The sequence below is a fragment of the Acinetobacter legionensis genome, assembly GCF_048552295.1.
GTDB lineage: Bacteria > Pseudomonadota > Gammaproteobacteria > Pseudomonadales > Moraxellaceae > Acinetobacter.
Window position 1 is genome coordinate 1 of sequence record NZ_JBIMCW010000034.1, and the last position, 43,766, is coordinate 43,766.

The following is a 43,766-nucleotide window of genomic DNA, read 5'->3' on the forward strand; positions in this document are numbered from 1 at the left end:
CCGCAATGTCTTGAATCGCATTTGGATCATTACCTGCTGTTGGATCGGTATAACCCACTTGCACCGCTTGACCTAAGGTCACTGGAGCACCCAAGGTCAGCACCACACTAGAACCATTCACTGTAACCGCTGTTACAGGTACCACCTGACCATCTGCGGTCACCACGAAACTGTTCAATGGCGGTAAGTTGGTGCCGTCTAGCGCTTCGCTATAGGTCAACGTCAACGATGTGCCTGTTGTATCGAGTGCTGCACTGACAAATGTCGGTGCTGTGCTATCTCCACCGCCAGGCACAGTTGAACCATTATCCACCGTTGTTGCTGGAAGCGTTGCTGCATCATTGCCTGCTACATCTTGGATCGCATTTGGATCATTACCCGTAGTTGGGTCGGTATAACCCACTTCAACCGCTTGACCTGCTGTGACTGCTGTACCTAAGGTCAACACCACACTAGAACCATTCACTGTAACAGCTGTTACAGGTATAACACCTGACCATCTGCGGTCACTGCAAAGTCGCCAGCAACAGGTGGATGTAATGGATCAAGTGCTTCACTGTAGGTAAGGGTTAATTGTGTTCCTGTACTATCTACATGTGAAGATTGGAATTGCGGGTTTGTAACGTCACCTGCAGTAATTTCAAGCGCTTTTGGATTACCAGCACCATCTGTCACAGTGACCGTAATTTTTTCACCATCTGTAAGTGGTCGGGTTAACTGGACATTATTAACAATACCATTTCCCGTTGCTGTCCCTGTTCCAATTACATTGCCATTAGTATCCGTAATTTTAACTTGACCTGCTTCATTTGAAGTAACTTCAACATGTGTCGCATCTTGAATGCTTGTAGTAATCACTGGTGCAGTTACATCACCTGCTGTAATTTCAACTGTTTTTGAATTACCCGCGCCATCTGTCACAGTAACCGTAACTTTTTCACCATCTGTAAGTGGGCGAGTTAACTGAATATTATCAACCGTGTTATTACCAGTGACGGTACCCGTACCAATTACATTACCATTTCCATCTGTGATTTTAACTTGACCAACTTCATTTGAAGTAACTTCAATATGAGTTGCATTTTGAATAGTTGTCGTAATAATAGGCGGTGTCACATCACCTACTGTAATTACTTTTTCTGTTTGATTACCTGCTGCATCAATAACATCAACAATAACCTTACTACCGTCATTTAAAGGTGTGTTTAAATCAACTGTTAATTTTCCATCAGCACCAATTACACCCTCAGCAATTGTTTGTCCAGCTTCATTTTTAATTATAACTTTACTACCAGGTTCATTTGAAGTGACTTGAATGGTGTCATTATCAACAATATTTACTTCAACATCAGGTTTTGTAACATCCCCAACATTTATTGTTTCAGTTGTTTTATTTCCCGCATTATCTGTTGCTGTAATTGTAATTTTTTCATTATCAACTAAAGGTCTTGTTAAACTAACTTCAAGCCCACCTGCTTGATTTAGTTGTCCTGATCCAATTATTTTACCACTCGCATCCACTATTGTAATTTTACTTGCTTCATCTGCAGTGATTTTGATTTTCTGATTATCTAAAATATCATAGCTTAGTTTTGGTCCTGTTTTATCACCACTTCCCGAATGACTTGAACTACCACTGCTCCCTGATGCGGCTGCAATACCGATTACTCCAGCTGCAGCTGCGACCCAAGCCCATGCTGGCACAGCAGAGTGTTCACCAACAAGGTATTCATGAAAATCAGCAATCCCCAAATAATCAATTTTAGTTACTGTACCACTTGCATCAAACTCAAGAAAGTTAAGTAAATAATGCTTTCCATCTGAAGTTTCTATTGTAAATTCTTTTGGTTTTTCACCAATAAAGAAATCCTCAATAACGACTTTTTCTCCATTTTGTAAATAAACCTCCAAATTATTATTAACTTTTACAATTTTGGCTATTTCTGCGCTATCAAGATTTACTTTATACACTGAGTAGTGTTTATTAACTAAATCCTGAGTAAGAACCTTAGCCGTTCCTTTTTCATAAATAGTGATATTTTTCATAATATTTTTTCCGTCTTATAATTTACTGTTATGCAAAAAAGATAAATAAGTGAGATAAATTTCACAAGTGTATATTTTTGATATTAAAATCAGATAAGCATATAAAAAACAGCACTTGTCTATAATGGCTAAATGATTGGTCTTTTTAAAACCATTAATTTGTGATGTAATTATCATTTAATTAAAATCATACTTGTTTATTTTACTAAATTATTTCGATTCAATTTAATTATCACTTTATATTCATTATTAATATTCATAATGATCAATTTTATAAATTTATTTAAATTTGTTTAATAATCTTGCCTATTTTAAAAACAATAAACTATTATTTTCATACCACTCATAGTGTTTAAAAGTATGTAATTCCCATTTAAATTTTATGGGTATTATAGAAACTTAAGAATTTAACTTAGATTAATTTTTAAACAAAACATGTAACACATTTCTTAATTAGTGATAGATGTCACATTAAAACTATGTTGTTAAATTTTAATGAAATAATAATTAATAAAATATTCAATCAAAACTGATCTTTTTTCAAATATACCGCACAAAAAGCAAAAAAAAATGAAGGAGTTCCTTCATCTTTTTAAAAAGGCTGAGTAGTTAGACGGTAAAATCATCACCTAAATATACTTGGCGCACGGTTTCATCTGCCAAAACATCTTCTGGTGTACCTTCCGCAATCACAGCGCCTTCGCTCACAATATAAGCATGCTCACAAATCGCTAAAGTTTCTCGAACATTATGGTCAGTAATCAAAACACCGATCCCACGATCTTTTAACTGGCGAATTATATCTTTAATATCACCTACAGAGATTGGATCGACACCTGCAAAAGGTTCATCCAAAAGCATGAATTTTGGATCTGCTGCAAGCGCACGTGCGATCTCAGCACGGCGACGCTCACCACCCGATACGCTCATTCCAAGTGAATCTTTAATATGGGTGATTTTAAAATCTTCCAATAATTCTTTAAGACGTTGCTGGCGCTGCTGTTTATCTAAGTCTTTTCGTGTTTCAAGAATCGCCATGATATTTTCAGCAATCGTTAACTTTCTGAAAATTGAAGCTTCCTGAGGAAGATAACCAATTCCTTTACGTGCTCGCTGATGCATAGCTAAATCAGAGATATCTTCATTATCTAGATGAATTTCTCCCTTATCCATTCGCACCAAACCAACGACCATATAAAAGCTGGTAGTTTTCCCTGCACCATTCGGCCCAAGCAAACCCACAATCTGTCCACTTTGCATACTAAATGAAACGTCTTTAACCACCCAGCGTTTACTATAAACTTTAGCTAAATGTTTAATACAAAGTACTTGAGGCTGATTTGATGCTGTCATTAATCACGCGCTCCAGGAAAAGACTTGGTACTATTTGGCGGGATAATAATTTGTACACGTCCTTTCGGTGAACCTGTGCTATTTGAACTACCGGAAGCTTCAATATCGCCTTTGTTCATACTATATTTTAATGAACTACTGCGAATACTTGCTCCATCTTGATATAAATAAGCATTACCAATTAAATTAATAATACCTGTTTCAGCATTATAAATAATTTTTTGTGCTTCCCCACGAGCAACACCCTTTGCCGTATCAACTTGTTGTTGAAACTTTGCTGGGCCCCCAGTGGCAGTAATGGTGCTAATTTGCTTATTTTTATTTAATTGAGCCACAATTGAAGCAGCTTGAAGCTTCATTGTACCTTGCTCAATGATGACATTACCAGTATATGTCGTTACACCCGCAGCTTCATTATAGGTTGCTTTATCTGCAACCAATGAGATTGGTTGATTACGATCTGATGGTAATGCAAATGCTGCTGCAGACAAGCCCATTAAACCGGCAGTGCAGATCGCTTTTATTAGGAAAGATTGTTTCATTAAAAAAGGCTTAGTTAGGTACATACTTTCCTCGAATATGTGCAAATTCATATTGACCTTGGTTTAAATCAGCTTTTAAACCCTGACTAATAAATTCTGCATCAGGTGCATTAACAGTCACTTGGTGAGTCGTTTCAAACTGACGTATTTTAGGATACCCCGTTAACTCGTCTGTCTGAAATTCCATGGTCCCTCGTTCACCAATCTTGGTCGCTTTAACTTGTCCAGATAAAACGACTTTTTCATTGTCATTAAATCCTCGTGCTTGTTTTGCAAAAAAAGTTGAATCAACTTTATTTTGATGAAACATCGAAGCATTGAGGTTACTCAGTGTTGAAGTTTTTCTTTGTAAATCTTGTTCTAAACGATCCACTTGAGCACGAACATAAAGATTGCCCTTTTCATCTGTTTGGACCAACTGGATACCCTCAGCAGTATACGTCATGCTTTTTGCTGAATTCGCATCCAACTTTTTGCTTTTCCCACTGTAATAGTAATAGCCACCACTGATTGCCGCGATGACAACTGCAGTCACATATAAAACCTTAGTATCCATAAATTACATTCAACATTTGATCAATCTGAATTTACGCTATTAATGCGGTATAGCTGTATATTTTTCAAGTAATTCTTGGTAAGTGCCTTTTGCCATCAGCAACATATCACAGACTTCACGCACAGCTCCACGCCCACCCATCGCCTGAGTGACTAAATCTGCTCGACGACGCACTTCAACATGCCCGTTGGGTACAGTGACTTTCATCCCTGCAATTGCAAAGGCTGAAAGATCTGGCCAATCATCACCCATATATAAACAGTCTTCAGGATCTAAATTGAATTGAGCACAAGCTTCTTTAAGTGCAGCACCTTTGTCTTCACGACCTTGAAAGACCAAATCCACGCCAAGATCAGCCATACGTTTTTCAACAATATTGCTTTTACGTCCGGTGATAATGATGACTTTAATTCCAGATTTTTGCACCAGTTTCATACCTAATCCGTCGCGAATATCAAAGGATTTAATTTCATCCCCTGTATTGGTCAATGTCACAAAACCATCACTCAAAATACCATCTACATCTAAAACCAATGCTTCAATATGACGCGCTTGTTCCAGTAAAACATAAGAAGCCATTGATTAATTTACTCCAGCTTGAATCAGGTCATGCATACTAATTACACCAATCACTTTATTGGCATCATCAACGACGATAAATTGACTAATTTTCTTTTCATTCATTTTTTCTAAAGCTTCAACTGCACGTGCTTCTTTTGAAATGGTTGAAGGGTTTTGAACCATGACCGCGGAAACAGGCAAGTTCACATCAAAACCTTGCTGTCTATCAATTAAACGGCGTAAATCACCATCAGTAAATATGCCCAATAAGCTGTCATTTTCATCGACAACCGTGGTTAAACCTAAACGCTTATTGGAAATTTCGTACAAAACTTTATTCATTGGCGTATCAGGAAATACTTTTGGTAAATCAGTGCCTGTACGCATCAAATGTTTTACATGTAACAACAGACGTTTGCCTAATGCACCTGCAGGATGTGACATTGCAAAATCATCTGCAGTAAAACCACGTGCATCTAATAGCGCCACAGCCAGTGCATCGCCCAATACCAATGTTGCAGTAGTACTTGAGGTTGGCGCCAAACCTAATGGACATGCTTCTTTAATATTTCCAAGTGTCAACGCAACATCTGCATTTTGTGGCATAGGTCCTTTGTCATCACCACTGATGGTGATCAAAGGTACTTCCAAATACTTAATCAGTGGCATCAACATCATAATCTCATCACTCTTTCCAGAGTTTGAAATTGCAATCAACACGTCACCTTTGACCAACATACCTAAATCGCCATGCCCTGCTTCACCAGGATGCATAAAGAATGATGGTGTGCCTGTTGATGCGAAAGTTGCTGCCATTTTTCGCCCAATATGCCCAGATTTCCCCATACCCGTAATCACTAAACGACCTTGGCACTGTAAAATAATTTCACATGCGCGCGTAAAACGCTCATCAATTTGAGTCGCTAAAATCTCTATGGCATGTTCTTCAATGCGTAAAGTTTCAAGTGCAACTTTTTGAAAATCAACTTGATTTGATTTATTTTCAGGATTCAAAATGGGCTAACCTTAACTCTATAAAGAGTTTTGAATATCGAATGGAATATTTTTGCTATTTTAGCATAGCAATACAATAGGCTGCTTTCCTAAATGTATAAATTTCATTTTCTTAGAAAAATAACGTATAAAACTTTATGAAATATGGAGCTTAGGTTAAGATTAATCATCATTTTGTTGAAGCCTTTAGAAAACCTATGCAACCATTTGTTCTTTACAACTCTGAGCAACGAAAAAAAGTTGAATTTGTTCCCCGTAAAGAAGGACATATCGACATGTATGTGTGCGGTATGACAGTTTATGATTACTGTCATATAGGCCATGCTCGGGTGATGGTTGCTTTTGACTACATTATTCGTTTTTTACGTAGTCAAGGTTGGAATGTTAAATACGTTCGTAACATCACAGATATAGATGACAAAATTATTGCGCGTGCCAATGAAAATAGTGAAAGCATTACAGCTTTGACCGATCGTTTTATCAAGGCGATGAATGATGATGCCGAAAATTTAGGATGCTTAGCACCCGATGAGGCACCCCGCGCAACAGATTATATCGATCAAATGCAGAATATGATTGGCAACCTTGTCAATAAAGGCACGGCTTACCCTTCTGCAAATGGCGATGTCTATTTTGAAGTTGAAAAATTTAAGAACTATGGCCGACTTTCAGGACGTAAACTTGCCGATATGCAAGCTGGCGCTTCTGAACGTGTTGATGTTGAAGTTGAGAAGAAACATCCATTTGACTTTGTGCTATGGAAACATGCTAAAGAAAATGAGCCTTCATGGGCTTCACCTTGGGGCAATGGCCGTCCAGGTTGGCATATTGAATGCTCAGCAATGTCAACTTGCTGCTTAGGCAATCATTTCGATATTCATGGGGGCGGTTCAGATCTTTTATTCCCACATCATGAAAATGAAATCGCGCAATCAGAAGCTGCAACAGATGAACAATATGTAAACTACTGGATGCATGTTGGCTTTATCAATGTCGATGGCGAAAAAATGTCTAAATCTTTAGGCAACTTTTTTACCATTCGTGATGTGATGGAGAAATTTCATCCTGAAGTGATTCGTTATTTTATTGTGTCATCACACTATCGTAGCCCTGTAAACTTTTCGGATTTTGCACTAAAAGAAGCAAAAACTACGCTTTCTCGTTTTTATCATGCATTTAAAGCGTATCAACAAGTCTATGGCGATAAAACCACAGACCTGTTAGATGAAACGCTAGTCGAGCGCTTTAATTCAGCAATGCGTGATGACTTCAATACATCTGAAGCAATTGCAGTTTTATTCGAAATTATTAAAGAATTGAATCGTGCGGTTAAAGAAGAGAATGCAGCGCAATCTACGCTTTATTATTCTACGTTACGCCACTTGACCAATATCCTTGGCTTGGTTCAATACAATGTAGATGACTTTTTAAAATCAGATATTGGTCAAGAAGCACTTGGCTTATCTCAAACGGATATTGAGGATTTCATTCAACAACGTATTGATGCCAAGAAAAATAAAGACTTTGCCCGTGCAGATGAAATCCGTCAGTCTTTGCTTGCTCAAGGTGTAGTACTGGAAGATACACGTCAAGGTACCATTTGGCGCCGCGCAGATTAATCTCTAAGAGCTTTATTAAAAAGAAAAACCTGATCAAACGATCAGGTTTTTCTTTTTAAAGTCGTTGCTAACTAAATATGTTTTAAACGGTATATCTCTTGCCATTTTTTTAGTCGTAGTGTGACCTTACTTAAGTTTAGTTTTATAAATGGTTCATTAAAATTTTTAACATCGCTAATTTGCTTATATAAAATCTAAATTATTAAATATATTGAAAAAATAAATATTTTATTGAATATGATGGACTATAGTTTTATTGAATCAGCGAAATAGCTGATATACTCTGAGTCCAGTTCTTCATCAGCAGTTTTGGATCAATAGAATGAGTTCAGTGCGCCAACAGAATTTTCTTCTTCGCAAAGAGAAAATTTTAGCAATGGCAGAAACCTTATTGCTTGATAATAATCAGGATATTACGTTAAGTGAGCTTGCTGCTGAACTTGATATCGCAAAAGGAACGATCTATAAACATTTTAAAAGTAAAAACCAACTGTATCTTGAACTGATTATTTTGAATGAAAAACGACTTTTAGATATTTCTAAAGCCTACCATCACGATATTAAAATCTATGTATCTGAATACATGTTATATAACATGTTAAATTCGAATCGAACAATTTTACTGCATGTGATTGAAGAGCGTCTAACCAATAATGAACGTAAACTCAAAGACTTATTCGAAGAACTTTATAGCATACGTGAACAACGTATTTTAGAAATTAAAGATCTTTTCGGAGCACATCTCAAAGCCTTAAACAGTAGTATGTCTATCCGTGATTACTTGTCCTATATCTGGACAGTGACTTATGGCGCATCATTATTGTTAAATTCTACGCACTATCAAAAATCCATTGGTTCACGTGAACGCTTAATCAAACTCTATGTCAATCAAGCATTGATGACACCTGATAAGCTAACCGATTCAGAGCATCAAGCAAATTAATGTTAAAAGGATAACTGTTCTTAAGCTATTTAGTTTTAAAAAAGTCCTTTTAAAATTTATTTTGATTTTTTTCTAAAAGCTACAGTTCTAAATTATTATCTAAAGACCGTTAAACAACAATTAATTACACTTTTAAGTTGATACTGTTGAACTGGTGATAGCTCTTCTAAGTCACAATATAGCTGTTTAAAAAATGATATACGTCATACACTTTCGTCATATAACTCGAGTTCAATACATCAAGATAAGCTTGAACAACTTGATGGGAAAAATGACCTAATTGCAAAAGATATTCCGCTTTCCTGTGCATATTGTTTATACACACATCCATTCAACTGCTGACCTGCGTGTAAATCTCGTTTAAACTTTCTGAATCAAAAATATTAAGCTTTTTCATCAATAATATTTTATCAAGTTGTTGATACCAATCATTCTGGATGTATCAATTCGAGAAACCCTTAAACTTCTGGCTGATCAGCATAGTTCAATAACTGACTGGGTAAAGGCATTGAATTCACCTGACTAAAAATCTCATAACACATATGTCTTAACCACTGATGGCTAGTTTTATGATGACATGACATATGCCAATACTGCTTAATCGAATAAGTCGGAAACGAAATGGGTGCTGGGAAAATTTGTAAGTTTCCTCGTGACAACAAGACTTCACTCAAATAATAAGGAACGGTTGCAATCGAGTCAGTATCTTGCACCACCAATCCAACGCCTAGATAACTCGGGATACGCATCAACACATTACGTTTTAAATCTAAATTTAACAGCTCATTGGCGATGTGGTAATGCCCAACACCTGCATCAATATCGATGTGTGATTCACTCAAATACTGTTCAACGGTCATGCTTTGTTGAGTTAATCGTGGATGATCTTTTGATGCAATCACCACATAAAATTGTTCGAATAATTTTTGTTGATAGAAACCATTTTCTAATTGCGGTAAAAACCCAATCGCCAAATCAATTTCACCATTTGCCATCTGATAACTGGTTTCAGAGGTGATGGCGCGAACATTTAATTTAACATGTGGTGCATGTGCTTTGAGATATTGAGAAATTTTAGGCAATAAAACTAAGTGAGAAACATCTGTCATCGCGACAGTAAACTGTTGCTGAGATGCTGTTTCATCAAAATCCACACTAAAATTATTAATAATTTCAACTTTGCTCAGCGCTTCACTGATCAAGGGATAAAGTTGTTTAGATAATTCTGTAGGCACCATTTCATTACCAATCCGTAAAAATAACGGATCGTTATAATGAACACGAATTTTATTTAGAATATTGCTTACTGTAGGTTGGCTCATCGCTAAATGATCTGCGGCAACAGAAACACTTTTAAACTTGTAGATATAGTAAAAAATACTGAGCAACTTACAATCTAACTCATACACGAAATTACATCTCACTCATTTTCTAGATTCAATATTATATCTTCTGCTTTTTTATAAAAATTTCCAATGTTTTAATGTACCGATTTTAAACAATCAACTCAGGATTTTAAAATCGGCACGGATTATTGGCGTGATCAGCTCAGCAATTATTCTTTAACAAACAAATCAACCATTAATTCATCCTCTGAATCAGCATAGCGATATTCATTAAAATCTGTAATACCATACTCTCGGAGGATTTCTTCATCAATCAATAAGCGTCCTGTTAAGGCGCGTTTTTCACTGTTTAAAATACGATAAGCGGCATCTGCCATAATGTTCGGTTTACGAGCTCTGCTAAATAATTGCTTACCGCCTAAAGAAAACTCAATTGCAGCTGTGGCAATAATCGTTCTCGGCCATAGTGAATTTACACTCACCCCATAACCGGAAAACTCTTGATTCATCCCTAAAGTCAACATACTCATGCCATATTTAGTAATGGTATACGGTGCATAGCTAGCAAACCATTTTTCATCCAAGTTTAACGGCGGTGAAAGATTTAAAATATGCGGATTGTCACTGTTTTTTAAATAAGGTAGTACAGCTTGACTACATACCATCACAGCACGTGTATTGATCTGATACATTAAATCGAAACGGTTTGGGTCAAGCGTCTCTACGCCAGACAGTTTAATCGCACCAGCATTGTTAATTAAAATATCAATTCCACCGAAATGCTTTGCTGCTTGTTTCATGGCAAGCGCAACCGCATCTTGATCACGTACATCCAGTTGAAGTGCTAAAGCTTGACCACCTACCGCCTCAACTTCTTGAGCAACAGTAAAAATCGAGCCCCCTAATTTAGGATGCTCTTGTGTAGATTTTGCAGCAATCACAATGTTCGCACCATCTTGTGCAGCTTTTAGTGCAATCTCTCGCCCTATTCCTCGGCTTGCACCGGTAATAAAAAGTGTTTTTCCTTTAAGCGACATGATTTCCTCGTTGTATTTGTTTTTTGCTGTACTAATCTACTTAACTTTGTTTTCACCTCATAGTACCAAATCTACCATTTTGTATACTCATGAGTACAATAATTATTATTCTTTATAGTCTTTATAAAAATCAAAAGCTTGCATAAGCAAGCCTTGGACTAAAGGTGGTGAAAATTTAAATTCTAGGCAGCACCAACTTTTGGACTTGTTCCAATTTGCCAAACAAAAGGCAATGGTTCACGATTAACTTCCCAATCACCAATCACTTTTTCCTTATATACGACTGGATTATGTGAAGATACGACCCGTGCATTGCGCCAGAAGCGATCAAGTTGTTTTGTGGTGGTACTTGCAGATGCACCAAGCGCATTAAATAACTTACTGGTTAACTCCAAGACTAAATCAGAAATAACCACCTGCCCTTGTGCTGCCTCTAATTCAGCATCATTATTTGCTTGAATATTTTTTACTTCGGATTCACTAAAGTGACTAATATATGCACGCTGCAAAGCTTCTGCTGTTTGCGTGGTGATACTTTGACTTGCATAGGCTTGTGCGGAAGCTTTACCAATCACCTGTAAAATCTGTGGATCATTACGTACTAAGTCAGCATTGCCATGACTAAAAATACGATCACGCTTTTGTACTTCATGAATAAATGTTGCAACTGCTGACTGTGCAATACCCGATAAGGTTGCCAAATGAATGACTTGGTAGAACGCAGTCTGATATTTAAAACGTTGCTCAAAAGGCAAAATATGGTCTGCTTCGATTGCAACATTGCTTAACGTTAGAGTGCCACTTCCCGTGGTTTTTTGACCAAAACCATCCCAATCATCCAGTACTTCAACACCAGAAGCATGTCGAGAAATCGCAGCAATAACATGCTGATCCGTACGTTCATCATAGGCAAATAAATCAACCCAATCCGCAAAGATTGTGCCTGTTGAATAGTACTTCTTCCCATTGACCAGCAATTGATTATTATTTTGAGTTACACGGGTAATCACATCACCAATTTTTACATGACCGATTTCAGTCCATGCATTCCCCACCAAATCACCTTGAACAAAGCGTTTAAACCATAATTCTTGATTCTTAAACTTATGTGCATTTAATCGATCTTCAACAAAAGCGAAATGCCCCCGCAATGCTTGCACAATATTTGAATCGGCCTTTGCAAGTTCAGTGAGCAATTGAAATAACTGAGGTAAAGACACCCCATCTCCACCAAACTTGACTGGCACACGTAATGCACCAAAACCTGCATTTTTTAGCCAATCTATTTGCTCATACGGCAATATACGCTGTTGCTCGCGTTCAACGACACCCTGTGAAATTTTTTCAAAAATTGCACGATATTTTGACGCAACCGTCTCATAGTCTGCTGAGATTGATAAATCTTCAATAAAACGGTTTTGAATATCTAAGTTACCCATTTTTTCTCTCCATCATTTGCTTATTTTTATTCTTAGCTCCACGCATGGCGTGGTAAGTGAATGTTATTGAGATAATAATTACCGACTAAATTAAATTTCCAACGTACAGGATCATGCAAAGTATGGGTACGTGCATTACGCCAATGGCGATCTAAATTTAATTCAGACAATGTTGAACGAGTACCTGATAATTCAAATAATTTGTTAGAAGCCAGAATGGCAATTTCAGTTGTTAATACCTTGGCTTCTGCAACCAGTAATGCCGCCTGATTAGCATTCTCTTCAGATGGATCGGCAATTGCTTGATCAATTGCATCACCAGCCAAGTCTAAAACGGCTTCGGCTGCACGTAATTTAATTTTTAACTCCCCTATACTTGCAATGGTATACGGATCATCGCTCGCTTTTTCTAAACCTGAGTCAATCCAAGGGCGTGAATGTAAGCGTACATATTGAATCGTTTCATCAATTGCACCACGCGCAATACCAGCATCCACTGCGGCTTGAATGAATTGAGAAATCGCACCTGCTGCTGTAGGTCTTTCAAAGGCTTTATGGATCGGCACAATATATTTTTCATCAACTTGAACTTGTTTTAGTACTACAGTTCCACTCGCTGTAGTTCTCTGTCCAAATCCAGACCAATCATTGACAATTTCCAGACCTGTACTTGTTCGTGGCGTTAAGGCAACCACAGGTAGCCCATCTTCATTCACTGCTACGACAGGTACCCAATGTGCCAATAGAGCCCCTGTAGCAAAGAATTTTTGACCATTAATTTCATAGCCTTGAGTTGTTTTATGTATTTTGGTTTCTAAGTCAGCAACGGTCTTGCTACCTTTTTCTGAAAAGGCATTACCCAGACGTCGACCTTTTAAAATTTCAGCAAAGAAAAATTGTTGCTGTTCAAGACTGGCATCTAAACGGAGATGCTCTATAAAAGCCCAATGATTTTGCGCAATTTGTCCAAGTGAAGGATCTACACTAGAAATAGTTTTAACCACATCTGCTAATGTACGATATTTCACTTCAGCCCCACCAAAAGCATGTGGAATATTAATCCCCCATAAACCACTTTGTGAGTAGAGCTGTATCTCCTCAAGTGGCAAACGTCGTTCATAATCACGTTGTGATGCTTCTTTGGCAAACTCTTTGGCTAAATTTTTCGCTACTTGAATAGCTTCTTCATCCGATTGAATAACATGTGCATCATGATTCAATTCAAAAAATTGCAAAGGAACGGCCGTCTGAGAAGAAAAGTTTTTTTGGTTTAAATCAGTCATTGTTGTTACTCTTTTAAATAAGCATGGATTTAAACTAGCATTATTTTTTTATGCTATTTATACGAATAAATGCATTTATTATTCAAAACAAAATTATAAATTTATCACTAAAATTCATATCCATTAAAACCATAAAAAAAGCCCACATTATGTGGGCTACGTTCTGACTAACGAGCTAAATGATTATGAAATAAATGACTAATTTAAAAACCATTTAAAGATCAATTTTAAAACAATATCAATCAATACAACTCATATTGCTAGATAATGGCAATGTATGCTCCACAATCAGATGAATTAATATTTTATCTCAGAGTATAATTTTAAGATTAACTGGCTTGTGCCAATCTATCCGTATTCGCTTTGCGATATTGTGAGCCTCGATGATTCTTTGATAAATAAGCACCTTGTTCAAATAGTTTTTCTCGTAAAGTACCCTGACGATATTCTGTTTGATAAGCACCACGACGTTGTAGCTCAGGTACAATAAAATCTACAATATCTATAAAAGTTTGATGTGCCAAAATATAGGCTAAATTAAAGCCATCAACATCTGTATCTTCTGCCCATTGTTGTAACTCATCAGCAACCGTTTGTGCTGAACCGACCAACACAGGACCATTTCCCCCCACACTATTCCAATGGGCAATTTCTTCAATTGTCCAAGTACGGTTAGGGTCCGCATTGACATAAGCATCTAACATCGATTGAATCGCATTGGTTTCAATATACTCAACCTTATCATGAGGTTGATACTGTGAAAAATCTACACCAGACCAACCAGACACTAAGGTCAAAGCACCGTTATAACTTCCATACGACTGATATTCTTTAAATTTTTCCTGAGCTCTTTTATCCGTTTCATCAGTTACAATTGACAATAAGGTGTAAATTTTAACAGAATAAGGGTCACGTCCTTCCTGTTTTAATTTTTCACGAATACTTTGAACAATTTTCTTGGCTGCTATTTTTGATGGTGGTGCAATAAAAATACATTCAGCATTTTGGCTTGCAAATGTTTGCCCTCGAGCAGAAGCACCTGCTTGATAGAGTACAGGTGTGCGCTGTGGTGAAGGTTCACAAATATGAATACCAGGAACTTTAAAGTATTTCCCTTCATGTAAAATGGGATGCACTTTTGTATGATCTGCAAAGATTCCAGCCTGTTTATCTCTTAAAACCGCATCATTTTCCCAAGATCCTTCCCACAACTTATATAGCACCTCTAAATACTCATCGGCAATATCATAGCGATCATCATGATTTAATTGCGTATTTAGTCCTAAGTTTTTAGAACCACTTTCCAAATAGGAGGTGACAATATTCCACCCCACTCGACCTTTGGTGAGATGATCTAATGTACTGATTCTTCGCGCAAAAGGATAAGGATGTTCAAAAGATATTGATGTTGTCACACCAAAACCTAAATGTCGGGTCACCGCAGCCATCGCTGGGATAATTTGCAAAGGATCATTGACTGGGACTTGCACTGCACCAGTCAATGCATGTTCTGCACTTTGGTGGTAAACATCATATATCCCAAGTACATCCGCAATAAAAATGCCATCAAATAGCCCGTTTTCCAAGATTTTAGCGAGGTCAGTCCAATATTCAATATCTTTATATTCTGTTGAGCGATCTGAAGGATGACGCCATAAACCAGGAGATTGATGTGCAATACAATTCATTTCAAAGGCATTAAAGCGGATCTGCTTAGTCATTTCTCTTCAACTCATCTTGAATATTATTTTTATCCTATGCCATTTATCTTTATTCTTTTATCTCAATATCTTCAATTATTATCATGATTGCTTTTATCTAAAATAATGAAATAAATATACTTTTTTATACAAATTGGTTTATTCACCATAATTATCGTCAAACTAACTAATTATTCATATAAGTGATTTTCATCAAATTCCTGATCATAAATGAAGCCTATCTTTTTGTATGCGCTTTATGGAAGTGCTGGTTATCAATTCATTTTTTGTATTTTTGAATCAAAGATGGTGATCCTACCGTGAGGCGACAGAGAAGCCGCCATTAGGTGGGAGTAGAGGACGTCCCCCTCGCTCTACATGAGCAAAAACAAAGCAGAGTTTTGTTTGCAGCGCAAAGTTTGGCATCCTCCTACGAAATGTGTGGCATTGCCAACTTTTTATAACCAAATAACTTATCCGCCATGTAGTTGATTTAATTTAAAATATTATTTTAGGGAAATTATATTCTTGTGTTTGAGTTTTTTGATAAGTTGGCTATATATTGGCTTTCATCAATCTGTAAGCATCGATTAACATTTTAAAAAATTAAAAACACATCTTCTTTAAAAAGCATCTACATAGCTTCAATGAGCTGTACAAATAAACTATGCAAAAGCCTGAATCTAAGCTTAGTTGAAGGTTAATCACTTTGCATAAAATCTAAAGAAAAAAGAAAAAAGAAAAAAGAAAAAAGAAAAAAGAAAAAAGAAAAAAGAAAAATTCGATGCTAATTTTTAATCTTTTTGGCTAGCAATTGACGTGCTTTAAAATCTTTGTAAAAGTATAAAAATAACCCGAAAATCAAAACTACCGCGCCGATAAACACATTCATAGTTGGTTTTTCATTATTGAGCATCGCGCCTAAAAACATGGCAATCATTGGGGTCATCACTGTAGTCAATGATAAAGTTGTGGCTTTAATATTTTGAACCAATTTAAAATAACAAAACATTGCCAGCAATGAAGCCATAAATACGGTATAAATCAATGCCAATAGTGATTTAGTTTCTGGAATATGCGTAGGCGCATACTGCCAAATAAAAGGAATAATACACATTGCAGCCAACGTAGAAACCAAGATTGAACCTGTTGCTTGCGCCATTGGGACGACATCTGCATTCACTTTTTTTACCCAAAAGATGGAAAAAGCATAAGTAAATACACTCATCAACATCAGCATAATTCCAACGGGATGCACATGTTGGCTGGCGCCGCTACTGGTACAAATAATGGCTAAACCGACAACAGCAAGCAGCATGCCAAGCCATTGAATCCCATGTAATCTCTGACCAAAGCCAAAACGACCAATAAGTCCTGCCATAATCGGGGCTAATCCAAACATCAAAGCAATAATACCTGAACTTAAATAACTGGTTGCGGCATAGGTAAAAATTTGTGAACCAATCAGACTAAATGAACCAGCTAAATAACTATGTAAAGCAATTTTATTACACGGTAATTTAACTTTTAAAATCAGCAACAAAAATAAAGCAATCGGCAAGGCGATAAAAAACCGCAAAACCAAAGCCCACATCATATGTAAATCTGCCACACTCCATACAATTGCCAAAGGCGTACTTGCCCAAATGAAGACCAATAAAATATAGGTCGTCATCAGGTTGGATTTAGAGGGCATATAGATTCCTAAATGACTGCTGGGTGTGAATTAAATTGTTGGATTCAAAAATTAATTTTACATTGATCTTTGCAAATTCAATTAAATCTTAATCAAGCAACGGGAAGCTCTATTGATATAAATATCTATTGAAAAGCAAGTTCGATTAATTCAAAAGGTCGAAAAAATTCAGTTGCAGATGATTTTTAAATCAAGCATTAGACTTATATCGAAGTCTTACGTTTCTGCTTGAGAATCGTCTGGTCTAAGCTACTCGAAAACTCACGTTTATCACGCTCAGAAATCGGTGGCGGCCCACCCGTTTGTACACCAGCACCACGCAAGGTATCCATAAAATCACGCAAATGTAAACGAGCTTTGACATTGGCTGATGTATAAACCTCTCCACGTGGGTGAATTGCTACACCACCCTTTTCAATGACCTGTGCTGCCAAAGGAATATCCTGAGTAATCACAATATCATGCTCACTCATACGATCAACAATTTCTTGATCAGCTTGATCTGCACCCGACATTGCTTGAATTGAGTTGATCCGTACAGACGGTGTAATACCCACAGGCTGGTTTGCAACAAAAGTAACTTCTAATTGATAACGGTCTGATGCACGTAAGATCACTTCACGAAGAATTTTAGGTAAAGCATCAGCATCGACCCAAAGTTTAAATGGCAGCACACAACATCTCTGATAAAGATTTTTAAACATTTTAGCAAAATGCCGTTACGCTGTCCTATGCATATTCTTTTATTTATTGCGCAAATCTTTAACGACTTCGAAATCCAATCAAACTTTTCATCTGTATTTTGGTGATTAAAAGTACAATTTAAGGCGTGGTTGATGGCAATTGAGTTTAATATTCTGGTTTTTCTTATGATTTTACATTTCAGGACTTGAAATCTAGCAATCATCCTCGATTTAATAGCATAAGAGAGGCATTTAAAATCGTGAAAATGAACAATCAAAACAGACCTGAAACAATTATCATAGAAGATCAGAATTTTGGTAGCCATGTCGAACATTGGAGTCTATTGACAGAAAACCCAACGTCCGAAGTACCCAAATGGTTAGGTTTGGCTTTGGATGCACCAGTGATGCCCATGGGGCTTTGTTCAAAAGAATGTGATATGGATGTATCAACTTGGTTAATCCAAGGTCCAAACGGTTCTTCTGTACAGCTCTGTCAAGTGATTGATGTTGAGAATAACAAACCTAAAGCTGTAAAAACGGCTTTCCCAAGTTTTGAAAGTCCGTATCAATTAAATGCTTCTATCGACCGTATCATTACCTGCAGAACCAACACTCAAGCAGTGCTTAGCTTAAAAGTAGGTGAAAATAGTGTGGTCTATGCATTTGACAGTTTATACAGTGTAAATGGACACCAATATTCTCAAGATCAACAGTATAAAGTTCAACTGAATGCATGGGCTTATGAGCTCGAAAAAGTTTCAGACCATGAGCAAATCATTGTTGATGATCCTGCTTCAATCAAACACCATCGTGCATTAAACGATATCCTTTCACAAAATAATGGTATTACGCCTGAAAATCTTCAAGAACAAATTGATGCATGGGAAGCGAAGTCAGAAGATGACAAAGCTCCTGTTACTGTTGATTTTTCTAAAATGGTGGCATACCTATACGGAGAAACTTTAGGACAAGAGGATGAAGCTTGGTTTCAAGGAAAAGTTGTTGGCAAAACTGAAATGCAATTTATGCAACAAAACTACACACTTTATGATGTCACTTTAATTCTTGAAGAGAACCAACCAGCAATCTTAGTCCGTATTGCAACTAAAGATCCTGCTTTCAAAGATTTTGAAATTGGACAATATATTCGTGGTAATATTTGGATTCAAGCAAACATTTATTCAGCTGCTTGATTCAAAAACAGATTGATCAGCATGATGGAAAACCCATCATGCTTTTTTATTACATGTTTTGTAACATTTCTATTATATCTAAATACATCCCTGCAATTTTTATGTTTTTGAATTCAAATTTACTACTTATCCACAGTTTAAATTCAAAATCAAATAATCAGGTCTGTTTAAAACTATTTAAGCTGAAGAATATTGACTGTTTATTTAAATAATAAATACATTCCCCCTATTTAAAGAATCCCCAGAAAATAAATTTAAAAACAGAAGCTTAAACATAAAAATTAAACCAATAAATATCATGATCTTGTTAAAAAATAGACTCTATTTTTATACTTAATTCGGATTATTTTTCATATAAAGACTAAAAAATAGGCAAGTTATCCACAATGTACCCACAAAATCATAATTATAAATTCATAATATTTTTATTGATCGCGAGATAATAAATACCTCAACATATTAATAATGTAATTTAGCACTTTATTTAACCAGTCAATTATGTTAAAAATACGACGAACCAATAGGATTTAAACAATAATTTAAAAATCTAGGCTCAGTAATGAAAATTATACCTGAACAATCGACTAGTCTAATCAATCAAGTGAGTGGTTTTCACTTACGCTTGGATAAAGGAGCCTGCTGCTTTTTTGTTCTAGGTATGTTTTTAGCTGCAATGATGATCCATATATTAGGCATATTCCCGACGACTTAATGTTTTACCGCATTTATCTCATAAAAAAATCCCTCACTCTGGAGGGATTTTTTTTAAGTCTAGGGCTTTAATTCCCTCCTCCTCTGTTTACTCAATCAAGGGGGGGGGGAAATTAAGGTTCTGATCGCACAACAAATCATTTAAATGTTTTGAAGTATGATTAGCCGTTACGTTGAGCAAAGTCATCCATAAAGTTGACAAGTGCTTGTACACCTTCTACAGGTACAGCGTTATAAATACTAGCTCGCATACCGCCTACTGAACGATGGCCGGCAAGATTGAGTAAATGATTTTCTTCAGCTTCTTTCAAGAATAATTTATCCAGTGCTTCATCTGCCAAAGTAAACGGCACATTCATGATTGAACGGTTTGGAAGTGCGATCGGATTGTTATAAAAATCACTAGAATCAATATAACCATATAGTAATTTAGATTTTTCAAGGTTGGTTCTATACATTGCGTTTACACCGCCCTGCTCAAGCAACCATTCAAAAACCAAACCAGACAAATACCAAGCATAAGTAGCGGGTGTATTCACCATAGAATCATTCTTGGCTTGCGAACCATATTTTAACAAGCTTGGAATTTCAGGTTTTGCTTGATCCAATAAATCATCACGCACGATCACAAGGGTTAAACCTGCAGGACCAATATTCTTTTGCGCTCCAGCATAGATCAAACCAAACTTAGATACATCTAGTGGCGCAGATAAAATACTTGATGAAAAATCAGAGACTAAAGGTTTATCTGTTTCTGGAATATTGGCAAATTGAATACCACCAATTGTTTCATTTTCAGCATAATGGACATAAGCCGCGTCGTCTGACAAGTTCCAGGTACTTTGCTCAGAAATTGCAAGCTTTCCATTTATGCTTGTTGCCGCCTCAACGATATTGATATCGCCGTAGCGTTGCGCTTCTTTAGTGGCTTTTTCTGACCAAATTCCCGTATGGATATAATCAGCTTTGGAATTTTTACCCAATAAATTGAGCGGAATTGCAGAAAACTGAAGTGATGCACCACCTTGTAAGAACAATACTTTATAATTCTCTGGAATGTTCATCAATTTACGTAAATCTGCTTCTGCTTTTTCAGCGACAGCCACATAGTCTTTGCTACGATGGCTCATTTCCATGATGGATAAGCCTTTACCATGCCAATCCAATAACTCAGCCTGAGCTTTTTCTAAAACGGCAGTAGGTAATGCAGCAGGACCAGCACAGAAATTGTACGCGCGCATGATTTTTCCCTTTTTTAAAGTGAAACGAATGAAATAGGCGCATTTAACCACAAATCGACATTTCTTGCAGTAGCTTTGTCAGTCAATATTTCAATATGTTTAAAGATTTAGAGTTGATATTTCTATTAACTATAGACAATTAGAGAAGCAAAATATTGTAGCTAGACTGCGCATTGATATTTTAATCATCATCCTGAAACAATGATTTATTGCCATTCTGATTTTATTACTGACTGCACAAAGCTAGAATATCCGTTACTCATATCCATATACGGATAAAAACTCAATTTATAAGCTTAACTCAGTTATAATTTATCCAGCTTAAACTTTATTCATTGGTAGATGGTAAATGCCAGCCTCAAATCATCAGGATTGGATTCGGACAGCATCAGAAACAGATCGATTTGAACGTATCGAAGCATTTTTTAATGATCATGCCTATGAACCGCATCGGCATGATACCTATGCCATTGGTCGCACCCTTTCAGGCGTTCAAAGTTTTCATTATCAAGGTGTCATGCAACATAGCCAGCAAGGTATGACAATGGTACTGCATCCAGATGAAAAACATGATGGCGAATCAGGTACACAAGAAGGTTTCCGCTATCGCATGGTGTATATAGAACCTGCAAAAATTCAATCTATTTTAAAGGGTAAACCTCTACCCTTTATCGAACATGGGATCAGTACAGATCCTCGATTATTTAAAGCCACCAATAATTTTCTACAAAGTATTGAAAATCATATGGAAGTCTTGGAAGAAGAAGATGCGCTGTATGATCTGGCCATGGCTTTAAATGAAATTTCTTTTCAACCATTATCACAACGGCTAAGTTTTGATTATCGTGCAGCAGAAAAAGCCAGAGAATTTATTCATACATTATCTGAACGAAATATCAGCTTGGATGATTTAGAAAAAAATATTGGTCGCGACCGGTGGAGTTTATCACGCGACTTCCGTTTATTGTTTGGAACCAGCCCACATCGTTATTTAACCATGCGCAGGCTGGAAAAAGTTAAAATCAATTTAATCAAAGGGGCTTCTTTAGTTGCAGCTGCAACAGATGCAGGCTTTTATGATCAAAGCCATATGACTCGACATTTTAAACAAGCATTTGGACTCAGCCCTGCGCATTGGAAAAAGATCAATCATTTGCCTTAGGTGTAAAACACATACAGATTCAGTTCAAGATTTTGATTTATCAAAACAAATGCATTCCTATAATAAAATCTCGAAGTATTCCAAGTCCTGTAATAATCAGCATGATTGCCATAATTTTATTTAAATAATTAAACCATTTAGGATCAGAAATTTTATCCCCTAAAAATTTACCCGCCAAAGCATATACGAACGGCGCTCCAGCAGCACCAATAGAAATGATTAAAGATACAACGAAAATCATCACGCCAGTAATTTTAGCCGCAGGATACATAATTGTCGTGACGGGTAAAATCACCAGAATTCCTTTAGGATTAAATAATTGAATTAAGAAACCATTTAAGAAAGTCAGTTGGTATTCGGCTTTTTCAGTTGTTTCTAAATATACTGTCAACATTTTAACAGCGATATAAAAGGTATATACCGCCCCGACCAAAGAAATATAGTCTAGCTAATTGTGAGGAATAACAGCCTCACCAACATAGCCCAAGGTCAAAAATAGAAATAACATTGCACAACCCACCCCAATGAAAAAACCAATGGATTGTTTAAGCTGCCCAAGCAGTCCTGAATTCAATCCAATGAAATTTACAGGACCAGGGCTATACATCACACTCAAGGTATAAAGAAAGATTTCCACAACAACACTCAACTTTGATCTAGACGAATTTCAAAAGATCAAAGTAAGTCTGTGGAAATATTTTGTATTGTACGTTTGTGCAAAACTAGCTTTTATTTTCTACATAGCGTGCAAAATTATCTAAAATTGCTTGCCAACCTGCTTGCTGTTGTTCAATTGGATATACCGTTTCAGGATCAAAACTAATCCTCACCACAACAGCATCATTTTTCTGTTCAAAGTGAACTTCAGCATTTCGTTCGCCAAAAGAATAAGCAATTTTTTTAAGGGGAATAATTTCAGTATATGTACCCGAAAAATCAAAGCCCATACTGCCATCTTTAGCTTCCATACGATTTGAAAATTGACCATCCACACGTAGATCATTTTTAGAATTGACTGTGTGCCAATCTGCTGAAGCGGTATTCCATTGTTGTATATCCTCTGGATTATTATAAATATCCCAAACTAATTCGATTGGTGCTGTCACCACAGACTCAATGGTAATTCTTGCCATTTTTTTCTCCTTATATCTATTTTGAGATTCAATTTATTGATTGAATTATCATGGTTTTGATTATAATTTAATCACATCTATACTCATTATCGAAACTACAAAAACCACACATATTAAAGTATACATTTAGATTATTTATTCTAGTCATTCAAGGTTAGAATAGTCTCAAATTTAAACAAATGCTGATGATTTTTCAGATGAAATTTAGAACTTGCTATTCACTTAAAGCATTATCAAAATTGATACAAGTAAGCAGCTTTGTAGCCTTAAATACGGCCTTTGTATCCGTCACGTTTGCTGAAAATCTAAGCTATGTACAAGCAGAACAATATTTACTTGAAAACTCTTATACCACCCAAGCCAATCAAGCACTCAGTCAAGCTTCTAAACTTCAAGCAGAAGCCGTCAAAAATATTGGTCTACCTCGCATCGATTTAAGTGTACGTGCCTATAAGTTTCATACTGAAACAGATATTCCACTAAATGGGGTCAAAAATAATCTGGAACAGACGCTTTCACAAGGGGTGAATGATCGGGTTGATCAATGGCAATCTGAACAGAACATTCCATCGAATATCACAGATCCTTTAAAACAAGGACTAAACCAAGGAATTCATAGTGGTATTGGCTTAATTCCAGATACAGCCAATGTTGTCCTTGAAGATCAAGTTGTTCGCCCTACAGTTTCTGTGATGATGCCAATTTATACTGGCGGGATTACCTCGACAACAAAGCAGATTGCCAATTTAAAAGTTGAACGTAGTCAACTCGATGCTAAACAACAGCAAGATACACAACGTTTTGAAGTGATTCAGGCGTATTTTAATGTGCAATTACAACAACAGCTATTCAATGCCAGTCAATTCAATCTGAGTGCAATGCAACAACACTATGACAATTCACTCAAACTTGAAAAACAGGGATTTATTAGCAAAGGACAACGCATGCAATTTGAAGTTGCGCGCAATAATGCCCAGCGTTCAGAACAAAATGCTTCGGCAAATTTACAAGCCAGTCAGTTCCAACTTCAAAATTTATTGCATAAATCCAAAATTGATCTATTGACGACACCTTTATTTGTCAATCGTCAGCAAAGCCAATCACTCAACCAACTCCTTGCTTCTTATCCTGAAACTTCAAGCCTAGTTCGAAAAATGCAAATGGATACACAGCTTGCCAATCAGAATGTCAAAATCCAGAGCGCCGCAAAAAAACCAACCCTTTTTGCGTTTGGAGAATATAGTTTAGATCAAAACCAAAATTGGATTGTGGGTGTTGCTGCTCGCTACAACCTATTTTCAGGGATTGATAAGAACAAAAATGTCCAAGCCGCTGAATTACAGAGATATGCAACAGAGCTTATGACAGCGCGCACCCAACAAGAGATTGAGAATATTATCTACAAATCCTATAGTGAGCTCGCCACAGCACAGCAGTCCAATCAATTACTACAACAAAATGAACAAGCAGTGTTAGAGAATTTAAGAATTCAACAATTATCATTTAAAGAAGATATGGGCACCGCCACTCAAGTCATCGATGCACAGAATCAACTCAGCCTACTCAAAACCGAAAAAGCACTCAATGCCTATAAATACGTGCTCTCCCTAGCAACTTTGCTACAAAGCCATGGTTCTATTGAACAATTCAAAGACTACGTCAATCAAACTAATACAGATTATATTCGTTAAGATGGAGCATAAAATGACAAAACAGCATGACCATCACAATGGACAAAATGATTCATCTTCAACTTCGCAAGCTGATGCAAACTCAGATATTTCATTAAATGAAAATTTAGTTCATCCAGAAATGAATACACAAAACAATACAGATCCGACCGCTTTATCTGATGCAACTGTAGCGCAACAACCTACAGCCGACCAAATTGAATCTGAAAAAGACACACCAATCAAAGATTCGGCACAGGAACAAAGTGCTGCGACAAACATCAACAACGATCAAAAACCTTCTAAAAAGAAAACTATTCTGGTCATTGGCGCAATAATTTTTATTCTATTATTGGGATTGATTGCGTTTGGTCTATGGAAAAGTTATCAGCCTAAAACAGTAGATGTTCAAGGACGTGTTGAAGCTGAAACATTACATGTCAGCACTAAAGTTCCGAGTCGGATAGAAGGCATCTTTGTCAGCGATGGTCAAAAAATTAAAAAAGGACAACTGTTAGTTACTCTAAGTAGTCCAGAAATTGCTGCAAAAAAACAACAAGCCCTGGCAAGTTTACAATCCGCCTTAGCCTTACAATCGACAGCAGACAGAGGTTCTCAACAAGAAAATATTGATACCTTATATGCCAATTGGCAAAGTGTAAAAGCGCAAGAAAATCTTGCAAAAATGACCTACCAACGTGGGGCTAACCTCTTTGCACAAGGGGTTATCTCGCGTCAACGACGTGATGAAATGCATGCCGCTGCACAATCAGCCACTCAAATGAGTGAAGCTGCTTATCAGCAATATGCACGTGCAAAACGCGGCAGTACCACTGAACAAAAATCTGGGGCTGATGCACAAGTCGAGATCGCGAAAGCCGCTGTTGCGGAAGCCAATGCTTTAGATGCAGAAACCAAACTATACTCTCCTGTAAACGGCACTGTATCTAAAACTTACGGTAAACCCTCAGAACTGGTGGCTATTGGTGTTCCTGTTGTGAGTATTATTCAAGATGAAGAAAATTGGGTCAGTTTAAATGTCCGTGAAGATCAATACACCCAAGTTTATCAAGCGAAAAGCTTAGATGGTTTTATACCCGCACTCAATAAAACAGTGTCATTTAACATCAAAAATATAGATGCTGAAGGTGAGTTTGCAACCATTAAAACCACACGTCAGACAGGTGGTTATGATATTCGTAGTTTTAAAGTTAAGCTTACACCCGCTGAAGCCGTACCTGAATTAAAAGTAGGCATGAGTGTGATCTTTAAATTAAAAGAGAGCCAATAAGCATGTGGACGGGCATGTTAAGAGAGCTTCAATATTTGCTCAAGCATAAATGGGATTTATGCTTAGTCACACTTGCCCCGCTCTTTGTGATTATTTTATTCAGTAGTATGTTTTATGCAGGAAAAGCTGAACATTTACCGATTGCAATTATTGATCAAGATCAAAGTGAACTTAGTCGCAATATAGAAAAGTATCTTAGTCATAATCATACGGTTTCAATCTACACTGTATCAGACAATCCCAATGAAGTTGAGTATCTGCTCAATCAGACCAAGATTTGGGGATATGTGCATATTCCAGCAGGTGCTGAACAACGTCTGGTTCAAGCACAAGATTCACAGATCAGTATTGCTTTTAATCAGTCTTATTTTAGTATTGGCAATGGGATTTCTTCAGCGATGCTTCTCTCTACGGTTGAAGCGATTGCTGATTTTGCAAAGAATTCATATTTTGAAAATAAAATTCCTTATGCTGAACTTTCCACAGCAAATATAAAAATTTCTCCCCTGTTCAATCCCAATCTCAGTTATGAGTTCTATTTAGAACCCTTTATGATTCCAGCAATTTTGCACTTATTGCTATGTTGTTGTGTGGCTTTTGCAGTGGGTCAAGAATTGAAATACGGCACATTAAATCAATGGGTTCAAGACAAATCTGTATTAAATGCACTTCTGGCAAAAAATATGGTCTATGTGTTAATTTTCTGTTTTTGGACTTGGGTATGGCTGTTTTGGCTGGTGGTAATCCGAGGTTGGTTCATTGCTGGTAGTTTATGGATGATTTTACTTGGACAGTTCTTACTTTATTCAGCCTATGCACTGATCAGTAGTAGCGTCGTTCTCGCAACTAAAAATTTATCTAAAACTTTTGGATTTATTGCAGTCTATGGTGGCTCTTCGCTAAGTTTTGCAGGTGTCACGCTTCCCTTAAATAATGCACCAATTTTTACCAAATTTTGGGCCAACATTATTCCCTATACACCTTATGCGAAATTACAAACTGAGCAATGGGTTGTTGGCAGTCCTAGTTTTATTTCGATGGTTCCTTTAGCCATCCTTGCTGCATATTGTATTTTCTATTTTGCATTATCAAGTTTACTCCTCAATAAAAATTTAAGGGGAGTAAAACATGATTAAATTCTTTAAAGAGCTCGCTCGATACTATGTAGACACTTTTAAAAATATTGGGAAAAACTCGTCTATTTTGACCACTATGGTGCTTTCAGTATTTTTTTATAGCATTTTTTATCCTACAGCCTATAAAGCGCAAACTGCTGAAAGTTTGCCGATTATTATTGTTGATGAAGAACAAAGCTATCTGAGCAATACCATCATTACTGAAGTTGCCAAAAGTCCCAATATAAAAATTACTGAAATCACTGGAAATTTTGAACAAGCAAAACGGATGGTTCAAGAGCAAAAAGCCGATGGTATTTTGTTATTACCTGAGAACCTATCCAATAGTGTGGTTCGAGGTGAGGCTGGTGGTATTGGTCTATATCTCAGTAGTGCTTATTTTCTTAAAACCAAACAGATTGGTTTAGGCTTAGCCACTGCAATTGAAAATGCCGTTGCAGAACAAGCCGAAAGGTTTGGCAAAATTTCACATTTCCAAGTCGCGCTTCCGATCCATCAAATTCCGCTGTTTAACACACTTTCAGGATATGGCAGTTATATCTTTCCTGCAATTGCGCCTCTGATCATTCACCAGACTATTGTTCTAGGATTGTGCATGTTGATTGCGGGGTATCGTGAAAGACGATGGCGAGCCACAACTACTGAGTTTTTGGGAATCTATTTAGCAGCACTCACGATTGGTTGCCTCGGCTGCTATTATCTATTTGGTTTCACTTACTGGATCAATGACTATCCGAGAGGCGGCAATTTTTGGGGCATGTTGTTTTCCGTTCCGATTTTTATTAGTTGCGTGATTGCAATGGCAATGCTTTTAGCCAGCTATCTAGATATTTCAGAACGTGCTGGACATCTGATCGTTTTCACCTCAATTCCATTGTTTTTACTGTCAGGTGCAGCTTGGCCCTTGCAAGCAATGCCAACTTGGATGCAGTATTTTGCTCATCTCTTCCCGTCTACTCAAGGAATTAATTTATTTATTCAGTTAAATCAAATGGGTGTGCCGATTCAGGTGGTTATTCCAAAGTTAATTTATCTCGTATGCTTAACAGGAATTTTGATGATATGGGCATATATACGCCTAATGCAAACATATAAAAAATAAGAATAGTTGTGTGAAATTTAATTTATATAATGAATTAAAATTAACAATAAAATCGAATCCTTTAATCAAACTGAACTATTTTTAATCATTTGAACGCATTTTTGATAAAAAAGTTAGTACTGCTGACGCAAATAGCGTCAGAATAGGCCATTTTCGAAATACTCTGAATACTCAGAATCTCCCACCCTAAGGCGCCCACATGCTTTAGCGGGATTTCTTTTGTGTTTTTTTGATAGAGTTTTCCTTTTCGCCAAAATCTGAATTTTAAGGGCTCAGTATGAAGAAAATGAGAATTAGCCTTGCTTGGCAAATTGTTATTGCGCTCTTCTTAGGTATTCTTGTTGGTGCTTTTTTGCACAACGCACCTGAAATTCGCGGTGACATCATTGCAAACTTTTTACAACCATTGGGTAAGATTTTCATCAATCTGATCAAAATGATTGTAATTCCACTTGTGCTTTCCATGCTGATTTTAGGAATTGCCAATGCGGGTGACAGTAAAAGTGTCGGTAAACTTGGCTTTAAAACCATTGTTTATTTTGAGATTATTACGACAGTTGCAATTATTGTAGGCTTAGTTGCTGCCAATGTATTCCAACCTGGTGCAGGCATTGATATGTCTACACTGACAACCTCTGATATTTCGCAATATAAAGAAACGACACAGGAAGTCAGCCATGAAGCTCATGGCTTAGTAAATACTGTTCTTTCACTTATCCCACCGAATATTTTTGCGGCAATGGGTGATGGGCACATGTTGCCGATTATTTTCTTTGCAGTCATTTTCGGTATTGGTCTAGGTTCATTGACTAAAGAAACCAAGCAACCGTTGATTGACGTGTTAAAAGCTGTTTCTGAAACAATGTTCAAAGTAACTCACATGATCATGATGTTTGCACCATTTGGTGTATTCGGCTTGATCGCTGCGACTGTAGCAAACTTTGGTTTTAGTTCATTATTACCATTAATTAAACTTGCTGTTTTAGTTTATGGGGCAATCCTGTTCTTTATCTTTATTGTGCTTGGTTTTGTGGCTAGATTCTGTGGTTTTAGTATCTGGACAATTATCAAAATCTTAAAAGATGAACTTATTCTTGCTTACTCCACTGCAAGCTCTGAAACCGTTTTACCACGTATGATGGAAAAAATGGAAGCTTATGGTGCGCCAAAATCAATTACCAGTTTTGTTGTTCCTATCGGTTATTCATTTAACTTAGATGGTTCAACACTCTATCAAAGTATTGCTGCTATCTTTATTGCACAACTTTACGGTATTGATTTAACCATCACTCAACAGCTTGTTTTGGTCTTGACCCTGATGATTACCTCTAAGGGTATCGCAGGCGTTCCTGGTGTGTCTTTCGTGGTTCTATTGGCAACTTTAGGCAGCGTGGGTATCCCACTAGAAGGCTTAGCATTTATTGCGGGTATTGACCGTATTTTAGATATGGCTCGTACTGTATTAAATGTGATTGGTAATGCACTTGCTGTTCTTGTAATTAGTAAATGGGAAGGCAAATTCGATACTGAGAAACAAAAATCTTATAATTTTGATGCCACACATTAATTTTTTAAGATCAGAAAAACCACCTTCGGGTGGTTTTTTTGTACATGCTTGACTGAGATTACCTACCTTTTAGACTACTTTCAATTCCACTAATCGCTCCAAAAGATTGAATATATGATATGCAGAATAATTAACTTTCTAGCATTGATCAAGATACTGTTTTAATGGCATTTTACCCTTCTTTAAAATGATTTTAATCTGCGCTTTTTTACCTACTTTGACAAATTCTTGGATGATATAACCATCTTTTTCAAGGCATAAATTCCAATCATAAACTTGCACCCCATGAATTACTAAGCTTTCAACTTTCCATTCGGCCTGTTTTTCAAAATTCACTATCCCCAATTTATTTGTGAATTTTTCATCATATTGATCATCTATTTTTGCAGGATGTACTGATGTTACTAACACGATTTTTACATCAGGAATTGCTACTCCCTGCTCATTTACAACAGTCACAGTCACTTGAGGCTTCTGTGTTTTATATATCGGGTAACAGCTAGTTAAAGAAATCAGTATTGGTACTAGAAATATGCTTCTTTTCATGATCTCATCTATTTAAAAAAATTTTGATTTTTCTAAATCAATTCTCTCATATTAATAATTTTTTTTATTTTCATCATCTGACATTTTTGTATTCCCCTATAAGCTATCCAAATAAGGCGGCTTATATTTACTTTAAATTATTAAATAGTTACCTTTATATTTTAGATTTCATAGAAGAAAGACCAATGAGAAACAGCTATTTAATTGCAGTCATGCTATCAAACATATTTTTAAGTCAAGCACATGCTAAAAACGATGATGTAGCACAATCTTCTGAATATATTTCTAGTGGCGCAGAGGCTGGAATTGTATCTATTGATGCTATACAGGAAGCAGCTTTGGAAGCTGAAAATGTTGATTTTGACATATCAACAAGTACAGCTGCTTCAGATGCGGCGGCTGCAGCCGCTGATGCTGCAGAAGCTGCTGAACGAGAAGCACAAGCAACAGAAAAACCATCTAAATCAAAATGAATAGAAAGTGCTATTTGCAGTAAACATGCAAATAGCTTGCTCTTGTGTTTATCTCATGAACATATCTTTATCAGAGATAAAAACCACAATAAAGTGCCTTTTGTCATTAGCAACTAAAAACTCTCAATCAGAGAACGTACTCATTTCGTTAGCTACGCGATTAAATATGCACTGAGAATAATCAGCATTTGTATAGCTAAAATAACACTAAACCATTTCCAGCCTTTTTGGCGAAGGATGACCTTATCTGCTGTTGAATAATTGACTGTTCTTATCATTTTATCACCTCATTCTTGCTACATCATGGAACATCTTTGGGGCAAAACATCGGTCTTTTAATAGACAATTTATAACATGCAAAAAATAAACCAACCCTAAAAGTGTAACAAATTTCCAATACCTTCATTGATGTTCATTCGAGGCTTCCCAGTAAAATTTTTTTCCGAATGACAATGAGTTAATCAATTTTCTTTGTTGAATCCACTCAATATGAGGAAAACAATAACCATCCGATTCAGCAAAAAAACGCTGACCTTTTTGATCTATCAACTCGACTTGCACACAAAAATAATCCCCATATAACGTCGAGGGCTTTAAAAGATGACCGTGATCGAAGTCAATTTTAACCATGGCTAAACTTAAATCAGTCAGAAATTTATGATGGACACTTAAGCAATCAACTAAATATTTAGAAAATCTTTGATGGACTTTCTCTAAAAAATTATCGTTAATGTCATGGTGCTGATTCAATAATCTAAAAGTAAAACTAAAGGTATTTAAATGTCTTGCATGCGTATACAGTACGCCTATACCCCAAAAGCCATAATAATCATGATAGCGATTGCTAAACTTATCCAAAATAACTCTTGTCACATCCAATAATCTTTTTTTCATTTTTAGTAAGTATTCAATATTTTCAACCATCATAGATTAAAAAAGCCCCTTACGGGGCTTTTACAATTCATTGGTCTAGGATTTAATTAACCAATAAACTTACGCGCATTACGGAACATACGTAACCATGCACCATCTTCCGTCCACTCTTCAGGCTTCCAAGAATGCTGAATTGCACGGAAATTACGTTCAGGATGCGGCATCATAATCGTTGCACGACCATCTTTTGAAGTCACCCCAGAAATTGCTTCAGGAGAGCCATTTGGGTTCAGTGGATATTGTTGAGTCGCATTACCCAAGCTGTCTACATAACGTATAATTACTTGGTTACCGGCATTTAACGCAGCAAAGTTTTCAGCAGAAGTTTCTGCACGACCTTCACCATGTGCAACAGCGATTGGTAAAATAGAGCCTTCCATGCCTTCTAAAAGAATCGATGGAGATTTCTCAACTTTCACATTCACAACACGGGCTTCAAATACTTCTGAAGTATTACGGCGGAAACGTGGCCAGTTGTCTGCACCCGGAATGAGTGGCGAAAGCTGAGCCAACATTTGACAGCCATTACAAATACCTACAGAGAAAGTATTGTCACGGTTAAAGAATTTCTCAAATTGATCACGAAGTTTAGGATTAAACAGTACGGACTTAGCCCAACCACCGCCAGCGCCTAAAACATCACCATAAGAGAAACCACCACAAGCAACCAGACCTTCAAAGTCGTCTAAATCTACACGACCTGAAAGTAAATCACTCATGTGAACATCAACAGTATTAAAACCCACTTTATCGAATGCCGCAGCCATTTCAACATGACCATTTACGCCTTGCTCACGTAAAATCATCATGTTTGGACGGCGTTCATTGATATAAGGAGCTTCAACAGGCTCATTTAAATCAAATGTTGGTAATGCAATTATACCTTTATGATTTTTATCACCAATTAATGCAAATTCTGAATCAGCTGTTTCTACATTATCACGTAAACGTTGAATTTGATGAGAAACTTCAGTCCAAGCTTGTTGCAATTCAGTGCGATCAAGTATCAGACCGTTCACTGACAATTTATCAGAATCATTGACAGTACCAACAACGCAAATCGCTTCTCTTAAACTTGAAGTTGCAACTTCATCTGCCAGACTTGACCAGTCTGCTTTAGAAATTTGCAATACTGCGCCAATTTCTTCAGCAAATAAACTTTCAGTAGATTGTTCGTGAAGTGATACCCCTAAACGTGAAGCAAACATCATTTCAGCAACGGTTGCCAATAAGCCACCATCACCGATGTCATGATATGCCTTGAGCAAACCGCGATTATTCCAATCTTGAACCAATGCAAAGAATGCTTTGAAATCTTCAAAGTTATCGACATCAGGTGTAACAGAACCAATTGCCTTATACACTTGTGCAAGGATCGAACCGCCTAAACGGAACTGACCTTTAGATAAATCAATACGTACTAGAACTGAATCTTCATTTTTCAATTCAGGTGTTAATGTTTTACGAACATCCAACACAGGTGCAAATGCAGTGATGACACCAGACATTGGTGAAGTCACAGATTTATCTTCGCCTTCGTCATTCCAAGTCGTACGCATCGACAATGAGTCTTTACCCACTGGAATTGCGATACCCAATGCAGGACACATTTCCATACCGATGGCTTTTACACCTTCGAATAATGCTTGATCTTCACCTTTTTGACCTGCGGCCGCCATCCAGTTAGCAGACAGTTTAATATCACTGATCTGTTCAATATTGGCACACATGATATTGGTGATGGACTCAGCCACGGCCAAACGTGCAGAAGCAGCAGGATTTAACAATGCAACAGGAGGACGCTCACCCATTGCCATTGCTTCACCGGTATAGCCTTGTAAGCTTGTTGTGGTTACCGCAGCATCCGCAACTGGAACTTGCCAACGGCCCACCATCTGATCACGCGATACCATACCCGTGATTGAACGGTCACCAATGGTGATTAGGAATGATTTTGAAGCCACTGTCGGGTTTTTCAATACACGGAAGATTGCATCTTTTAAATCGACTTTAGATGCATCAAACTCATCACCTTTACGTTGAATCGTTTCGTATGTACGACTCATACGTGGCGTGCCACCAAGCATGACTTGCATTGGCATATCCACTGCTTTGTTTTCAAACAATGGATCGTTTACAGTCAATTGACGTGCTTCAGTCGCTTCTCCCAATACCGCAAATGGGCAACGTTCACGGGCACAAATCGATTCAAATAACTCTAATGATTCTGGTTTAATGGCAAGCACATAACGTTCTTGTGCTTCATTTGACCAGATTTCCATTGGTGACATGCCTGGTTCAAGCGATGGGATTTTACGAAGATCAAGAGTTGCACCCAATTCGTGATCATTCACAAGTTCAGGCATTGCATTGGAAACACCACCCGCCCCCACATCATGTACAGATACGATCGGGTTAAAGTCTTCCATTCTCCAACATGCATCAATCACTTCCTGACAACGACGCTCCATTTCTGGGTTTTCACGTTGTACAGAAGCAAAATCTAGGTTTTCACCTAATTTACCGCTATCTACAGAAGAAGCTGCACCACCGCCCAAACCAATGAGCATCGCAGGACCACCCAGTACAATCAGTAAATCGCCGGGCTGAATTGCATCTTTTTCAACATGGTCAGGACGAATATTTCCGTAACCACCCGCAATCATAATCGGTTTATGGAAACCTTTTACTTCGCCATTAACATTTTGCTCAAAAGTACGGAAGTAACCATTTAACGCAGGGCGACCAAACTCGTTGTTAAATGCTGCACCGCCTAAAGGACCATCAATCATGATCTGAAGTGGTGATGCCATACGAGATGGTTTACCGTAGTTTTCTTCCCAAGGCTGTTCAAAACCTGGAATATTAAGGTTAGAAACCGTAAAGCCCGTTAAACCTGCTTTTGGTTTACCACCACGGCCTGTTGCACCTTCATCACGAATTTCACCACCAGAACCTGTCGCAGCACCTGCAAATGGAGCAATTGCGGTTGGATGGTTGTGGGTTTCCACTTTCATAAGAATGTGGGCAGCTTGGCTCTTATATTTATAAATATGGTGACCCGTGGCTTCATCTTTTTTCGGATAGAAACGCTGTGTGTCAAAACCAACAATTACAGAAGCATTATCTTTATATGCTGACAAAACATCTGTAGGTGATTCTTTATAGGTATTTTTAATCATTTGGAACAATGATAATGGTTGTTTTTCACCATCAATTGTCCACTCTGAACCAAAGATTTTATGACGACAATGTTCTGAGTTTGCTTGAGCAAACATCATCAACTCGATGTCATGCGGGTTACGCCCCAACTTATTAAATGCTGCAGTTAAATAATCAATTTCTTCATCTGACAATGCAAAGCCAAACTCAGAGTTTGCTTTAACCAGTGCATCTTTACCTTGCCCCAAAATATCAATTGAGTATAAAGGTTTAGGCTCAGTTTCAGAGAATAAAGCTGTTGCGTCATCAATTTTATTGAAAACGCTTTCTGTCATACGGTCATGTAAAATTTGTTTTACTTCATCAGAAATTTCAGAAATTCCCTTTAAAGTAAACAAAACACCGCGTTCTAAGCGGTGTACAGGTGTATTACAGTTGGCAAAAATATCGGTTGCCTTAGATGACCACGGTGAAATTGTACCGACACGTGGCGTGACTAAAATCTGGACTTCGTCACTTGCAGCCTGACGAACTTCAAACGATGCGCCATCGTTTAAAAGCTGTAAAGCAGATTGCTGTTGTTGCTCGTTGAGCGTTTGGTCGAAAAGGTAAACCCATTGGCTTTCTATTGATTGAACAGAACTGATCGACGCAAGGCGTGTTAATAGTTGTGTTTGCTTAAAAGAAGAGTGTGCAGGTGCACCGGCAACGATAAACATGCTGTTTTTGGCTCCACGGGCAGGTTTTGGCAACCCACCTCAATGTGACTTGAAGAGAGCGCATATTCTACTGTGAAAGCAAGATTTCAGCTAGTCATATCCCACTTAAAAAACGCTGAAATCTTGGTTTTAAATATCCGATTTACTTTGACTTTCGTCTTTAAACATGATTCGTAACAATTGAATTATTGAGCTGTATAATGAAACTCAGCCGTTTTAGGATCTTCTTTCGCAATGATTCCGCTTTTTTGATAAAAGACTTTCCCACAAGAAATCTCAGGATCGATTTCACCATCAATATCATAGGATAATCGGACATTGATATGTTCTAAATATGAGTTTTGGGATGCAGAGTCAATGAAAAATACATCTAAACTTTCCATGTTATAGCACACATAGATTTTTTCAGGATGCGAGTTTTTATTCAGATCAATTGTATAGGTATGATCCGCATTTTGAGTCATTCGATCAAGCTTGAGGGCCACCGCATTAACCAAATCGCCACTTTTATTAATCGCATACGCATAGTTTGCCGTATCATTTTTATAAGCTTCGTTGCAGTTTTTAGTTGGTTGCCCAATCTTTACCTTGCTAGGTGTAAGATCCTCTATTGTAAATTTAGCTTTTCCATTCAACATACTGCTCGGTAAGATACTCCAATACTGTTTATTTTGAGAATTTGGATCATCTGTCCAAATACAATTATTTGTCAGATGACCATCTGGCGTTTCTTGAAAAGCAAAAGTCGCGAAAGCTTGATCTACTGGTTCAGGCTTGGCAGGAATGCTTTCTTCGATTTCAGCTTTGCTCGCTTCATTTTTTTTCTGAGTTTCGATTTCTTTGTTTTGATTAGATAGATTTTTATCAGTTGGGCTACACCCTGCAAATAGAATAATCATAGTTAATAAGAAGAAATTTTTATTCATGCTTTACTCTTTTTTTAATGATACAAGGATAATGTTTATTCATTTTAATTGTTTATAGGGATAAACATATTAACTTTAATCATGGAAATTTTCCTAATGTTTGGACTATCTAGATTATAAATTGCTTTACAGATCATTCAAAAATTTACTGCTCAATATTTAGTGGATTGAAAAGATCAAAAATTAACAGGCGATTGTATTATTGGATAATTTTTAGATGATGGTGAACAGCTTTTAATTCGCCTTGATTCTGAAACACCTGATTATGGCTCTGTTGCTGTCGTGAATCCAATTACAGCGAGAGATGATTGGTTTAGTGTTGAAGCCAACTTTTATAACTTCATTATGAATTATTTTGGATATAAGGGTGAAAAATACTGGGAAAATATTTCTCAAATATAAACCGACCAAGACAACTTATGTCGCCCGCCCCTAGTACATTTTCAATAAATTTGGCATCATACGATTAACGAAAGAATGAATAATGATAAATGACTCAAATGCGTTGGTTAGAACTCCTTTCAACAGTTCGTTTAGGTAGTAAAAAGCAAAGTACAGAACAGGCACGAAGTCCATTTCATAAAGATTATGACCGCATTATATTTTCGCAAAGTTTTAGACAACTCAATCGTAAAACTCAAGTTCATCCACTGACCCAACATGATGGTATTCATACACGGCTCACGCACTCTTTAGAGGTGTCATGTATTGGCCGTTCTTTGGGAATGCTCGCTGCTGAAAAAATCAAAAATGAACTCCCCGTTTGGATCTCCCCAGCAGATGTAGGGGCAATTATTCAAGCTGCATGTTTGGCACATGATATTGGTAATCCACCCTTTGGGCATGCTGGTGAATATGCGATTCGTGAATGGTTTGATGATGCTGCACATACAAATTTTTTACAAGACCTGAGCCCTGAACAACAAGCAGATGTACGACAGTTCGAAGGTAATGCCCAAGGTTTAAGACTGCTTACTAAAATTGACTATCATCCTCATGATGGAGGTATGCGTCTTACTTACGCAACGTTAGGAGCTTACTTAAAGTATCCTTGGCTCTCTAAGACCATCGAATCTCAAGGAAATACTCCTGCAAGCAAACGGGCTAAATTTGGCTGTTATCAAGCTGAAAAAGAAATTCTTAAACAGATTGCAGATCAACTCGGTTTAATTCAATTGGGTGAGTATCATTGGTGTCGTCATCCGCTGACGTATTTACTAGAAGCTGCTGATGACATTTGTTATGCCTTAATTGATTTAGAAGACGGTATTATTCTCAATATGCTCAGCTATGAAGAAGTTGAACCTATTTTTCTTGATTTGTTAGGAGATTATGGCGTTCCCGCTGAACTTAGTATGCCGTATATGACTTGGCAACAAAAAATTGCCGCTTTGCGTGGTCGTGTTATGAAACGTTTGGTCGATGAAGTAACCACTGCTTTCGCAAAACAACATTATCAAATTTTGTCAGGCCAGCTAAAAGGTTCATTACTGCAATACTGCGCTGAGGATATTGAGATTGGGATTGATCGAGCAAAAAACCTTGCCCGTGAAAAAATATTTGAACACCCGCAAAAATCAGGTTTGGAAATTATTGCCCATCAGAGTTTACAGCATATTTTAGATGCCTTTATTCCCCTTACCACACCGAATAAAACATTAAGTTTTAAAGATGGTCGTTTACTGTCTATATTAGAACGGTTTGGTGCACGCTTTAGTGATCATCACTATGACAATATTATGCAAGTCTTAGATATTGTGAGTAAATTTTCAGACCATCAAGCCTATAACTTAGCGCAAGAACTTCAAGGTAATAAGGTTGGTTTTTTCTGATGAAACGGTTTGTAGATGATGGAATCACATTGAATAAATTTTCTCGGCAACCTATTTTAGTAGAATGTCCATTTTGTTTAAAAAATGCCACCGTCTATACGAAAAAAATTGATGATGTTGATTTTGAGCAACCCTTTTTTAGTTGCCAAAATTGTTGTAAATCATTTGACCAAAAAGCCAAACAAGAAAATAACTTAGGCTATTTCTCTGGGGTTTATTTAGATATTGAAGAAACTTGTCGTTGTAAACGTGGAAAATTTCAGTTTCATCAATACTATGCAAAAAAGAGTTTTGTTCCTCAATTTATTGAATTGAATTGCAACTTTTGCCCAATTTCCAAACGGATCTATCCTAACCAATTTGATATACGCAAACAATTTAATCGCGGCTTCAATACAGATCCTTATTTTGGTTATTGCCTAACACTATGTGTAGCAACAAGAAATGGACTTGTTTTCGCCTATAATCAAGAACATATTAACTGTTTAAAAGATTATATTTCTGCAAACCTTAGACAAAGAACTTATTTAAATACCAATAAAACCTATTTTAATCGTTTACCTGCTTGGATAAAATCTGCCCGAAATCGCAAAGAAATTCTTAAAGCAATTTTGCGTTTAGAGCAAATGGCATCTACTATTCAACCATTAACAAATAAGTGAACAAACTCAATGATCGGATGTCTTATTGGTGAAGTCTTAGCTTTAGAAGCACCTACCGTACTTTTAAATGTAAATGGCGTAGGTTATGAGATCGACACGCCACTCTCAACATTTTGCCAATTACAAAAAGGTCAAAAAGTTACCTTATGGACACATTTAGCCGTACGTGAAGATGCTCAATTGCTATATGGCTTCTCTAACGCTCAAGAAAAAACCATCTTTCGCACCCTGCTAAAAGTGAATGGTGTAGGTCCTAAAATGGCTTTAGGCATTCTCTCTACACTGAGTGTGGAAATGTTGGTACATACTGTTGAGAATGGTGATGTGAAAACTTTAGTTAAAGTCCCTGGCGTTGGTGCAAAAACAGCCGAACGTTTAATGATCGAGCTGCGTGATCGCTTTAAAGCCTTTGCTACAGGTACCACACCGAGTAATTCGACTTCAACTCAAATACAATTTACGGGCAATTCTGCTGTTGCTGAAGCTGAAGCGGCATTGCAATCTTTAGGTTATAAACCTTTGGAAGCACAAAAACTGATTAATGCCGTGAAAGCAGACTATACTGAAGCAAGCGACATTATCCGTGCTGCACTTAAATCCATGAATAAATAAGATAGATTAAGACACTCATGCAAGACCGTTTAATCAGTGGGGCTGAAAAACCCGAAGATCATTTTGATCGTGCCATTCGTCCAACCTCTTTGGATGATTATATAGGCCAACCTGTTGTACGAGAGCAAATGGAAATCTTCATTGGTGCTGCTCGTGGTCGTGGTGAAGCACTTGATCATACCTTGATCTTTGGCCCACCCGGTTTAGGTAAAACCACATTGGCCAATATTATTGCCCGTGAAATGGGGGGGAACCTTAAATCTACCTCTGGTCCTGTCCTAGAACGCGCAGGTGATTTAGCTGCAATGCTGACCAATCTTGAAGAAGGGGATGTGTTATTTATCGATGAAATTCATCGCCTCTCTCCAGTAATTGAAGAAATTCTTTATCCCGCGATGGAAGATTACCAACTCGACATCATGATTGGTGAAGGCCCTGGTGCACGTTCGATAAAATTAGACTTACCACCATTTACCTTGGTTGCTGCGACAACGCGTGCAGGTCTACTCACCTCACCTTTGCGTGATCGCTTTGGAATTGTGCAACGTTTAGAGTTTTATTCAGTAGAAGATTTAACTCATATTGTGGCGCGTTCAGCAACATTAATGAATGTTCCCACAACAGCAGATGGGGCAAAAGAAATAGCTCGTCGTGCACGTGGTACTCCCCGTATTGCTAACCGTTTGTTACGTCGTGTCCGTGACTATGCACAAGTTAAAGGTACTGGTGAAGTCACTCAACACATGGCACAACGTGCATTGGATATGTTAAATGTTGATAAAGATGGTTTAGATACTTTAGACCGTCGTTATTTATCGATGTTATTAGAACGTTTTGATGGCGGCCCTGCTGGTGTTGAAGCTTTAGCCGCAGCAATGGCTGAAGATTCAGGCACCTTAGAAGATGTGATTGAACCTTATTTGATTCAGCAGGGTTATGCTATGCGTACCGCTCGTGGGCGTATTGCAACCAACCAAGCCTATTTACAGTTTGGGATGACACCACCTGAGCCAAAATAATCAATAAATGGGAATATTCAATATTCCCATGTTCTTCTTATTTTTTCTAAAAGGCTTTAAGTTTTATAGAGAAATCTCTTCTCGTATATTTTTAGCATCTAACCCCTAACAATCTGTGTCGATTTATGTAAATATTTTTATAAAAATTAAATACATAAAAGAAGCTACATACAAAAACCCTATAAAAATAGGGCTTTTGTATTGCTACTCTAAGCTGAGATTTATTAGAATTTAAATGTTGTACTCAATTGAACACGACGCCCCTCTTGAGTATTGCTATATTGATTGTAATAAAGTGAACCTACTTTCTCATAATCAATAAAGTTTTTATCAAAAATATTATATAAAGCAACGCCAATATCCCACGCATCATTCACATTAAAATTTGACCCTATATGCATCAAACTATATGCCTTAAAATCACCCAATGCATCATAGACCCCTTTTTCTGTTGCAGACAAATTATTATATGTAGCGGCGTAACGAGCACGTTCACTACGATATTCACCACGAGCCCATAATTGGATATTATCATCAGCTTGCCATTTTAACGACGCGTTAACAATATGTTTAGGCGTATCGTTTAAAGGCGGATTACCCAGTGCATTATCCTGAATTTCTGTTTCGGTCCACGTATAGTTCAAACCAAATTTCCAAGTCGGTATAAATTCCCAATTTAAGCCTGTTTCAATACCATAGATATTTGCTTTTTGAGCATTGGTCGGACGTCTTACACTCCAGGCACGGGAGCCAGTATCTCCAGGTTGCATTAACCAAGGCGTACCCACACTTGCCATAAAATCTTCACAAGCTTTTTTGTCTTTAGAATCCTTGGCATCACATGTTCTTTCAATTGGGCCAGTGACTATTTTATCCTTCACCTGACTATAAAATGCTGTGATATTAGCATCAAAATTAGAATCATTATTAAAATAAGTACCTAATTCAAAGTTATTACTTGTTTCAGGTTTTAAATCTGGGTTACCAAAAAGAGGGGTTCGTCCTTGCCCACCTACGTTATAAATTCCATGGGTCAGGCGTTCTAAGCGAGGTGCTTTATAGCCTTCACTATAGCCACCTTTAAACGTCCAATTGTCATTTGCGTTCCAAACTAGATATGCTCTAGGGGTCCAAAACGTACCAAATGTATCATGATCATCAAATCGTAAACCCAACGTTAAAGCTAAATCAGGGCTAAGCGCCCATGTGTCTTCAGCGAAAAGACCCAATTGCTTAAACGAAACTTCTTTATTCACTCTTAATCCATCTTTAATGCTCGCATCCCACCATTGTCCACCAAAGGTAATATTGTGCCCATCAAGATATTGGGTTGCGAATTTAGTATCAAAAATCGTGTCTTCGCTTTCTAAACGACGGGGAGTCATCACATTTAAACCAGCTTGAGCACGTGATGGAATAAGGCGACCAACTGTTTCAGTTTGAGTATTACTAATACTGGATTCCAAGCTTCCTAATTTATTACGCCATGTATGTGCAAGCGTGAGTCGATCTCTATTATATTCTTGTGCATTATCATAGCCACCATTGGCCCCAAGCGTACCAAGTTGCCCTTTACTATTGTCATACCATTGCTCAGTTTTTTCATACTCTACGGAGAGATCATGTTGCTTAGTTGGTGTGAATGTTATGCGAGCCCCTATAGTTTCTAAATCCGATTTGGTTGGATTATTTCCCATACTCAGTTCTACTGAATTATTATTGTTATCAAGATAGCCTACATTGGATTGACTACGTTGCGCTTTTCGAGCACGAAGTTGTACTCCCAACAAATCTTGAACAATCGGACCGGTAATAAATGCATCAGCAGCACGTTGATTGCCAAAACTTGAGCTACTAGGGAGTAAAGTACCTTCTAATGTTATTGAGCCTGTCCATTCATTTGAAACTTTTTTTGTAATGATATTGACGACGCCACCCATTGCATCAGAACCGTACAATGTAGAAGCTGGTCCACGAATAATCTCAATTCGTTCAATTGCTGAAATTGGAGGAATAAAACTGTTATTTGATTCACCAAAACCATTTGGTGTGATGTCTCCTGTGCTGTTCTGACGACGACCATCAATCAAAACCAGAGAGTATTCAGAGTCCATCCCTCGAATACGTATATTTAAACCACCTGTTTTCCCAGCGCTAGGGCTAATATCGACACCCTCAACATCAGTTAAAGCGTCTGCAATTGAGTTTATTCGTTTGTCTTTTAAGTCTTTTTCTGTAATCACAGTAATACTTGCTGGTGCATCTTTAAGTTTTTGCTCATAACCCGCAGCAGAAACAACAATTGTAGCAAGTTGTTGTGCATCTGCAGATTCAGTATTGCGTTCAGCGAAAGCTGAAGTTGTTGTAATTCCTAAAAATGCAATTGAGATTGGATAAAGGTTAAACTTACTCATAAATAGAATTCCAATAGATGGACGAGATAAATAATTGACAAAATAAAAACAAATAACACAAATACTAATGATAAGAATTATCATTAGTAATAAAAAGCATACAAAAAATAACCTTCCCAGTAAAGACTTATTACACTTAAAATTAACTAAAACTTAATAAAATATTTATTGGTTTTCACAAAGCGATTTAACGACACAGATCCAATTAAAAATTTTACTATTTTATAAAATTCATCTTCGATAAGTCATTTTTACACAGCGCTAAATATAAACTTCTACTGTCAGATTAAATCTTCAAACAAGTCTTTTCTTAATTTCCATAACATGTTGTAAGGCTTATCAAAAACAGAGGTGGATCAGGAAATTTGAACAACACTTATAAGTGATATTTTGCTCCCCAAATGATGTTATAAACATCAATATATGGAGTATTTTATGGCA

The 43,766-nt window shown here is 37.1% G+C and carries 36 protein-coding genes and 1 pseudogene; 14 read left to right on the forward strand and 23 right to left on the reverse strand.

Annotation, left to right across the window (positions count from 1 at the left end; translation table 11 throughout):
* The 7 genes from ACG916_RS18935 to ACG916_RS18965 all read right to left on the reverse strand — a co-directional run.
* A partial coding sequence (locus tag ACG916_RS18935) for a SwmB domain-containing protein (RefSeq protein WP_419368203.1) occupies positions 1 to 466 on the reverse strand: 466 nt, incomplete at its 3' end.
* A gap of 11 nt (positions 467 to 477) precedes the next feature.
* Positions 478 to 2,046, reverse strand: a complete 1,569-nt coding sequence (locus tag ACG916_RS18940; protein WP_419327954.1) for an Ig-like domain-containing protein — start codon at positions 2,044 to 2,046, stop codon at positions 478 to 480.
* A gap of 609 nt (positions 2,047 to 2,655) precedes the next feature.
* The gene (lptB, locus tag ACG916_RS18945) at positions 2,656 to 3,399 is read right to left on the reverse strand and encodes an LPS export ABC transporter ATP-binding protein (RefSeq protein ID WP_336953962.1); all 744 of its coding nucleotides are present in this window, start codon (positions 3,397 to 3,399) and stop codon (positions 2,656 to 2,658) included.
* Complete coding sequence (gene lptA / locus ACG916_RS18950; protein WP_336953963.1) at positions 3,399 to 3,941, reverse strand: lipopolysaccharide transport periplasmic protein LptA; 543 nt, start codon at positions 3,939 to 3,941, stop codon at positions 3,399 to 3,401. Before lptA ends, lptB begins: the two co-directional genes overlap by 1 nt.
* Positions 3,942 to 3,951: 10 nt before the next feature.
* Complete coding sequence (gene lptC / locus ACG916_RS18955; protein ID WP_336953964.1) at positions 3,952 to 4,497, reverse strand: LPS export ABC transporter periplasmic protein LptC; 546 nt, start codon at positions 4,495 to 4,497, stop codon at positions 3,952 to 3,954.
* A gap of 39 nt (positions 4,498 to 4,536) precedes the next feature.
* Complete coding sequence (locus ACG916_RS18960; protein ID WP_004822583.1) at positions 4,537 to 5,076, reverse strand: KdsC family phosphatase; 540 nt, start codon at positions 5,074 to 5,076, stop codon at positions 4,537 to 4,539.
* Between the two features lie 3 nt (positions 5,077 to 5,079).
* Positions 5,080 to 6,072 carry a KpsF/GutQ family sugar-phosphate isomerase gene (locus ACG916_RS18965; protein WP_419327953.1) on the reverse strand — a complete coding sequence of 331 codons (993 nt, stop codon included), beginning with the start codon at positions 6,070 to 6,072 and terminating at the stop codon, positions 5,080 to 5,082.
* 197 nt (positions 6,073 to 6,269) lie between these two features.
* Between ACG916_RS18965 and cysS the strand changes: the two genes are divergently transcribed.
* Positions 6,270 to 7,691 carry a cysteine--tRNA ligase gene (gene cysS, locus ACG916_RS18970; protein ID WP_419327952.1) on the forward strand — a complete coding sequence of 474 codons (1,422 nt, stop codon included), beginning with the start codon at positions 6,270 to 6,272 and terminating at the stop codon, positions 7,689 to 7,691.
* A gap of 322 nt (positions 7,692 to 8,013) precedes the next feature.
* Entirely contained in the window at positions 8,014 to 8,634 is a 621-nt protein-coding gene (locus ACG916_RS18975) for a TetR/AcrR family transcriptional regulator (protein ID WP_004822589.1), read from the forward strand.
* Between the two features lie 458 nt (positions 8,635 to 9,092).
* Here ACG916_RS18975 and ACG916_RS18980 read toward each other — a convergent pair whose 3' ends face one another.
* The 7 genes from ACG916_RS18980 to ACG916_RS19010 all read right to left on the reverse strand — a co-directional run bounded on the left by ACG916_RS18980 (position 9,093) and on the right by ACG916_RS19010 (position 17,839).
* Positions 9,093 to 10,043 carry a LysR family transcriptional regulator gene (locus tag ACG916_RS18980; RefSeq protein WP_336953968.1) on the reverse strand — a complete coding sequence of 317 codons (951 nt, stop codon included), beginning with the start codon at positions 10,041 to 10,043 and terminating at the stop codon, positions 9,093 to 9,095.
* Positions 10,044 to 10,189: 146 nt separating this feature from the next.
* Entirely contained in the window at positions 10,190 to 11,017 is an 828-nt protein-coding gene (locus ACG916_RS18985; protein WP_336953969.1) for an SDR family oxidoreductase, read from the reverse strand.
* Between the two features lie 182 nt (positions 11,018 to 11,199).
* Entirely contained in the window at positions 11,200 to 12,456 is a 1,257-nt protein-coding gene (locus tag ACG916_RS18990) for an acyl-CoA dehydrogenase family protein (RefSeq protein WP_419327951.1), read from the reverse strand.
* Positions 12,457 to 12,488: 32 nt separating this feature from the next.
* Positions 12,489 to 13,739 carry an SfnB family sulfur acquisition oxidoreductase gene (locus ACG916_RS18995; protein WP_419327950.1) on the reverse strand — a complete coding sequence of 417 codons (1,251 nt, stop codon included), beginning with the start codon at positions 13,737 to 13,739 and terminating at the stop codon, positions 12,489 to 12,491.
* A 329-nt stretch (positions 13,740 to 14,068) separates the two neighbouring features.
* Positions 14,069 to 15,460 carry an LLM class flavin-dependent oxidoreductase gene (locus ACG916_RS19000; RefSeq protein ID WP_419327949.1) on the reverse strand — a complete coding sequence of 464 codons (1,392 nt, stop codon included), beginning with the start codon at positions 15,458 to 15,460 and terminating at the stop codon, positions 14,069 to 14,071.
* 766 nt (positions 15,461 to 16,226) lie between these two features.
* A complete protein-coding gene (locus ACG916_RS19005; RefSeq protein ID WP_419368204.1) occupies positions 16,227 to 17,135 on the reverse strand; it encodes a DMT family transporter in 909 nt (302 codons plus the stop codon).
* Positions 17,136 to 17,338: 203 nt separating this feature from the next.
* The gene (locus ACG916_RS19010; protein ID WP_336953975.1) at positions 17,339 to 17,839 is read right to left on the reverse strand and encodes a YaiI/YqxD family protein; all 501 of its coding nucleotides are present in this window, start codon (positions 17,837 to 17,839) and stop codon (positions 17,339 to 17,341) included.
* A 245-nt stretch (positions 17,840 to 18,084) separates the two neighbouring features.
* On the opposite strand from ACG916_RS19010, the gene ACG916_RS19015 reads away from it, so the two are divergent.
* A complete protein-coding gene (locus ACG916_RS19015; protein ID WP_419327958.1) occupies positions 18,085 to 19,014 on the forward strand; it encodes a hypothetical protein in 930 nt (309 codons plus the stop codon).
* An 872-nt stretch (positions 19,015 to 19,886) separates the two neighbouring features.
* Here ACG916_RS19015 and serC read toward each other — a convergent pair.
* Positions 19,887 to 20,966 (reverse strand): 3-phosphoserine/phosphohydroxythreonine transaminase, encoded by a 1,080-nt coding sequence (serC, locus tag ACG916_RS19020; protein WP_336953976.1) that lies wholly within the window; start codon positions 20,964 to 20,966, stop codon positions 19,887 to 19,889.
* 349 nt (positions 20,967 to 21,315) lie between these two features.
* On the opposite strand from serC, the gene ACG916_RS19025 reads away from it, so the two are divergent.
* A complete protein-coding gene (locus tag ACG916_RS19025) occupies positions 21,316 to 22,128 on the forward strand; it encodes an AraC family transcriptional regulator (protein ID WP_419327947.1) in 813 nt (270 codons plus the stop codon).
* Between the two features lie 40 nt (positions 22,129 to 22,168).
* Here the strand turns inward: ACG916_RS19025 and ACG916_RS19030 are convergent.
* Both ACG916_RS19030 and ACG916_RS19035 read right to left on the reverse strand, forming a co-directional pair.
* Positions 22,169 to 22,765: pseudogene (locus tag ACG916_RS19030) on the reverse strand (LysE family translocator).
* A gap of 85 nt (positions 22,766 to 22,850) precedes the next feature.
* Positions 22,851 to 23,261, reverse strand: a complete 411-nt coding sequence (locus ACG916_RS19035; RefSeq protein ID WP_419327945.1) for an SRPBCC domain-containing protein — start codon at positions 23,259 to 23,261, stop codon at positions 22,851 to 22,853.
* Positions 23,262 to 23,458: 197 nt separating this feature from the next.
* On the opposite strand from ACG916_RS19035, the gene ACG916_RS19040 reads away from it, so the two are divergent.
* The 5 genes from ACG916_RS19040 to gltP all read left to right on the forward strand — a co-directional run bounded on the left by ACG916_RS19040 (position 23,459) and on the right by gltP (position 30,027).
* Positions 23,459 to 24,952, forward strand: a complete 1,494-nt coding sequence (locus ACG916_RS19040) for a TolC family protein (protein WP_419327944.1) — start codon at positions 23,459 to 23,461, stop codon at positions 24,950 to 24,952.
* Between the two features lie 13 nt (positions 24,953 to 24,965).
* Entirely contained in the window at positions 24,966 to 26,222 is a 1,257-nt protein-coding gene (locus ACG916_RS19045; RefSeq protein ID WP_419327943.1) for an HlyD family secretion protein, read from the forward strand.
* A 2-nt stretch (positions 26,223 to 26,224) separates the two neighbouring features.
* A complete protein-coding gene (locus ACG916_RS19050; RefSeq protein ID WP_419327942.1) occupies positions 26,225 to 27,358 on the forward strand; it encodes an ABC transporter permease in 1,134 nt (377 codons plus the stop codon).
* Complete coding sequence (locus ACG916_RS19055) at positions 27,351 to 28,460, forward strand: ABC transporter permease (protein WP_419327941.1); 1,110 nt, start codon at positions 27,351 to 27,353, stop codon at positions 28,458 to 28,460. Before ACG916_RS19050 ends, ACG916_RS19055 begins: the two co-directional genes overlap by 8 nt.
* A gap of 277 nt (positions 28,461 to 28,737) precedes the next feature.
* Positions 28,738 to 30,027, forward strand: a complete 1,290-nt coding sequence (gene gltP / locus ACG916_RS19060) for a glutamate/aspartate:proton symporter GltP (protein ID WP_419327940.1) — start codon at positions 28,738 to 28,740, stop codon at positions 30,025 to 30,027.
* 138 nt (positions 30,028 to 30,165) lie between these two features.
* Here gltP and ACG916_RS19065 read toward each other — a convergent pair whose 3' ends face one another.
* A complete protein-coding gene (locus ACG916_RS19065) occupies positions 30,166 to 30,492 on the reverse strand; it encodes a hypothetical protein (RefSeq protein WP_419327939.1) in 327 nt (108 codons plus the stop codon).
* Between the two features lie 104 nt (positions 30,493 to 30,596).
* On the opposite strand from ACG916_RS19065, the gene ACG916_RS19070 reads away from it, so the two are divergent.
* Positions 30,597 to 31,046 carry a hypothetical protein gene (locus tag ACG916_RS19070; protein ID WP_419327938.1) on the forward strand — a complete coding sequence of 150 codons (450 nt, stop codon included), beginning with the start codon at positions 30,597 to 30,599 and terminating at the stop codon, positions 31,044 to 31,046.
* A gap of 152 nt (positions 31,047 to 31,198) precedes the next feature.
* On the opposite strand, the gene ACG916_RS19075 is transcribed toward ACG916_RS19070, so the two are convergent.
* The 4 genes from ACG916_RS19075 to ACG916_RS19090 form a co-directional block, all read right to left on the reverse strand.
* Positions 31,199 to 31,324, reverse strand: coding sequence for a KGW motif small protein (locus ACG916_RS19075; RefSeq protein ID WP_336953986.1), 126 nt, complete (start codon positions 31,322 to 31,324; stop codon positions 31,199 to 31,201).
* 124 nt (positions 31,325 to 31,448) lie between these two features.
* Entirely contained in the window at positions 31,449 to 31,973 is a 525-nt protein-coding gene (locus ACG916_RS19080; protein ID WP_336953987.1) for a hypothetical protein, read from the reverse strand.
* A gap of 53 nt (positions 31,974 to 32,026) precedes the next feature.
* Positions 32,027 to 35,860, reverse strand: coding sequence for a phosphoribosylformylglycinamidine synthase (gene purL, locus ACG916_RS19085; protein ID WP_419327937.1), 3,834 nt, complete (start codon positions 35,858 to 35,860; stop codon positions 32,027 to 32,029).
* A gap of 185 nt (positions 35,861 to 36,045) precedes the next feature.
* A complete protein-coding gene (locus ACG916_RS19090) occupies positions 36,046 to 36,786 on the reverse strand; it encodes a hypothetical protein (protein WP_419327936.1) in 741 nt (246 codons plus the stop codon).
* Positions 36,787 to 37,277: 491 nt separating this feature from the next.
* On the opposite strand from ACG916_RS19090, the gene ACG916_RS19095 reads away from it, so the two are divergent.
* The 4 genes from ACG916_RS19095 to ruvB are packed head-to-tail and all read left to right on the forward strand — an operon-like array spanning position 37,278 to position 40,911.
* Positions 37,278 to 38,618, forward strand: a complete 1,341-nt coding sequence (locus ACG916_RS19095; protein ID WP_004724400.1) for a deoxyguanosinetriphosphate triphosphohydrolase — start codon at positions 37,278 to 37,280, stop codon at positions 38,616 to 38,618.
* Positions 38,618 to 39,280 (forward strand): hypothetical protein, encoded by a 663-nt coding sequence (locus ACG916_RS19100; RefSeq protein WP_336953992.1) that lies wholly within the window; start codon positions 38,618 to 38,620, stop codon positions 39,278 to 39,280. Before ACG916_RS19095 ends, ACG916_RS19100 begins: the two co-directional genes overlap by 1 nt.
* A gap of 9 nt (positions 39,281 to 39,289) precedes the next feature.
* Positions 39,290 to 39,892, forward strand: coding sequence for a Holliday junction branch migration protein RuvA (gene ruvA, locus ACG916_RS19105; protein ID WP_004724404.1), 603 nt, complete (start codon positions 39,290 to 39,292; stop codon positions 39,890 to 39,892).
* Between the two features lie 17 nt (positions 39,893 to 39,909).
* Positions 39,910 to 40,911: a Holliday junction branch migration DNA helicase RuvB gene (ruvB, locus tag ACG916_RS19110; RefSeq protein ID WP_262086242.1), complete on the forward strand. Its 1,002-nt coding sequence runs from the start codon at positions 39,910 to 39,912 to the stop codon at positions 40,909 to 40,911.
* Positions 40,912 to 41,135: 224 nt separating this feature from the next.
* Here the strand turns inward: ruvB and ACG916_RS19115 are convergent, their stop codons facing one another.
* Complete coding sequence (locus tag ACG916_RS19115; RefSeq protein ID WP_419327934.1) at positions 41,136 to 43,325, reverse strand: TonB-dependent receptor domain-containing protein; 2,190 nt, start codon at positions 43,323 to 43,325, stop codon at positions 41,136 to 41,138.
* Positions 43,326 to 43,766: the final 441 nt, after the last annotated feature.

Excerpts from the sequence above, each read along its gene's own strand:
- ACG916_RS18985 (WP_336953969.1), bottom strand. The coding sequence starts at position 11,017 with ATGTCGCTTAAAGGAAAAACACTTTTTATTACCGGTGCAAGCCGAGGA.
- purL (WP_419327937.1), bottom strand. The coding sequence starts at position 35,860 with ATGTTTATCGTTGCCGGTGCACCTGCACACTCTTCTTTTAAGCAAACA.
- ACG916_RS19045 (WP_419327943.1), top strand. The coding sequence starts at position 24,966 with ATGACAAAACAGCATGACCATCACAATGGACAAAATGATTCATCTTCA.
- ACG916_RS19000 (WP_419327949.1), bottom strand. The coding sequence starts at position 15,460 with ATGACTAAGCAGATCCGCTTTAATGCCTTTGAAATGAATTGTATTGCA.
- gltP (WP_419327940.1), top strand. The coding sequence starts at position 28,738 with ATGAAGAAAATGAGAATTAGCCTTGCTTGGCAAATTGTTATTGCGCTC.
- ACG916_RS19055 (WP_419327941.1), top strand. The coding sequence starts at position 27,351 with ATGATTAAATTCTTTAAAGAGCTCGCTCGATACTATGTAGACACTTTT.
- ACG916_RS18995 (WP_419327950.1), bottom strand. The coding sequence starts at position 13,739 with ATGACTGATTTAAACCAAAAAAACTTTTCTTCTCAGACGGCCGTTCCT.
- ruvB (WP_262086242.1), top strand. The coding sequence starts at position 39,910 with ATGCAAGACCGTTTAATCAGTGGGGCTGAAAAACCCGAAGATCATTTT.
- ACG916_RS19100 (WP_336953992.1), top strand. The coding sequence starts at position 38,618 with ATGAAACGGTTTGTAGATGATGGAATCACATTGAATAAATTTTCTCGG.
- lptA (WP_336953963.1), bottom strand. The coding sequence starts at position 3,941 with ATGAAACAATCTTTCCTAATAAAAGCGATCTGCACTGCCGGTTTAATG.
- serC (WP_336953976.1), bottom strand. The coding sequence starts at position 20,966 with ATGCGCGCGTACAATTTCTGTGCTGGTCCTGCTGCATTACCTACTGCC.
- ACG916_RS19040 (WP_419327944.1), top strand. The coding sequence starts at position 23,459 with ATGAAATTTAGAACTTGCTATTCACTTAAAGCATTATCAAAATTGATA.
- ACG916_RS19080 (WP_336953987.1), bottom strand. The coding sequence starts at position 31,973 with ATGATGGTTGAAAATATTGAATACTTACTAAAAATGAAAAAAAGATTA.
- lptB (WP_336953962.1), bottom strand. The coding sequence starts at position 3,399 with ATGACAGCATCAAATCAGCCTCAAGTACTTTGTATTAAACATTTAGCT.
- ACG916_RS19115 (WP_419327934.1), bottom strand. The coding sequence starts at position 43,325 with ATGAGTAAGTTTAACCTTTATCCAATCTCAATTGCATTTTTAGGAATT.
- ACG916_RS18960 (WP_004822583.1), bottom strand. The coding sequence starts at position 5,076 with ATGGCTTCTTATGTTTTACTGGAACAAGCGCGTCATATTGAAGCATTG.
- ACG916_RS19075 (WP_336953986.1), bottom strand. The coding sequence starts at position 31,324 with ATGATAAGAACAGTCAATTATTCAACAGCAGATAAGGTCATCCTTCGC.
- ACG916_RS19050 (WP_419327942.1), top strand. The coding sequence starts at position 26,225 with ATGTGGACGGGCATGTTAAGAGAGCTTCAATATTTGCTCAAGCATAAA.
- ruvA (WP_004724404.1), top strand. The coding sequence starts at position 39,290 with ATGATCGGATGTCTTATTGGTGAAGTCTTAGCTTTAGAAGCACCTACC.
- ACG916_RS18990 (WP_419327951.1), bottom strand. The coding sequence starts at position 12,456 with ATGGGTAACTTAGATATTCAAAACCGTTTTATTGAAGATTTATCAATC.
- ACG916_RS19090 (WP_419327936.1), bottom strand. The coding sequence starts at position 36,786 with ATGAATAAAAATTTCTTCTTATTAACTATGATTATTCTATTTGCAGGG.
- ACG916_RS19005 (WP_419368204.1), bottom strand. The coding sequence starts at position 17,135 with ATGCCCTCTAAATCCAACCTGATGACGACCTATATTTTATTGGTCTTC.
- ACG916_RS19035 (WP_419327945.1), bottom strand. The coding sequence starts at position 23,261 with ATGGCAAGAATTACCATTGAGTCTGTGGTGACAGCACCAATCGAATTA.
- ACG916_RS18975 (WP_004822589.1), top strand. The coding sequence starts at position 8,014 with ATGAGTTCAGTGCGCCAACAGAATTTTCTTCTTCGCAAAGAGAAAATT.
- ACG916_RS19095 (WP_004724400.1), top strand. The coding sequence starts at position 37,278 with ATGACTCAAATGCGTTGGTTAGAACTCCTTTCAACAGTTCGTTTAGGT.
- cysS (WP_419327952.1), top strand. The coding sequence starts at position 6,270 with ATGCAACCATTTGTTCTTTACAACTCTGAGCAACGAAAAAAAGTTGAA.
- ACG916_RS19025 (WP_419327947.1), top strand. The coding sequence starts at position 21,316 with ATGCCAGCCTCAAATCATCAGGATTGGATTCGGACAGCATCAGAAACA.
- ACG916_RS18940 (WP_419327954.1), bottom strand. The coding sequence starts at position 2,046 with ATGAAAAATATCACTATTTATGAAAAAGGAACGGCTAAGGTTCTTACT.
- lptC (WP_336953964.1), bottom strand. The coding sequence starts at position 4,497 with ATGGATACTAAGGTTTTATATGTGACTGCAGTTGTCATCGCGGCAATC.
- ACG916_RS19010 (WP_336953975.1), bottom strand. The coding sequence starts at position 17,839 with ATGTTTAAAAATCTTTATCAGAGATGTTGTGTGCTGCCATTTAAACTT.
- ACG916_RS19015 (WP_419327958.1), top strand. The coding sequence starts at position 18,085 with ATGAACAATCAAAACAGACCTGAAACAATTATCATAGAAGATCAGAAT.